The 57,671-nt window shown below is 63.0% G+C and carries 47 protein-coding genes and 1 pseudogene (2 of these 48 running past the window's edge); 15 read left to right on the top strand and 33 right to left on the bottom strand.

All coding sequences use genetic code 11. From position 1 onward, the window contains the following. On the bottom strand, positions 1-1,767 hold the 5' portion of the coding sequence (gene ligD / locus PHO31112_RS11345) for a DNA ligase D (protein WP_150620594.1). The gene continues 741 nt to the left of window position 1, outside the view; the window shows 1,767 of its 2,508 coding nt (coding positions 1-1,767); it begins with the start codon at positions 1,765-1,767; its stop codon lies off the left edge, out of view. Positions 1,768-2,042: 275 nt separating this feature from the next. After that, a pseudogene (locus PHO31112_RS11340) lies at positions 2,043-2,216 on the bottom strand (non-homologous end joining protein Ku); the annotation flags it as partial. A 328-nt stretch (positions 2,217-2,544) separates the two neighbouring features. Here PHO31112_RS11340 and PHO31112_RS11335 point away from each other — a divergent pair. Next, entirely contained in the window at positions 2,545-2,796 is a 252-nt protein-coding gene (locus PHO31112_RS11335) for an MJ0042-type zinc finger domain-containing protein (protein ID WP_174995682.1), read from the top strand. A 13-nt stretch (positions 2,797-2,809) separates the two neighbouring features. Here the strand turns inward: PHO31112_RS11335 and PHO31112_RS11330 are convergent, their stop codons facing one another. The 6 genes from PHO31112_RS11330 to gtdA form a co-directional block, all read right to left on the bottom strand. Next, positions 2,810-3,718 (bottom strand): 2-hydroxyacid dehydrogenase, encoded by a 909-nt coding sequence (locus PHO31112_RS11330; protein WP_150620660.1) that lies wholly within the window; start codon positions 3,716-3,718, stop codon positions 2,810-2,812. A gap of 275 nt (positions 3,719-3,993) precedes the next feature. Further along, complete coding sequence (locus tag PHO31112_RS11325; protein ID WP_150620592.1) at positions 3,994-5,337, bottom strand: MFS transporter; 1,344 nt, start codon at positions 5,335-5,337, stop codon at positions 3,994-3,996. Between the two features lie 229 nt (positions 5,338-5,566). Beyond that, positions 5,567-6,784: a 3-hydroxybenzoate 6-monooxygenase gene (locus tag PHO31112_RS11320; RefSeq protein ID WP_150620591.1), complete on the bottom strand. Its 1,218-nt coding sequence runs from the start codon at positions 6,782-6,784 to the stop codon at positions 5,567-5,569. 40 nt (positions 6,785-6,824) lie between these two features. Next, positions 6,825-7,466, bottom strand: a complete 642-nt coding sequence (gene maiA / locus PHO31112_RS11315) for a maleylacetoacetate isomerase (RefSeq protein WP_150620590.1) — start codon at positions 7,464-7,466, stop codon at positions 6,825-6,827. Between the two features lie 9 nt (positions 7,467-7,475). Next, positions 7,476-8,174, bottom strand: coding sequence for a fumarylacetoacetate hydrolase family protein (locus PHO31112_RS11310; RefSeq protein WP_150620589.1), 699 nt, complete (start codon positions 8,172-8,174; stop codon positions 7,476-7,478). Between the two features lie 107 nt (positions 8,175-8,281). Next, the gene (gene gtdA / locus PHO31112_RS11305) at positions 8,282-9,319 is read right to left on the bottom strand and encodes a gentisate 1,2-dioxygenase (protein ID WP_150620588.1); all 1,038 of its coding nucleotides are present in this window, start codon (positions 9,317-9,319) and stop codon (positions 8,282-8,284) included. A gap of 193 nt (positions 9,320-9,512) precedes the next feature. Between gtdA and PHO31112_RS11300 the strand changes: the two genes are divergently transcribed. From PHO31112_RS11300 to PHO31112_RS11290, 3 genes are all read left to right on the top strand, one after another. After that, positions 9,513-10,463, top strand: a complete 951-nt coding sequence (locus PHO31112_RS11300) for a LysR family transcriptional regulator (RefSeq protein WP_150620587.1) — start codon at positions 9,513-9,515, stop codon at positions 10,461-10,463. A 73-nt stretch (positions 10,464-10,536) separates the two neighbouring features. After that, positions 10,537-11,118 (top strand): Holliday junction branch migration protein RuvA, encoded by a 582-nt coding sequence (gene ruvA, locus PHO31112_RS11295; RefSeq protein WP_150583279.1) that lies wholly within the window; start codon positions 10,537-10,539, stop codon positions 11,116-11,118. Positions 11,119-11,207: 89 nt separating this feature from the next. Next, on the top strand, positions 11,208-12,116 hold the full coding sequence (locus PHO31112_RS11290) for a LysR family transcriptional regulator (protein ID WP_150620586.1): 909 nt from the start codon (positions 11,208-11,210) through the stop codon (positions 12,114-12,116). Positions 12,117-12,143: 27 nt separating this feature from the next. Here the strand turns inward: PHO31112_RS11290 and PHO31112_RS11285 are convergent, their stop codons facing one another. Together PHO31112_RS11285 and PHO31112_RS11280 are read right to left on the bottom strand one after the other, a co-directional pair. Then, on the bottom strand, positions 12,144-13,169 hold the full coding sequence (locus PHO31112_RS11285; RefSeq protein ID WP_150620585.1) for a MerR family transcriptional regulator: 1,026 nt from the start codon (positions 13,167-13,169) through the stop codon (positions 12,144-12,146). Positions 13,170-13,392: 223 nt separating this feature from the next. Next, on the bottom strand, positions 13,393-14,682 hold the full coding sequence (locus PHO31112_RS11280; protein WP_150620584.1) for an MFS family transporter: 1,290 nt from the start codon (positions 14,680-14,682) through the stop codon (positions 13,393-13,395). A 520-nt stretch (positions 14,683-15,202) separates the two neighbouring features. Between PHO31112_RS11280 and PHO31112_RS11275 the strand changes: the two genes are divergently transcribed. Beyond that, positions 15,203-16,150 carry a 2-hydroxyacid dehydrogenase gene (locus tag PHO31112_RS11275; RefSeq protein ID WP_150620583.1) on the top strand — a complete coding sequence of 316 codons (948 nt, stop codon included), beginning with the start codon at positions 15,203-15,205 and terminating at the stop codon, positions 16,148-16,150. Between the two features lie 4 nt (positions 16,151-16,154). Further along, the gene (locus PHO31112_RS11270; RefSeq protein ID WP_150620582.1) at positions 16,155-16,886 is read left to right on the top strand and encodes a GntR family transcriptional regulator; all 732 of its coding nucleotides are present in this window, start codon (positions 16,155-16,157) and stop codon (positions 16,884-16,886) included. Between the two features lie 27 nt (positions 16,887-16,913). On the opposite strand, the gene PHO31112_RS11265 is transcribed toward PHO31112_RS11270, so the two are convergent. The 12 genes from PHO31112_RS11265 to PHO31112_RS11210 form a co-directional block, all read right to left on the bottom strand. Then, the gene (locus tag PHO31112_RS11265) at positions 16,914-18,578 is read right to left on the bottom strand and encodes an ABC transporter ATP-binding protein (protein WP_150620581.1); all 1,665 of its coding nucleotides are present in this window, start codon (positions 18,576-18,578) and stop codon (positions 16,914-16,916) included. 48 nt (positions 18,579-18,626) lie between these two features. Further along, the gene (locus PHO31112_RS11260; RefSeq protein ID WP_150620580.1) at positions 18,627-19,415 is read right to left on the bottom strand and encodes an SDR family oxidoreductase; all 789 of its coding nucleotides are present in this window, start codon (positions 19,413-19,415) and stop codon (positions 18,627-18,629) included. Further along, entirely contained in the window at positions 19,412-20,974 is a 1,563-nt protein-coding gene (locus PHO31112_RS11255; RefSeq protein WP_150620579.1) for a class I adenylate-forming enzyme family protein, read from the bottom strand. The genes PHO31112_RS11260 and PHO31112_RS11255 overlap by 4 nt, the downstream gene beginning before the upstream one ends. A gap of 52 nt (positions 20,975-21,026) precedes the next feature. Then, positions 21,027-21,947 carry an ABC transporter permease gene (locus PHO31112_RS11250; RefSeq protein ID WP_150620578.1) on the bottom strand — a complete coding sequence of 307 codons (921 nt, stop codon included), beginning with the start codon at positions 21,945-21,947 and terminating at the stop codon, positions 21,027-21,029. A gap of 39 nt (positions 21,948-21,986) precedes the next feature. Continuing rightward, positions 21,987-22,979, bottom strand: coding sequence for an ABC transporter permease (locus PHO31112_RS11245; RefSeq protein WP_150620577.1), 993 nt, complete (start codon positions 22,977-22,979; stop codon positions 21,987-21,989). Between the two features lie 13 nt (positions 22,980-22,992). Beyond that, on the bottom strand, positions 22,993-24,642 hold the full coding sequence (locus tag PHO31112_RS11240; RefSeq protein ID WP_150620576.1) for an ABC transporter substrate-binding protein: 1,650 nt from the start codon (positions 24,640-24,642) through the stop codon (positions 22,993-22,995). 86 nt (positions 24,643-24,728) lie between these two features. Beyond that, positions 24,729-25,160 carry a PaaI family thioesterase gene (locus PHO31112_RS11235; protein WP_150620575.1) on the bottom strand — a complete coding sequence of 144 codons (432 nt, stop codon included), beginning with the start codon at positions 25,158-25,160 and terminating at the stop codon, positions 24,729-24,731. Then, positions 25,157-26,173, bottom strand: a complete 1,017-nt coding sequence (locus PHO31112_RS11230) for a quinone oxidoreductase family protein (protein ID WP_150620574.1) — start codon at positions 26,171-26,173, stop codon at positions 25,157-25,159. Before PHO31112_RS11230 ends, PHO31112_RS11235 begins: the two co-directional genes overlap by 4 nt. 131 nt (positions 26,174-26,304) lie before the next feature. After that, positions 26,305-27,411, bottom strand: a complete 1,107-nt coding sequence (locus tag PHO31112_RS11225) for a M14 family metallopeptidase (RefSeq protein WP_150620573.1) — start codon at positions 27,409-27,411, stop codon at positions 26,305-26,307. After that, positions 27,408-28,268 (bottom strand): VOC family protein, encoded by an 861-nt coding sequence (locus PHO31112_RS11220; RefSeq protein WP_150620572.1) that lies wholly within the window; start codon positions 28,266-28,268, stop codon positions 27,408-27,410. Before PHO31112_RS11220 ends, PHO31112_RS11225 begins: the two co-directional genes overlap by 4 nt. 328 nt (positions 28,269-28,596) lie before the next feature. Continuing rightward, positions 28,597-30,261 (bottom strand): MFS transporter, encoded by a 1,665-nt coding sequence (locus tag PHO31112_RS11215; protein ID WP_150620571.1) that lies wholly within the window; start codon positions 30,259-30,261, stop codon positions 28,597-28,599. Next, positions 30,239-30,808, bottom strand: coding sequence for a GlcG/HbpS family heme-binding protein (locus tag PHO31112_RS11210; protein WP_150620570.1), 570 nt, complete (start codon positions 30,806-30,808; stop codon positions 30,239-30,241). Before PHO31112_RS11210 ends, PHO31112_RS11215 begins: the two co-directional genes overlap by 23 nt. Before the next feature lie 232 nt (positions 30,809-31,040). Between PHO31112_RS11210 and PHO31112_RS11205 the strand changes: the two genes are divergently transcribed. Further along, positions 31,041-31,949 (top strand): LysR family transcriptional regulator, encoded by a 909-nt coding sequence (locus PHO31112_RS11205; protein ID WP_150620569.1) that lies wholly within the window; start codon positions 31,041-31,043, stop codon positions 31,947-31,949. A 27-nt stretch (positions 31,950-31,976) separates the two neighbouring features. On the opposite strand, the gene PHO31112_RS11200 is transcribed toward PHO31112_RS11205, so the two are convergent. The 4 genes from PHO31112_RS11200 to PHO31112_RS11175 form a co-directional block, all read right to left on the bottom strand. Further along, positions 31,977-32,849 carry a LysR family transcriptional regulator gene (locus PHO31112_RS11200; protein ID WP_150620568.1) on the bottom strand — a complete coding sequence of 291 codons (873 nt, stop codon included), beginning with the start codon at positions 32,847-32,849 and terminating at the stop codon, positions 31,977-31,979. A gap of 296 nt (positions 32,850-33,145) precedes the next feature. Continuing rightward, positions 33,146-33,403, bottom strand: coding sequence for a hypothetical protein (locus tag PHO31112_RS11195; RefSeq protein ID WP_150620567.1), 258 nt, complete (start codon positions 33,401-33,403; stop codon positions 33,146-33,148). Positions 33,404-33,830: 427 nt separating this feature from the next. Further along, positions 33,831-35,546, bottom strand: coding sequence for a hemolysin (locus PHO31112_RS11185; RefSeq protein WP_150620565.1), 1,716 nt, complete (start codon positions 35,544-35,546; stop codon positions 33,831-33,833). Positions 35,547-35,888: 342 nt separating this feature from the next. Beyond that, positions 35,889-44,645 carry a hemagglutinin repeat-containing protein gene (locus PHO31112_RS11175; RefSeq protein ID WP_174995681.1) on the bottom strand — a complete coding sequence of 2,919 codons (8,757 nt, stop codon included), beginning with the start codon at positions 44,643-44,645 and terminating at the stop codon, positions 35,889-35,891. A gap of 397 nt (positions 44,646-45,042) precedes the next feature. Between PHO31112_RS11175 and PHO31112_RS11170 the strand changes: the two genes are divergently transcribed. The 7 genes from PHO31112_RS11170 to PHO31112_RS11140 all read left to right on the top strand — a co-directional run bounded on the left by PHO31112_RS11170 (position 45,043) and on the right by PHO31112_RS11140 (position 51,704). After that, a complete protein-coding gene (locus tag PHO31112_RS11170; protein ID WP_150620562.1) occupies positions 45,043-46,818 on the top strand; it encodes a ShlB/FhaC/HecB family hemolysin secretion/activation protein in 1,776 nt (591 codons plus the stop codon). A 485-nt stretch (positions 46,819-47,303) separates the two neighbouring features. Continuing rightward, positions 47,304-48,164, top strand: coding sequence for a transporter substrate-binding domain-containing protein (locus PHO31112_RS11165; RefSeq protein ID WP_150620561.1), 861 nt, complete (start codon positions 47,304-47,306; stop codon positions 48,162-48,164). Between the two features lie 11 nt (positions 48,165-48,175). Further along, positions 48,176-48,856: an amino acid ABC transporter permease gene (locus tag PHO31112_RS11160; protein WP_150620560.1), complete on the top strand. Its 681-nt coding sequence runs from the start codon at positions 48,176-48,178 to the stop codon at positions 48,854-48,856. Beyond that, the gene (locus PHO31112_RS11155) at positions 48,846-49,508 is read left to right on the top strand and encodes an amino acid ABC transporter permease (protein ID WP_150620559.1); all 663 of its coding nucleotides are present in this window, start codon (positions 48,846-48,848) and stop codon (positions 49,506-49,508) included. Before PHO31112_RS11160 ends, PHO31112_RS11155 begins: the two co-directional genes overlap by 11 nt. A 32-nt stretch (positions 49,509-49,540) precedes the next feature. Next, positions 49,541-50,500 carry an agmatinase gene (locus PHO31112_RS11150; RefSeq protein WP_150620558.1) on the top strand — a complete coding sequence of 320 codons (960 nt, stop codon included), beginning with the start codon at positions 49,541-49,543 and terminating at the stop codon, positions 50,498-50,500. Between the two features lie 14 nt (positions 50,501-50,514). Next, complete coding sequence (locus PHO31112_RS11145) at positions 50,515-51,243, top strand: amino acid ABC transporter ATP-binding protein (RefSeq protein ID WP_150620659.1); 729 nt, start codon at positions 50,515-50,517, stop codon at positions 51,241-51,243. A 47-nt stretch (positions 51,244-51,290) separates the two neighbouring features. Beyond that, complete coding sequence (locus tag PHO31112_RS11140) at positions 51,291-51,704, top strand: RidA family protein (RefSeq protein ID WP_174995680.1); 414 nt, start codon at positions 51,291-51,293, stop codon at positions 51,702-51,704. A gap of 96 nt (positions 51,705-51,800) precedes the next feature. Here PHO31112_RS11140 and PHO31112_RS11135 read toward each other — a convergent pair whose 3' ends face one another. Further along, positions 51,801-52,343 (bottom strand): hypothetical protein, encoded by a 543-nt coding sequence (locus PHO31112_RS11135; protein ID WP_150620557.1) that lies wholly within the window; start codon positions 52,341-52,343, stop codon positions 51,801-51,803. Positions 52,344-52,594: 251 nt separating this feature from the next. Further along, entirely contained in the window at positions 52,595-53,575 is a 981-nt protein-coding gene (locus PHO31112_RS11130; RefSeq protein WP_150620556.1) for a LysR family transcriptional regulator, read from the bottom strand. A gap of 145 nt (positions 53,576-53,720) precedes the next feature. On the opposite strand from PHO31112_RS11130, the gene PHO31112_RS11125 reads away from it, so the two are divergent. Beyond that, positions 53,721-54,125, top strand: coding sequence for a RidA family protein (locus PHO31112_RS11125; protein ID WP_150620555.1), 405 nt, complete (start codon positions 53,721-53,723; stop codon positions 54,123-54,125). Here the strand turns inward: PHO31112_RS11125 and PHO31112_RS11120 are convergent. The 5 genes in view from PHO31112_RS11120 to PHO31112_RS11100 are tightly spaced (at most 27 nt apart) and all read right to left on the bottom strand, a layout consistent with a single transcriptional unit that may run on beyond the window. After that, complete coding sequence (locus PHO31112_RS11120) at positions 54,085-54,840, bottom strand: ABC transporter permease (protein WP_150620554.1); 756 nt, start codon at positions 54,838-54,840, stop codon at positions 54,085-54,087. The genes PHO31112_RS11125 and PHO31112_RS11120 overlap by 41 nt on opposite strands. A 15-nt stretch (positions 54,841-54,855) precedes the next feature. Next, on the bottom strand, positions 54,856-55,668 hold the full coding sequence (locus tag PHO31112_RS11115; RefSeq protein WP_246178033.1) for an ABC transporter permease: 813 nt from the start codon (positions 55,666-55,668) through the stop codon (positions 54,856-54,858). Beyond that, complete coding sequence (locus PHO31112_RS11110) at positions 55,631-56,548, bottom strand: ABC transporter ATP-binding protein (protein WP_150620553.1); 918 nt, start codon at positions 56,546-56,548, stop codon at positions 55,631-55,633. Before PHO31112_RS11110 ends, PHO31112_RS11115 begins: the two co-directional genes overlap by 38 nt. Then, the gene (locus PHO31112_RS11105) at positions 56,545-57,534 is read right to left on the bottom strand and encodes an ABC transporter substrate-binding protein (protein ID WP_150620552.1); all 990 of its coding nucleotides are present in this window, start codon (positions 57,532-57,534) and stop codon (positions 56,545-56,547) included. Before PHO31112_RS11105 ends, PHO31112_RS11110 begins: the two co-directional genes overlap by 4 nt. 27 nt (positions 57,535-57,561) lie before the next feature. Beyond that, positions 57,562-57,671, bottom strand: partial view of a Dabb family protein gene (locus PHO31112_RS11100; RefSeq protein ID WP_150620551.1) — the end only. Its footprint extends 397 nt past the window's final position; 110 of the gene's 507 nt are visible here — the last part of the coding sequence; its start codon lies beyond the right edge, outside the window; the stop codon is at positions 57,562-57,564.

The raw sequence follows: 57,671 nt of genomic DNA, 5'->3' as shown, positions 1-57,671 counted from the left end.
CAACACCGCGACCGGTCGTCCGGCGAGGTGAGGGAGCATCCACGGGCTCACGGCGTGGTAATACGCCGCCAGTTCGGCTTTCGTCACGCCGGAATGTGTGTCCATGACGCGCTCGCCGTGGCTGATCTTCACCGGCAACACGGACGTTCCATCGTTCGATTGAGCGGTGCGCGGCATGGGTGGCGTCTCCTTGTAGGAATTGACGATAGCGGGCCCGGTACGACGGACTTCACGCCGAATGTCCTTCGCGGGTTTGTCTTGGCGCATCGCGAGAAACGAGGCTTGGCGGACATTGCCGTCGCGTGTCCACTCCGCGAATCGCACTTCCGCGACGAGTGTGGGGTGAAGCCAGTGCACGGGGGCCGGGCCTCCCGGTCGAGGTGTGGGCGAGAGCGGTGGCTTCGCGGTCTCGAGCGCATCGAATTGCTTTCGCAGACGCTGTAGTGCATCTGCATCGAAACCCGTACCGACCTTCCCCGCGTAGCGCAACGTCTTGCCGTCGTCACCGTAGTACCCGAGCAACAGCGCCCCGAAACCCTGTCGCGAGCCGGACGGCTCGGTAAACCCCAGCACGACGAATTCTTGACGCTGCGAGCATTTGAGCTTGCGCCACGCGTCGCTGCGCCCGGCAATATACGGCGAGTCGTCGCGCTTGATCATGATGCCTTCGAGACCCGCTTCGCAGGCCCCGTGCCAGAGCGATTCGAGATCGCCGCTGACCGGCTGGAGAACCCGGACGGCATCCGGCTCGCGCCCTTTGAAAAGGCTGGCGAGTGTCGCCTGACGCTCTCGCAGCGGCAAGTCGCGCAAATCGCGGCCGTTGCACCACGGTAGGTCGAAGACGTAGATGAGGATGGCGTCCTGCGCGTTCTCGTCGAACGCGCGCTGCAACGCCTGAAAGTCGGGCAGACCCTGCCCATTGGTCACGACGGCCTCGCCGTCGAGCCATGCGTTTGGCAAGCCTCGCTTGCGCAACGCGTCGACGGCAGGTCCAAAGCGATGCGTCCAATCCTGCCCGGAACGGGTGAAGACGCGAATGTCGTCGCCGGCAACGCGAATGAGCACGCGATAGCCATCGAGCTTGATCTCGGCATGCCAGCCCTCGGAAGCGGGCGCGGCATCGACAAGGGTCGCGAGCATCGGTTGCATGCTGGCTGGCGGTGTCGCCGGCGATCGTCGCAATGTGACCGGCGCAGCCGTCGACTTCCCGGCAGCGTTCGACGCCACGTTATCGACTACGTTATCGCCGTGCCGATGAATCAGCAGCCACTGGGGCTGGCGAGCGGGTTTATCGGTGCGAACGAGTGTCCAATGCCCGTTCAGTCGTTCGCCATGCAACGTGAACGACAATTTGCCGTTTGCATAGTCGCGTTGCGCGTTGCCATCAGGTTCCCACGAACCGCTGTCCCAGATATCGACGTGCCCCGCGCCGTAATTGCCGGCCGGAATGTCGCCTTCGAAATCGGCATAGGCCAACGGGTGGTCTTCGACCTGAACGGCAAGACGAGGACGGCTGACGTCGGGACTCGGCTGCTTCGGCAATGCCCACGACTTCAACGTGCCGTCGAGTTCGAGCCGGAAGTCGTAGTGGAGATGACTCGCGTCGTGACGTTGAACGACGTATCGCAACGCCTTGCCTTGCGACGCGGGTTCGCCGCGCGGCTCAGGCGTCGATGTGAAGTTGCGTTTGGCGTGGTAGGTGGCCAGCGAGTCGCGAGATTCCCGGCGTCGCGTGGTTTTCGTAGCAGTCACGTCTCGCTTGGGCATGATCGTCGTTATCCGGATTTGGCGCGTTTGGCCGATGTCTTCTTTGCTGCCGTCTTCCGTCCGGGTTTGCGGTTCGCGGATTTTGCCACGGCCTTTTCCGATTGAGCGCTGCCGGACGCCTTCGTTTTCACCTTGTGCGCTTGGGCGGCGACGGCCTCCCGTTTGCCCCTCGTGCCGGGATTTTGCTTGAGCAGCGCCATCAGGTCCGTGACGTTGCCGTTGCTCGATAACCTGGGCGCGCTCGCTTCGATTTGCGCGACTTCGCGGGTCTGTCCCGAGGCGACCTTCCGATCGATGAGTGCCAGAATGTCGACGGTCTGCGTAGCCACCGGATTTGCCGAACGAATCTCGTCGTCACTCAGCACGACGTAATTTCCTTTCTCGTACTCGTAGCCGTGCACGTTGACCAGTCCGAAACCGATGACGCCCTTCCAGATCGCGCGAGCCATATGTGCTCCCAGTGCAGGATTCGCCGGTGACGCGAAAGACGTGAGCCGAGCTGTCAGTATAGGTGGCCTGGGCTGCACGTTGTCGCCCCGGTTGCCGCCCATGTCGGTGCGATCGATCGGGCCGCCGGCCGGTTCCGCCACATTGATTTTCTCAATGCACTGCCCGCTTTCGTAAGGTTTCCTTGATGGAACGACGCGGTGGCTGCGAACGACCGGCCATCGCCGGCACAGGCGTCGGATCGTTGCCCCGGAGGCGATGCCACGCGCGCTGGCCCGAGACGAACCGACTGGCGGTAGAATCGGTCACATTGCCGACGGGAGGCCCACCATGCTGTCGATCCACACTGGTTTCGTCGTTTGCCCTACCTGTAAGGCCCGTTTCTCCGTTGCGGCGAGTCAGCCGACCGTTCAGGCGCTCTATGACTATCTCCATTCGGATGCCGAAGTGAGGTGTCCGACATGCGAGACAGCCTTCACCACGGCTAGCGCCAAGAGCAGCATCGAGTTCGAGCCCGTCAATGACGGCGTCACGCTGACGTCGTCGCCCGAGCGCAGCATCGATGGGCTGGACAATCACTGAGGCATCTCGCCAATCACAGCGGCGTGAGCAGCGGTTCTCCTGCCTGATAGCGGCGCGTATTTTCGAGGAACATGGCGAGCGTGGCGGCTTCGGCCTCGGGCGAGCGCCCGGCCACGTGCGGGCTCAGCACTACGTTCTGCAAGTCGATCAGCGCCGCAGGCGGTGACGGTTCGCCCTCGTACACGTCAAGCCCGGCACCGGCGATGGTGCCATTGCGCAATGCGTCGGCCAGGGCGGCGGTGTCGACGATACTGCCGCGTCCCATGTTGACGAGAAAGCCGTGCTTGCCGAGTGCGCGCAGCACATCGGCATTCACGAGGTGATACGACTCTGCACCGCCCGGCGCCGTGACGACGAGATAGTCGGCCCACTCGGCCAGCGCCAGCACGCTGTCGAAGAATTGGTAGTGCGCAGGCAAATCGTCGCGACGATGGCGGTTCCGGTAGCCGATCTGCATGTCGAAGCCCTCGCCGCGCTTGGCGAACTGACGGCCGACGGCGCCCAGCCCGACGATGCCCAGCTTCTTACCCGATACGCCGGGCTGCATGGGCAGCGCGTCGCGCCACACACCTTTGCGGCAAGCCGCGTCGTACTCCGGAATGCGACGCACAGCGGCGAGCAGCAGCGCGAAGCCCTGATCGGCGACCGTCGGCGCATTGGCGCCGGCCCCGTTTACGGCCACAATGTTGCGCGAACGGATCGTGGCGAGATCCAGATTCTCATAGCCGGCGCCCAGCGCACTGACCAGTTCAACCTTGGGCAGATGCGCCAGTTCGGCAGCATTCAGACCCCGCCCGCCATTCGTGAGGACGAAGCGCGCTCGCTCGCCTTCGGGGCCCCAGCCTTCCGGCACAGGGTGATGGCTCGGACGGTAGATCACGTCGAACTGCGCTTGCAGTTCGGACAACTGCTCGGGATGCATCGGGATAACGACCAGCAGTGGGGGCAGCGACACCTTCAATCTCCGGAGGGGAAGTTGGATTCGCGGCGCGGCGTCGGGATGACGCGGGTGCCCTTAAGGCACTTCGACTTCGCCGTCAGCCGACACTTTATTCCTATCCGCGACGCTTTGCGCGGTGCAACACGTGGCCGCGCGCCTTCGGCGGCAAACCCTCGCCCCAAAAGCGAACGGGCGCCATCGCGCAACGCGAATGGCGCCCGTTCGACCTGCCGCGGTCGTTACGAGTGGCGAAACACTCAGGCCGCGGCACGCACCGCCATCGCCGCCTGCCGATGACGCAAACGGCCGAGCGTGAGCATCGTCAGACCGGCGAGCACGGCGGGCACGCCGATAGTGGCGAACAGGGCGGGCATCGACCAGCCCATGGCAAGCATCGATGCACCGCCGACCGAGCCGACGACCGAACCGAGACGGCCGACACCGTTGGCCCAGCTCACGCCTGTCGCGCGGCAGTCCGTCGGGTAGAACTCGGCGGACAGCGCATTCGCACCGACCTGACCGCCCGACACGCAGAAGCCCGCCCAGAACACCGCCACGGAGGCGAGTACCGGTGAACTGGCAAGCGGCCCGACGGCCGCCACGCAAACGCCGGCCAGCACGTAGGCGGTGGCGAGCACGTAATGCGGATTGAAGCGGTCCATCAGCCAACCCAGCACGATGGCGCCCAGCGTGCCGCCTACCTGGAACATGGCCGTGACGATGGCGGCGCTGCGCAGCGTCAGACCGTTGGTGCGAAGCAGCGTCGGCAGCCAGCTCGAAAGCAGATAGATCACGAGCAGACTCATGAAGAACGTGATCCAGAAGAGCAGCGTGCCGCGCAGCAATTCCGGCTTGAAGAGATGCCCCACGGGCGACGTGGCCGACGCCTTCGTCGCGACATTGAACGTGGCGCCGCGCAGGTCTTCATGCGGCGCAATGCGTTGCAGCGACGCCGCCACACGTTCCGGCGATTTGCCCGCCATCACGAGGTAGCGCACCGATTCCGGCAACGCACGAATCAGGATCACGCCGAGCACGAGCGGCATCACCCCGCCCACGACCAGCACGGAGCGCCAGCCGAAGGCTTCGATCAATCCGGCCGACGCGAGACCGCCCAGCGCCGAGCCGAGCGTGAAGCCGCAGAACATAGTCGTCACGAGGAAAGAGCGGCGCGAGTCGGGGCAGTATTCCGACGTCAGCGTGATGGCGTTGGGCATCGCGCCGCCCAGACCGAGGCCGGTCAAAAAGCGCAGGGCGATCAGTTGCCACAGCTCCATCGACCACGCCGACGCCAGACTGGCCACGCCGAAGAACAGCACGGAGAAGATCAGGATCGTCTTGCGGCCGAACTTGTCGGCGAGCGGCCCGAACAGGAAGGCGCCGGCCATCAGGCCCGCCAGTCCCGCACCGAAGAGCGGCGCGAGATGTGCCGGCGTCAGCGACCATTCGGCCCGGATCGCAGGCGCGATGAAGCCGATGGCGGCCGTGTCGAAGCCGTCGATCGCGACGATCAGAAAGCACAGGACGACGATCGTCACCTGAAACGGCGAGATGCGATGCCGGTCGATGAACGCCGTTACGTTGATGGGGGTGGCTGGCATAGGTTGTCTCCTCTAAGGTGCCAGAAGCGGCGTTGCGGGCAGGTCCCGCGTCGCCAGAGCGCATTGCGGTGATTGTTGTTATGCGTGCTGTCAAAATCCGTCGTTCGTCATAGGCGACGCGACGGTGTGCAGCGCGGCGGCGTACGGCCGTTGCGCTGCGGGATTGCCTCACTCATGACCGTGGACAGTGGACAGCGGATATTGCGATGCCGCGCGGTGCCGTCCGGGCTTATTCGCCGGCAAGCCAAGGGGTTTGCGACAGGCAGTTCTCTGCGCGCCAGCCGTGCAACCACTGCAGGGCGTCGTAGAACTGTGGTTGCGTGCGGCCTTTCCACAGCGAGTTGCGCACCCAGCGATCCACGCCCTTCGCGTGATACACGCGCCCCATGTCGCGCGCGCCGTACAGCACACGGGCAGTGCGGGGAATACGCGCGTATTCGTAGCGGCGGAAGGCATCGGCGAAATCGCCATTCGCGGCGGCGTACGCGGCACCGAGCGTGACCGCATCTTCCAGCGCCTGACAGGCCCCTTGCGCGATGTATTGCGTCATCGGATGCGCCGCGTCGCCAAGGATCGTGGCGCGACCGAAGCTCCACTGCGCGACCGGGTCGCGGTCGGCGGTGGCCCAGCGTCGCCACGACGTGGGACGGTCGAGCATCTGGTGCGGCAGCGCATCGATGCCTTCGAAGTACGACAGCACTTCCTCTTTGCTGCCGTCGCGCACGCCCCAGACTTCCTGCTCGCGGCTGTGGAACGTCACCACGAGGTTGTACTGCTTGCCGCCGCGCAATGGGTAATGCACGAGGTGGCAGTTCGGTCCCGCCCAGACGACCGGTGCGTTGACCTGCAAGTCCGCCGGCATGTTCTCGACGTCGACCACCGCGCGATACACCACGTGCCCGGTCACACGCGGTTCGTCGCCGATCAGGGCGGCACGCACGGCAGACTTCACGCCGTCGCAGCCGATCACTGCGTCGGCCGTGTGGCGCTCGCCATGCTGGTCGACGACGGTCACACCTTTGTCGTCCTGCGCCAGCGACACGACGCGCGTTGCGGTTCGGAACCGGATCAGCGGATTGCGCTGTACCGCTTCGAGAATCGAGAGATGAATATCGGCGCGGTGGATCACGGCATACGGATTGCCGAAGCGCTCGCGATACGGCGCACCGACGTCGACTTGCGCGATGATGCTGCGGTCGATGGCGTCGCGCAGCGTGATGTGGTCGGTAAAGACCGAGCGGCCGCGCGCCGCTTCGCCGACGCCGAGGGCATCGAGCGCCGCAAAAGCGTTGGCCGCGAGTTGAATGCCCGCACCGATCTCGCCGATGGTCTCGGCCTGCTCCAGCAGTTCGATGCGCACACCCCGGTTGGCGAGCGCGAGCGCTGCGGCAAGGCCGCCGATGCCGCCGCCAACGACGAGGGCTTTGGGTTGAGAGGTTTGACTCATGGTTGTCTCCTGCGGCCCTTCCAGCCGTTCCGGATATCAATTACGCCGTGTAATCCGGCTGTCGGTTGGGGGCGGCTGCGAGGAATGCCGGATGCGTTTTCGCCAGTGCGAGCACCGCCATCGCGCGCGGATATGCCGACATGTCGCACCCCATGCGTTGGGCATTGGTGATCTGCGGAACCAGACAGATGTCGGCAAGCGTCGGCGCGTCGCCGAAGCACCAGCTGCCGTGACCGTGTTTGGCGAGCAGCCGCTCCACACCGGCCATGCCTTCGTCGATCCAGTGGCGGTACCACGCATCTTTCTGTTCTGGGGTAAGGCCCAACGTACCTTGCAGATACTTCAGGACGCGCAGATTGTTCACCGGGTGGATATCGCAACTGATGAGCATCGACAGTTCGAGCACGCGGGCGCGGGCTTCCAGGTCCTGCGGCACCAGACGCGGTTCGGGATACTTCGCGTCGAGATAGTCGATGATGGCGATGGACTGGCCCAGCGCAACGCCGCCATCCACGATGGCAGGCACGGCGGCCGACGGATTGACGTCGTCGACATACGCGTCGGTGCGATGCTCGCCGGCGCGGATGTTCACGGGAATCGTGTCGAACGTCAGCCCCTTGAGGGCGAGCGCGATGCGCACGCGATACGACGTCGAGCTATTGAAAAAGCTATAGAGCTGCATGACGATGCCTCAGACCACGCGCACCGTGATCTCGCCGAGCCCTTCGACGGCCGTGACCATCGTCTCGCCCGCCTTGACCGGACCCACGCCCTCGGGGGTGCCGGTGTAGATGAGATCGCCTGGCTCAAGACGGAAGAACTGCGACAGATACGAGACCGTCTCGGCCACTGACCAGATCAGATGCGCGATGTCGCTCTTCTGCTTCTGCACGCCGTCGACCGTGAGCGAGATGCCGGCCTTCTCGATCTGACCGACGCTCGACACCGGATGGATCGGGCCGATGGGGGCCGAGGCGTCGAACGCCTTGCCGATTTCCCACGGACGTCCCATTTCACGCATCTTCATTTGCAGATCGCGACGCGTCATGTCGAGACCCACGGCGTAGCCCCATACGTGTTCGAGCGCCTGATCGAGCGGAATGTCCGACCCGGCCTTGCCGATGACGGCGACCAGCTCGGCTTCGTAGTGATAGTTCGACGTCTGGGACGGGTACTTCAGCTCGAGCGTTTCGCCGTAGGCCACTGGCAGCACGGCATCGGCCGGTTTGCAGAAGAAGAACGGCGGTTCGCGGTCGGGATCGAAGCCCATTTCACGGGCGTGGGCAGCGTAGTTGCGGCCAACGCAGTACACACGTCGCACGGCGAACTGATTGTTGCTGCCGACGACCGGAATGGCGACGGTGGCGGGCGGGGCGAAGACGAAGGACATGGTGTTTGACTCGACGAATTAAGGTAAAGACGGTGGCAACGTGCGCGGGTCAGGCAGACGCCCGAGGCACGTAGCCGGTGTAGGGGGGGGCGGCGTTCGTGCCCGGCTCAGGTGCGCGATTCGCGCAGCAGGTTCAGGGCGGCGAGTACCGGGCGATCCGAGTAGCTGAACAGCACGGCGTCTTCGAGCGCGGCGAGTTGCACCGGTGCCCATGACGGCACGACGAAATGATCGCGCGGTTCGAACTGGAACACCTCGTCGCCAATGCGCACCGTGCCGCGACCTTCGACCACCGAGAAGACCGTCGCATCGGTGCTGCGATAGGTCTTGCCCTGGAAGCCGGCGGGCAGGTATTGCATGAACGTCGCCATCGTCGGCATCGGCCAGCCGCCGGTCGCCGGGTTGACGTAGCGCAGCTTGATGCCGTCCCACGGGTCGAGTTCGCCGTTGCGATACAGCGTGTCGAGCGCTTCGCGCGAGCGGGCGTACGGGTAGCTGAAGATCGGCGAGGTCGGATCGCTCACCTTGTGGTGCACCGGCAGCATGTTGAACCCGTAGCGCGCAAAGCTGTCGCCCTCGGGGCGCTGCACCGGCTGCTGCGCTTCGGGGTAGTTCTCGGCAAAGCCGGCATCAAAGTACTGCACGAGCGGGATGTCGAGGCCGTCGAGCCATACGACCGGCTCGCCGTCCGCCGGGTTGCCGTGGTCGTGCCACGTCCATGACGGGGTGATGATGAAGTCGCCCGGATGCATGGTGGTGCGCTCGCCGTTCACCGCTGTCCACGCGCCGCGGCCTTCCACGATGAAGCGCAGGGCCGACTGGGTGTGACGATGGCTCGGCGCGATCTCGCCCGGCAGAATCAGTTGTAGTCCGGCATAGAGCGAGCCGGTGATGCTCGACGAGCCCGGCGTGCCCGGGTTCTGCAGAATCAGCACGCGGCGCACGGCCTCTTCGGCGCTGATGACACTTCCCGCTTCCATTACCAGCGGACGCACCTCGTTGTATTTCCAGATGGCGGGTACCACGCGCGGGCGCGGCTGTGGCGGCACGAGGCTGTGCAGCGATTCCCACAGTGGGGCCATGTGATTGCGGCCGATGTGCTCGTAATAGGCAGCGCGCTTGGCGCTGGGGGCGCGTTCGGACATGCGTGTCTCCGTGTCGGTAGGGAGCCCGGTCAGCTTGTCGGACAAGCTCAGCCAGCGAGGGCTTGCGGGTCTATGGATAGCGTTATACTCGGCGAGACATATTCTTTGAAATGAATAAATCATCGGATCCATACGAAAAAACGTATGGCTCGGACGATCTTGAGGGTACCTGAGGGGTGCCCGGAGACTGCGCATGGACTGGACCCATCGCCTGCGTCTGCGCAATCTGCAGATGCTGCTGACCCTCGCGGAGACCGGCAACATGAGCCAGTCCGCGGCGTTACTCAATACGACGCAGCCCGGTTTGTCGAAGTGGCTCAAGGATCTGGAGGACGATATTGGCCTGCCGCTGTTCGAGCGTCAGGCGCGCGGTTTGCGTCCAACGGCCTACGGGGAAGCCCTGATCGAACATGCCCGGCGGATCGAAGCGCAGCTCGACACGGCGCGCGACGATCTCGACGCCATGCGCGAGGGTGGCAGCGGACTGGTGGCGATCGGCACGTCGGGGGCGTCGTCGGCGGATACGGTGCCGCTGGCGGTGTTGCTGCTCCTGCAACGCATGCCGCGCGTGCAGGCGCGGGTGATCGAAAACACGATGGACCGGCTGATGAATCAGCTCGCGCATAGCGAGATCGACATTGTCGTCGGGCGCTCTGCTCCGGAGTTGCAGGACCGCAATGTCCGCGCCGAGGCGCTGTATCTCGAGCCGCTGCATTTCGTCGCGCGGGCACGCCATCCGGTCTTTTCGCTCGATCGTGTGGACTGGCCCGACATGCAGCGTTATCGCTGGGTGGTCTGGCCGCGCGGCACGCCGATTCGCAACGCGCTGGAGACGGCGCTTGCGGAGGCCGGGTATCCGCTGCCGAACGACACCGTCGAATCGAACTCCACGATTCTCAACCTCACGTTGCTCAACAACAGCGACATGATCGGTCTGGCGTCGCATCGTACGGCGAGCCGCTTGCAGGCGCTCGGCGCGTTGCGCATCGTGCCGTTGCGACTTGCCGGGTTCGGCGCGATCTCGATGTACTGGCGCGACGACGGCGCGAATCGTGCGGCGGTGGCGGCCGCGCTCGAATGCCTGCGCAGCGCGGCGACGCGCTCGACCGGCGATGCGATTGCGGGCATCGTCGGCGAAGGGTGAATTTTCCGGCACCGGTGCGGGGCTGCCGTTTGCTACACTTGCCGCCTGTCGAAGTCACTCTCTCGGGGCATCAATGATCGGCCGCATCTCAGGCACCTTGCTGGAAAAAAATCCGCCGCACATTCTGGTCGACTGCCAGGGGGTGGGGTATGAAATCTCGGTGCCGATGAGCACGTTCTTCAACCTGCCGAACCTGGGGGAGCGCGTGACGCTGCTCACGCAATTCATCGTGCGCGAAGACGCGCAACTGCTCTTCGGCTTTGGCTCGCCGGACGAGCGCAACACTTTCCGCGAACTGCTCAAGATTTCCGGCGTCGGCGCACGTACGGCGCTTGCCATTCTCTCGGGCATGAGCGTCGCGGACATCGCGCAGGCGGTCACGTTGCAGGAGTCGGGGCGTCTGACCAAGATTCCCGGCATCGGCAAGAAGACGGCCGAACGGCTGCTTCTCGAACTCAAGGGCAAGCTGGGCGCGCAACTGGGCACGGTGCCCGGCACGGCCACGCCGCACGATCACAAGAGCGACGTCGTCAATGCGTTGCTCGCGTTGGGTTACTCCGACAAGGAAGCCCTTGCCGCCGTCAAGTCCGTGCCCGACGGCACAAGCGTGTCTGACGGTATCAAGCACGCACTTAAGTCGCTCTCGAAGGCCTGAGCGCAACAGGAACCGGCCTGTCCGGTCGGGACGTGAAGACGACGCGAAGGGGGCGGGAAGTGGGCGCGAACAGGCAGTGAGGAAACGGCATGCAACTGCGATGGCTTGAAGACTTCGTCGAACTCGCACGCACGCGCAGTTTTACGCGCGCGGCGGAGAACCGTTTCGTCACGCACCCGGCGTTCGGCCGACGCATCCGTGCGTTGGAAGCGTGGGTGGGCACGCGCTTGGTCGGGCGCAGCAAGCCGCTGGAACTCACCGCCGCCGGCACGGTGTTTCTCGACGCCGCCACCAATGCGCTCGACATTCTTCACAGCGCTCGCACGCAATTGCAGGACGCCGCACCCACGCTCGAAAACAATCTGAAGATCGCGACCGGCCGCACGCTGGCGGCCACGTTCTTTCCCGACTGGTATGACGAGACGGTTTCGCGCATCGGCTTCTTCACGGCCACGCTTTCCACGAGCGGTGCGGAAGAGGCCATCCTGCGACTGGCTGCCGGCGAGGCCGATCTGCTCATCGTGTATTCGAGCGCGCACACGCGGTTGCTTATCGATCAGGAGCGCTACGACTGGCTGAGCGTCGCGCGCGAGGTACTGGTGCCGGTGAGTGCGCTCGACGCCAAAGGCCGCGCGAAGTATCGGCTGGCGGCCGGGCCGTCGCCGATTCCCTGGCTGGCGTTCACCCGCACGTTGACGTTGCGCGCGGTGCTCGCCCGTCATCTGGCCGAGATGCAGAACCGGCCCACGCTCAAGCCCGTCTATCAGGCCGACTCTTACGAAGCCATTCTGGCGATGGCGCGACGCGGCGCCGGTATCGCGTGGCTGCCGCAACGGCTCGTGGCAGACGATGTCGCGCGCGGCACGCTTGCCATCGTGGGCGGCAAGGACTGGCAGATCGGCTTCGATATCGCGCTCTACCGGCGCCGGCATCAGCCGCATCCGGTGCTCGATGCCATCTGGCAGCGTGCGCGTCAGGCGTCGGGCGACGACGCCTGAGTCCGCCCAACGGCGCTTGGCGCCCCCTTAGCCGCGCATCATCACGGCAATGCCCTGCTTCACATATTCGATCAGACGCGCGTCGACGAGCGTGCCGGCCATCAACTCCGGCTCACGCATATGCGCCTCACGAATCTTCGCGTGCGTGGCGGGATCGTCTCCGGCATAGGAACGGAAGTAGGTCAGCCATTGGCGCACAAGTGTCTGTACCTCGGGCGTATCGGGGGGCGTGCCGGTTTCGAGGTGCTCGCGTAGTGCGCCGATGAGCACCGGCCATTCATCCGTGTACGTCAGGTAGTTCGCTTCCATGAAGCGGAATTCGTCGTCGTTGAGATACTTCCGGTAAATCGTCAGCTTGGTCTGCGCGAAGGCTTCCTTGACGTACCGCATCAGGTCCTTCGTGATGCCCGTCTGCGACTGCACTGACGGTTCGCTCTCGTGCATCGCGTTGAGCTTGGCGAGCAGACGCGCGTCGCCGGCCGTGTCGCGCACGATCAACATCATCCACCGGCGCGAGACCGCTTGGGCGGCCTCGCCCGTCGACGGCTCGCCGCGTGTCATCAGCCCTTTGACTTCCGCCACGATGGCCGGCCAGTCGGATTCGTGCGCCTGCTTGTTCTGGTACAGCGGGAAGCGGGCGAGTTCGTCTTGCGAGAAATATTTGTCGTACATGTTCATCAACTCCAGCGTTGTCAGCCATTCGGCCAATTCCGGGGCCTCGCCTGAAGACAACTGCGTTTGCAGCCGCACGAGGCGCTCGCGCAGACGGCTCGCGTCTTCGATCTGCCGTGTGAGCATGTCGATCTGCCGAGCGATCAGCGTGTCGAGCGAGACGTTCCGGTTGGCCAGCCATTGACCGATGTCGGAGAGCGACATGCCGAAGCGGCGCAATGCCTGAATCTGGTGCAGACGGGCGATGTCGCTGCGCTCGTAGAGTCGATAACCGGCATCGGAGCGCGCCGAAGGCGTGAGCAGCCCAAGCGTGTCGTAGTGGTGAAGCGTGCGCACCGTCAGGCCGCTGCGTTTGGCTAATTCACCGACTTTGAGCCGCATGGAAACTCCCGTGATCTTCTGGCGTGTGACAAGGCTGATGCCTCACGTAACGTGAGGGTCAAGCGATTCTAAGCGACGAAGCCGCTTGCGCTGGTGAGACGGTAAGGGAAGGAGGTAGAGCTGGGCCGTCGCGCGGGCGGTGGGGCGTGCCCGTGCGAGGTGAAGCGAAGATGACGAAGATGGTAGAGGCGAGGCGCTGCGGCGCTCGCCCCGACCATCGGGATCAATGCTCGTGATGCAGGTACTTCGCCTGACGCGGCAGTCGCAGGCTCACGAGGAACGCCACGATCATCATGCCGGTCACGTACCAGTAGAACGTCGGCTCCATGCAGGCCTTCTTGAGGCCGAGCGCCACATATTCGGCCGAACCGCCGAAGATGGCGTTGGCCACCGCGTAGGCCAGCCCAACCCCCAGCGCACGCACTTCGATCGGGAACATCTCCGCCTTCACGATGCCGCTGATCGACGTATAGAAGCTCACGATGGCGAGCGCCAGACAGATCAGGAGAAACGCTGCGGTCGGGCTCTGCACCGTCTTGAGCGTCGTGAGGATAGGCACCGTGGCAATCGCGCCGAGTGCGCCGAAGAGCAGCATGTTGTTGCGTCGGCCAATCTTGTCGGACAGGATGCCGAAGATCGGCTGCATGCACATGTAGACGAACAGGCAACCCGTCATGATGTAGCTGGCCGTCTTGATCGGCATGCCGGCCGTGTTCACCAGATACTTCTGCATGTAGGTGGTGAAAGTGTAGAAAATCAGCGAACCGCCAGCGGTGTAGCCCAGCACCGTGAAGAACGCAGCCTTGTGATGGCGGAACAGCCCGGCAATCGAGCCGGCGTCGCGATTGTTGCGGCTCGCGCTCGTCGATGTCTCATGCAGCGTACGACGCAGCATCAGGGCCACCACTGCCGTGATCGCACCGACCACGAACGGAATGCGCCAGCCCCAGGCCTTGAGTTCGGCCTCATCGAGCAGTTGCTGGAGAACCACGACCACGAGCACGGCGAGGAGCTGACCGCCGATGAGCGTCACGTACTGGAACGACGAGAAGAAGCCGCGACGGCCCTTGAGCGCGACTTCACTCATGTACGTTGCCGTGGTGCCGTACTCGCCGCCGACCGACAGGCCCTGCAGCAGACGCGCGAGCAGCAGCAGCGCCGGAGCCCAGTTGCCGATGCTGGCGTACGTCGGAAGTGCCGCGATCAGCAGCGAGCCGAAGCACATCATCATCACCGAGATGACCATCGAGTTCTTACGGCCGTTGCGGTCGGCGATCCGGCCGAAAATCCAGCCGCCGATAGGTCGCATCAGGAAGCCGGCCGCGAATACCCCCGCCGTATTGAGCAACTGCGCGGTGGGATCGGAACTCGGGAAGAATGCTGGCGCGAAATAGATCGCACAGAACGCATAGATGTAAAAGTCGAACCACTCGACCAGATTGCCCGACGACGCCGCGACAATCGCGAACACGCGTTTGCGGACTTCTTCCGGGGAGGGCGGCTGGGTGGCCATGGTGGCTTCGGCTGTAGCTGTGTCTCTCATTTGTACTGGCGATGGGGTATCGCATTGATAACTGCGTTTGCAACATGACGCGGCGTCGCGTTTGCCTCATATGCATTTCACACATGAATGACTAAGCCACTATCGCGTCGTGGGGGCGGCGCCACTATAGCGGGTGTCGGCGGGGGCAGACAATGCCCGCATACCGGATTGATTATTGTAAATATTGAAACAAACGCGTCGATTGTTGCGTCGCACCATGGTGATGGTGCCCGCCGGGCGGTGGATTGCGCGACTGTCCGGGGCGTTTCAATCGCCGGGCCAAGACCTCGAAAACCGCAAAAATATTTTTGGATATACGACAGCGCGTGCGGGCCGGTCGGCTTATGCGCGAACGTCGTGTGCATTTCTGTGGTGCATTCATAAGCATTTCGATAAGAAATGCTTAGGCGCGAACCGGGTGGCCGGTACGATGAGGGGCCGCACTATCTCAAAGCCTCGCGCCTTTCGTGAGGCGCCCCCTTCCCAGGTCATGCAAGGCGATACGTTATTGATCAAGTCGGGCGGCGCTGCCGCACTGACCGAATGGCAGCACCATTTCGCGCGGCTGATGCCTGGCCTGCGCGTGTATGGATGGGACGATCCGTTCGTCGACGCGCGCTGCGTGAAGTATGCGCTGGTCTATCAGCCCGAGCATGGCCGTCTTGCGCACTACCCGCGTCTGCGCCTGATTCTGAGCGCTGCCGCCGGCGTCGACCATATTCTTGCGGACCCGGCTTTACCGGCGGACGTCCCCATCGTCCGGATGGTGACGCAGGAGACGCGCGAGCGCATGAGCGACTTCGTGACGTTCGCGGCGCTGGCCGCCGTGCGCGACATGCCGGCCATCGTTGCCGCGCAGCGAGACGGTCGATGGGCCAACGAGCTGACCGGACGCCTCGCTCGCGATACGCGCGTGAGCGTGCTCGGTCTGGGAGAGCTCGGGCGTGCCGTCGCCACCCGTCTGCACGCCAATGGTTTTCGGGTAAGCGGCTGGGCGCGTACGCCGAAGGCGCTCGCCGATGTGCGGGTGTTCGCCGGGCAGGCGCAACTCGACGCCTTGCTCGCCGAGACCGATATTCTCGTCAATCTGCTGCCCGACACGCTCGCGACGCGAGGCATTCTCGGGCGCAAGCTGTTCGCACGTCTGCCGGCTGGCGCAAGCCTGATTCAGGTGGGGCGCGGGGCTCATCTCGACCGGCAGGCGCTGGTCGACGCGCTCGACAGCGGCCGTTTGCGCTCGGCCGTCGTCGACGTGTTCGACATCGAACCGCTGCCGCCCGACGACGCGCTGCGGCGCCATCCGAAAATTCTCGTCACCCCTCACGTCGCGTCGAGCGCGTCGTATGCGGCGCGGGCACGTCAGGTGGCCGACGTGTTGGGGGCGCATCTGCGCGGCGCGCCGCTGCCATTCGTCTACGACGCCCTGCGAGGGTACTAATACCATGCGCTCTGCCTCACGCGACACCGATGACGCCGCAGCGATAGCACGCGGCGACGACGCTTACGAACGCATTCGGCATGACGTGTTGACCTGCGTAATCATGCCGGGCGCTATCGTGAGCGAGGCCGAGTTGATGCGTCGTTACGACATAGCGCGCACGAGTTGCCGCGTGGCGCTCGTGAGGCTGGTCCATGAGGGGTTTGCGCGCGCGATTCCGCGACAGGGCTATCGCATCTCGCCGATCACGCTGGCCGACGTCGAAGAAATCTTCACCTTGCGCGCACAGCTCGAACCGATGGCGGCAAGACTCGCCTGCGGCAACGTGGACACCGAATTGCTCCAGCGTCTGGACGACGCGTGCGAGGCGCCTCACGTTCATGAACCCATCGGTCATCAGATCGAGTGGTTTCTGCACACCAACCGGAAGTTTCATCTGACGATTGCCGCCGCGAGCGGAAATGCGCGGCTCTATCGCATGCTGGCCGCACTGATGGACGACATGGCGCGCCTTGTCTCGCTCGGCTTCGGCGTGCAGGGCATCCGCCCGCGTATCGAGCACGATCACAGGGCCATCATCTCGGCCTTCGTGACGGGCGACGCCGCCCGCGCGGAAGCGCTCGCGCGGCAGCATATCGAGACCTTTCTTCAGCAGACCAAGGAACAGGTCTTCGCCAGTCTCTCGACATCGGGCACCTGGCTACCGTACTTTTCGATTGCCGATCTGCGCCGATAGACAGGGCGCACGTTCGCCCTGTTCGTTTTATGCGACGGAGCGCACACCCGCCTGTGCGCTTTGTTCCCGGCGGCGGCCCGGAATGGCGTCGAGCAGGGTGCGCGTATAGGGATGCGACGGCGCGCGGAAAATCGCCGCAGTGTCGCCGTATTCGACCACGCTGCCCGACTTCATGACGGCGAGCGAGTCGCACAACTGCGCTGCGATGCGCAAATCGTGCGTGATGAAGATCATCGACAATCCCAGCTCTGCCTTCAGACGGGCGAGCAGCCGCAGCACCTGCGCCTGAACCGAGACGTCGAGCGCAGAGACCGGCTCATCCGCCACCAGCACTCTCGGACGCATCGCCAGCGCACGTGCCAGCCCGATGCGCTGCCGTTGGCCGCCCGAGAATTCATGGGGGAAGCGATCGAGCGCGTCGGCGCTCAAGCCCACGAGTTCGAACAGTTCGAGCGCATGCTCGTGCGCCACGCGCGCCGGCTCGCCACGCGCAATCGGTCCCTGCGTGACGATGTCTCCGACCCGGCGACGCGGATTGAGCGAACTGAACGGGTCCTGAAACACCATCTGGATATCGAGCGCCGTACGACGCGCGCCAGCGTCGAGCGAAGTCGAGGCCAGATCGGTGTCGCGATAGAGGATGCGACCTGCGTCGGGCGTCATCAACCGGAGAATCGAGCGTGCCAGCGTCGATTTTCCCGAACCGCTTTCGCCGACGATCCCCAATGTCTTGCCATTGCCCACTTCGAGACTGACATCGCGCAATGCCGCTGCCTCTGCCTGCTTCCTCTTGCCGAGCCAGCTATGCTTTGCGTAAGTCTTATGCACCTGCTCGATGCGCAATACGGGTGGCGCGCCGTCGTCGCGCTTCGTCGCGGCGGCGCTCACCGGCCCCGAGGCGGATGGCAACGCGGGCACCGCCGCGATCAAGGCGCGTGTGTAGACATGGGAGGGGTGCGTGAGGACGGCATCTGCGGCGCCTTGCTCGACGATCTCGCCATGCCGCATGACCGCGACGCGATCGGCGATTTCCGCCACCACACCGAAGTCGTGCGTAATGAACAGTACGCCAGTGTCCTTGCGTTGCTGAAGCTCGCGGATGAGCGTGAGAATCTGCGCCTGCGTGGTGACATCGAGCGCTGTGGTCGGCTCGTCTGCGATCAGGAGTTCGGGTTCCAGCGCGAGGGCCATCGCGATCATGGCGCGCTGACGCTGACCGCCGGAGAGTTCGTGCGGATAGCGCTTCGCGGCTTCCGAGGGCGATGCAATGTGCACGGCGTCGAGCCACTCCAGCGTGCGGGCGCGAATGGCGCTGCCCGGCAGGCGGGTGTGCGTGCGATACACTTCGGCGATCTGGTCGCCGATGGTGCGCAGTGGATTGAGCGCGGTCATCGGCTCCTGAAAGATCATGCCGATGCGCGCGCCGCGCCAGCAGCGGCGCTCGGCTTCGGTCAGTGTCAGAAGATTGCCTTCGCCCTCCCATGCAATCCGCCCCGCGCTGACTTGCACACCTGAAGGCAGCAAGCCGAGCAAGGCGCTGGCGGTCATTGATTTCCCCGAACCGCTTTCCCCGACCATACATAGAATCTCCCCGCGCGCGAGCGAGAACGAGACGTCGCGCAGTGCCTGCGGGCGATCTGCATTGGGCGGCAGGTCGAGGGTGAGATGTTCGACGTCGAGCAGAGTCGTCATGGTGGGCTGTCCGTAAGATTCACAACGGGGAGCGAAGCCGCGCGGCGCTCAGAGGCGCTGACCGCCGCTCGCGTCGAGGGATTGACCGGTGATCCAGCGGCCTGCGTCGCTGGCGAGAAATGCCACGATGTCGGCGATGTCGCGCGGCTCGCCAACGCGTCCCAACGCGACGGTCTGCGCAATGGCCTCGCGCGCGACGGGGTCGCTCGCGCGCTTGTTCAGATCGGTGGCCGTGGCGCCCGGCAGCACTGCATTGACCGTGATGCCTCGTGCGCCGAGATCGGCGGCGAGCAGCAGCGTGAGGGCTTCAAGGCCCGCTTTCGCAGGCGCGTAGACGCTCATCTCCGGGTAAGCCGCGCGAGTCCCCATCGAGGAAATGTTGACGATGCGCCCGCCATCGCGCAGATGACGCAGCGCATGCTGAATCAGAAAGAAGGGCGACTTGAGGTTGACTTGCAGCACGCGGTCGAAAACTTCAGGCGTCACACCATCGATGCGCGAGCGCAATCCCACACCGGCGTTGTTCACGAGGATGTCGAACTGCGGCGGCAGGTCGTGGGCGGCCAGCGCGTCGGCAAAACGCTCCACCAGCGCGAGCGCACCGTCGGCAGACGCCAGGTCCGCTTGTACGGCAAACGCACGGGCACCGCTCGCACGCAGTTGTGCGACGAGCGTCTCGGCGTCGCCGGCCGCCGCGTTGTAATGCACGCCGACGGTCGCACCGCGAGCGGCGAGTGCGGTGGCGATGGCGCGTCCGATGCCGCGGCTCGCGCCGGTCACAAGCGCGACCTTGCCGTCGAGACGGATCGGGTCGGTGGTATCGGGCAGAAGACTCATGGCACGAGGGCTCCGGAAAGTGCGAGGTTATTGGCGCGGTCGTCACTCCATCCACGGGAGGCTTCGAGCGTGCGGGCCTGTTGCAGCAGGGCGTGACGGTCGACCTTGTTGGTGCCCGCCCACGGCAGTTCGGCGACGAAGGCCACGCGGCGCGGGTGCTGATACGCGGGGCCGTTGGCGAGCGCGTGTTGCTTGAGGGCTTCCACGCTCAGCGTGCTGCCCGGCTGGCGCACCACGAAGGCGACGGGCACGGCGGCGCGCTCCTCGTCGGGTAGCGGTACGACACTGGCCTGCCGCACGTCCGGGTGCGCTTCGAGCAACTTCTCGACTTCCACCGGATAGATGTTCTCACCCGCGCAGACAAACATGTCGTCGGCGCGCCCGACGAAGTAGAAGAAGCCATTGGTGTCGCGTCGCATCACGTCGCCGCTGTAGTACCAGCCGTCGTGGAGTACCTGCGCCGATTTCTCCGGCAGACGGTGATAACCGCGCATGACCGCCGGGTTGCGCATGCACAGCACGCCCTGAGTCGCATCGGGGCCGTCGACGAGCTTCACGGCGTCGGGCGAGAGCGGGTAGCCGAGCGCGAGCGGTGGCAGCGCAATGCCGTCGGGGTGCGGGCCGAAGATGCTTGGCCCGGCTTCCGTCGTGCCGTAGCCATGGTGGATATGCGTGTGCGGGAACGCGGCCTGAATCCGGGCGAGCAGCGCGGTGCTCATCGGCGCGGAGCCGAGCATTACGCGTTTGAGGGTGGACACGTCGCGTCCGGCGAGCGTCTGGGGATCTTTGACGAGGCGTGCGAACATCGTCGGCACCGCGGTCAGCACCGTGATCCGATAGCGTTCCAGCGCGTCGACATAGGACGCCACATCGAACGACGGCAGGACGACGAGCGTGCCGTTCGCCGCAAACGCGCGCTTCGCCATGAAAAGGCCATTCATGTGAAACAGCGGTTGTGCGAGCAGATAGCGCTCATCCACCGCGTTTTCGGGGCGAACGTAAGTGGCGCCCAGTGCCCAGAGTTGCCCCGCATGGGTGAGCGGCACGCCCTTAGGCTTGCCGGTCGAGCCGGACGTGTAGAGCATTTGGGCGACGTCGTCGTGTGCGGGATGCACCGAGTCGAAGCCGGCCGGCCGAATCTGCGCAGCGAAGCCCTCGGGGCCGTCGTCGTCGAAGTCGATGACCGGCACACGCGAGGCAAGCGTGTCGTGACGCGCACCGTCGACAAAGGCGAGCGAGACACCGGCATCGTCGATCACGTAGTCGAGAATCTCGCGCGATTGTTTGATATTGATCGGCACGGCCACGTACCCGGCCCGCATGATGCCGAAATAGGCAATCAGATATTCGGCGCGGTTAAGCGATGCGATAGCCACATGCGCGCCGTCGGGCAAGCCGCGCGCGCGTAGCGCAGTGGCGACGCCGCCTGCCATCCGATCGATCTCGGCGTGCGTGTAGTGGCGCGGTTGACGATCGTCCCGAAGGTCGATGATGGCCGTCGAGTCGAGGTTGAGGGTTCGGTCGGCGAGATCGCCGAGGTTATGCCAGCGGTGAGTCATAGGAATCGGAAGCGTAAAAATGGGGACGTGGGGGCCGACGCGGAACGCGCACTCAGCGCTTTCGCAGCGCGGGGTTCAGGGCGTCGTTCAGGCCGTCACCCACGAGATTGAGCGCGAGAACGGCGAGCATGATGGCGAGGCCCGGCTCGGCGCACAGGTACCAGGACGAGCGGATCAGCGTGCGGCCTTCGCCGATCTGCCGGCCCCAGCTCGCCACGTTCGGATCGCCCAGTCCGAGAAACGACACCACCGATTCGTAGAGCATCGCGCCTGCGACCACGAGCGTGCCCATCACCAGTACCGGCGGCAGCGCATTCGGCAACACCTCTCGCAGCGCGATGCGCCACGGCGAGAGCCCGACGGTGCGGCATGCCTGCACGAACTCGCGCGACTTGAACGACAAGCATTCGGCGCGCGTGAGGCGGGCGATGGCGGGCCACGACACCAGCGCCACGGCGATGATCGTGTTCTCGATGTGCGGGCCGAGAATGGCGACCACTGTCAATACGAAGACAACATTCGGCACGATCTGGAACAACTCGGTCAGACGCATGAGCCCTTCGTCGATCCAGCCGCCCCACCAGGCGGCGATGGCGCCGATGGACACACCGATGACGGTGGCGGCCACGCTCGCGACAAGGCCGATGGCGAGCGTGGCGCGCGCGCCGTGCACGAGCATGGCGGCGATGTCGCGGCCGAGCGCGTCGGTGCCGAGCGGGTACTGCCATTGCTCGAAAGGCCAGATTTCGGGCGCAGCGACGATGCGCAGCGGGTCGCCCGGGTACCACCATCCGGCGCACAGCGCGACGACGACAACGACGGCGAGCAACAACGCCCCCGCGAGCGCGCCGCCGTGGCGGGCGAATTGTTGCCAGAAGCCAGCCCTTCGCCGTGACGGGCGATGCAGGGCGAGCGTGGCGGACGATGCGCCCGTAGTGCGTGTGTCGAGAGCGGGTTCGGCGGAAGACGTCATGGGACAGACCGGTTCGTTACGGTAAAGCACTGCGGAAATTCACGAGGCGTGCGTGCGAATACGAGGATCGAGCCGTGTGTAGACGAGATCCACCGCGATGTTCGCGACGATGACCAGCGCCGAGCTGAGCACGAGCAGTCCCAGCACCACGGGATAGTTGCGGCTCATCACGCTGTCGAAGAGCACCCCGCCGATGCCGGGCCAACTGAACACGGCTTCCACGACGATGCTGCCCCCCAGCACGGTGCCCAGTTGCAGCCCCAGCAGGGTGACGACCGGCAGCATCGCGTTGCGCACCATATGCCGGGTAATCACGGCGCGGCGCGTGAGACCTTTCGCCTGCGCGGTACGCACGTGATCCTGACGAGCGACTTCCAGCATCGACGCGCGCATGACGCGTGCATACGTGGCGGCGTAGAACAGACCGAGGGTCAGCGCGGGCAGTGCGAGGTGATGCAGCACGTCGAGCGAGGCGTGCCACGCGCCGGCGACCCCCGTGCCGTAGTCCATGCCGATGGTCGTCATGCCGCCTACGGGAAACCAACCCAGCTTTACCGAGAACAGGATGATGAGCATGATCCCCAGCCAGAAGCTGGGGGCCGCGAAACACACGACGGCAGCGGCCGACACGAGCGTATCGCGCCATGTGTTCACGTTGACGGCGGCGACGACACCGGCCGCCACACCGACGATCACGGCGACGGCGAGGCTCGCCAGCATCAACACCAGCGTGGCGGGAAGATGCGTCATGATGACGTCGAACACCGGCAGATTGTGGCGATACGAGTAGCCGAGATCGAGATGCGCCACCGCATCGATGTAGTGGAGCAGTTGCTGCCACAGCGGCTTGTCCATGCCATAGGTCACGCGCAGACGTTCGATCAGCGCGGGGTCCGTGACCTGCTGTTCGGCGGTCATCACGTCGAGCAACGTGCCCGGCACCGACTGGATCAGGCAGAAGTTCATGACGATCACGCCGAGCAGCAGCGGAATCGCCTGCGCGACACGGCGCAACAGCAAGCGCGTCACCATGGCAGCGGTCTCCTCACGAGGCGAGCCAGACGTCGGCCAGCGCGTCGCCCTGCACGTTGGCGCTGGTCGTCGCGCGCCGCACGTTGGTGCGCGAGAGCGTGAACGATTCCATCTCGACGAGCGGCACGAGTGGCACATCGGTCGCGGCCAGACGCGCAAAGTCGTGCGCGAGCTTCTGCCGCTTCGTGTTGTCGGTCTCGACGGTAAGACGGTCGACGAGCGCATCCATCGCCGGATTCGAATACCCGGTGGCATTTCGGAAAGCGGCGCCCTTGACGATGCCGTCCGTTGTATAGAACTGCGTGACTACCGGCACCAGCTCAAGCGGTGCGGTGAAGTTCGACACGGCGATGTCGTAGTCGTAATCGCTGTAGATGCGCTTGAGCGACGTAGCGCGGTCGAGCGAGTCGAGCTTCACGGTAATGCCGATGTCCTGTAGTGCCTGCTTCAGATACTGGCCGAGCTTGGCGTTCTCTTCGAACCACGCGGCGGCGACCAGATTGATCGAGAAGCGCGAGCCGTTCTTGCGCGGCAGACCGGCGGCGTCGAGCAACGCGTTGGCCTTCGCGGGGTCGAATGGGTACTTCGGCACGTCGTCGGTGAAGAACAGCGGGTTGCTGCGGAAAATGGGCGAGACGGCCGGCTTGCCGCGACCGAAGTAGATCGTGTCGATGATGAACTTGCGGTCGATGGCGTGCAGAATCGCCTGACGCACTTCGCGCCGCTTGACGTGTTCGCGTCGCTGATTGAACTCGACCGTCACTGTCCATGCCGCATTCTCGTAGCCCTTCGTTTCCACCGCGATCTTGCCCGTTTTCACGAGCCGGTCGATGTCGCGCGCAGGCACCGGATTGGAAAACGCGACGCCCAGTTCACCAGTCTCGAGCGCAGCCGAGCGCGATGCCGGATCGCTCCACCAGCGAATGATGAGCTTGTCCGGGTACGGTTGCGCGGCGTTCCAGTATTGTTCGTTGCGTGCGTACGCGACGTGGCTGCCCCGCACCCACTGGCCATACTTCCAGGGGCCCGTGCCGATAGGCGCGTTGTTCACGGGGTTCGTAATGATGTCTTTGCCTGCATACAGATGCTTCGGCACCAACACCTGATACTGACCGGCGAGAATCGACTTGAAGAAGAACTCCGGCACCGGTGTGGAGAATTCCAGCTTGACGGTGTGCGCGTCCGTCGTGCTCACGCGCTTGAGCGCTTTGAGTGCGACGCCTGCGGCAATCGGCTTCCAGTGCTCCTGCACGTTGTAGACGACGTCGTCGGCCGTGAAGGGCTTGCCGTCGTGCCACTGCACGTTCTTGCGCAGCGTGACCGTATACGTTTTGAAGTCGCTCGACGCCCGCACGTCGGTGGCAAGCACCGGCTGGAACGCGAGTTTCTCGTCGATCTTCAGCAGCCGTTCGAGAATCTTCGTCGATGTCATGAAAGGGCTGGAACCGCCGCCGCCCGGCACGAAGAGCGCCTGCGGTTCCAGTCCGCCCCAACTCGCCACGAGCGTGCCGCCGCGACGCGGCGCGGCATCCGCTGCTATCGCCTGCGCAGGCGAGGCGAGCCAACCCGCGGTGCCCGCAAAGGTGGCTGAGGTGGCAGCCAGCGCGCCGCTGGCGCTGCGATACAGAAACTGACGTCGGGAAAGGCCCCGGGGATTACGCATGATGAACTCCGGAAGACGCGGCGCCCGTGCGTTCCCGCCGGCGCCTTCAATACTCAAAGCGGTGATCGTTGCCGTGCGCGCGTGTCTCAGGCGGGCGGCAACGTGGCGTAGCTCGCGCGGCCGATGGCGACCAGCGCGTCCTGTGCATTGAACAGGTCGACGTCGGCCACGCCGATGCTCTTGCCGAGACGGCGCACTCGGGCCACGGCGCGCAGATCGGTGTCGATGGCGGGGCGCAGGTAGTCGACGCGGAAATTGACCGTCGGCAGACCGCGCCCGACGAGCATGCCCACGGCGAAGTCGCCGACCGTGTCGATAATGGCGGCGAGCGGTCCGCCGTGCCATTGACGCGTGCCGGCGCCGCGCTCGAACGCGTTTTGAAACGGAATGTGGACATCGATGGTCTGGGCATCGTGATCGAGCGATGTCACGCGCATGCCGAGCCAGGCGATGAAGGTCGAGTTGTCGAAGGCTTGCTGTACCTGTTCGACGGACAGGGTGGTCGTCGCCGTGCTCATGCGCCCACCAGTACCTTGCCGACGATCTGGCGGTTTTCCAGCGAGGCGAGAGCTTGCGCACCTTCTTCCAGCGGCCACTTCTTGTCGACTAGCACGCGTAGCTTGCCGCTGGCGACCAGTTCGAGCAGTTCGTGGAGGTCTTCGCGTTCCCAGCCGTTCGAGCCGCGAATCTGCAACTCGAATGTCCAGATGAAGCGCAGGTCTTCCTTCGGATCGAAGCCCGCCGTGGCGCCGCAGGTCAGCACGCGGCCGCCCTGACGCAGCGTGCGCAGCGAGCGTGTCCAGGTGTCGCCGCCGGTGAAGTTCACAACGACGTCGACGCCGCCATTGACTGCTGCCCCGCGTCGGCGTGCCGCTTTGCCATAGCGCGCACGCACCACCTCGACGAAGTCTTCCTCGGTATAGTGAATGATGTCGTCGGCGCCCAGTTCGCGCAGGCGTTCGCCCTTCTCGCGCGACCCGGCACAGGCGATGACTTCAGCGCCCGCGAGCTTCGCAAGTTGCACCGCGCACACGCCCACGCCGCCACTCGCGCCGAGAATCAGCACGCGCTCGCCGGCTTTGACCTGACCGATGCGATGCATCATGCGCAGCGCCGTGCCGTAGGCGACCGGCAGCGCGGCGGCGTCGTCGAACGACACGCCGTCGGGCAAACGAACGAGTTGATGCTCGGGCACGCGGCACAGTTCGGCCAGACCGCCGTGGGTCGTCTCGCCAACGAGGCCACCCGTCACACGATTGATCGGATCGACCAGCACCCGATCGCCGACCGACCAGCCCTGCACGCCGGGACCGATGCTCGCGATTTCGCCCGCGACGTCCAGCCCGATGATGACCGGGAACGGCAGCTTGATGCCGGGCATGCCGCGGCGGGTAAACACGTCGTGATAGTTCAGCGAGGACGCGCGCACGCGCAGCACCACTTCGCCTTCGCCCGCAACGGGGTCGGGAAAGTCGGTTTCCAGTTTTAGACGGTCGTTGTCGCCGTGTTCACGCAATACGATGGCTTTCATGTTGAGTCGAGAGTCGAATTCAGAGTGAGCGACGCCCTCGGGCAGTCGCCGATCCAAGTTAAAAAGCGGGTGGGTTGGGGCGTTGTGCGGCTAGCCGCTGTCGCTAACGTTGCTAACGCCGTTCACGCGGCTCATGCCGCCGTGGCAAGTCCTTGCAATGCCTGCGCCGTGATCTGCAAGCCATGCGTGAGCACGCTGTTGCGCCAGACAGACGAGATGGGTACGAAGGCATCGAGCACATCCGCGCGCAACTGGCGGTCACGCACGGCGTCGGGATGCGCCTTGGCGCGCGAGCGCAGCCATTGGTCGAGACGGTTCGCGATGCTGGCGTTCGACCCCCGTGTGCCGAATTCCACCACGGCGCCGATGACCGGCCGTCCCTGCGCGAACTGCTCGACGCCACGGAACACCAGTCCTTGATAGTCGGGACGGCGCAGGCCATGCGGCCGTTGATCGAGCACCCGCTGCGCGCCCCACCAGCGTGCGGCTTCGCGCTGCGCGTAGCTGGCCTCGGCGTTGAAGCACAGGAAGAACGGTTCGCCGTACTCGCCGATGCCCGTATGCCAGTCGATCAGGCCGATACGCTGCGCTTGCGACAGGTCGCGCTCGACGATGGTCTGCAACGTGACGTTCGACCATTCGCGTGCGCGTCCGCCGTAGATGAGACCGTCGGCGTGCGTGTACTGGCCGCTTGCCAACGTGTTGAACAGCGCATCCGGTCCGTGTTCGCGGCGGAACGCGTCGATGGCGAGCGCGCTTTGGGCAAGACCGTCGGTCGTCCATTCCGCCGGGATCAGATGATCGTGCAGCGACGCGTAGTGAACGTTGACCGGATGCGCACGGTCGTGATCGATGAAGTTCCGGTTCAGATCGACGTTGTGCTCGGTGGTGCGCGTGGCGTGCGCGAATCCGTAAGGATTGAGCGCATGCACGAAGGTCACGGCGACATCGGCGGGCAAGGTCTTGGCGGCGTGTGCCAGCCATGCGGTCTGCACGGCGGAGCCGGCACCGCCTTCGAGGCCGTGCGTGCCGCTGATGGCGAGCAGTTGATGCGGTGCGTGAGCCGGGCCAAGCCGGGCGACGTCGATACTCAGTTCGCTGCCGTCAGGGGCTTTGGCGTCCGGGTGAACATAAGTGCCCAGGCTGGCCCCTGCGCGGTCGGCGGCGGCACGAAAGCGCTGGCGGGCGTCTGCATAGTCGACGCCGAACGCCTGCCACCAGGTCGGTTCTCCGCTCATGCGTCATCCCCTTCGACGAACTGGAGCGCGACGTGGAAGCCGTCCGCAGCGGTCACAAGGATGGCGCCGTCCTGAAGTGTGGTCCACGGCACGCCGTTCTCTCGCAGCGTGGCTTGGGTTTGGGCGAGGGAGCGGGTGCGCAGGATAAGGGCGACGTTGCGCTCGCTGCCGTCGTCGGTCGTCTCGACCTTACCGAAGCGTTGCTCGGCCTCGGCGGGCGTAACGAAGTGCACACGTGCGCGGCCAGCCGTGAACGAATAGCCCAGCGTACCGGTGGCCGAGAGTATTCCGGGGCCGAAGACACGGTCGTAAAGCGCGGCGGTGACCGCCGGGTTCGGCGACGCGATCACGAAGCCGACGATGTCGGTCACGCCGTTCGGATGGTCACGCCATTCGTCGCGCCAGACGTGCTCGGGCGTGAAGTGATGGCAGAAGAAGGTGCGGCCGCTGCGAACGAGTTCGCTGGCCAGACGCACCGTCCGGAAGCGGGCGTCTTGCGTGGTGCCGTCCGGCAACCGCACCGGGCGGAAGAATTCGGCGGGCGTTTCCACGCCGACGCCGCGCGCCTGCAATCCGGCGAATAGCCCGTGCGAGTCTTGCGTCTTGAACACAAGCCCCGTCAGACCCAGGGGGGCTTGGGTGACGTCCGGGCGTGCCGTCGATTTGCCGGCCTCGTAGCCGAGGAGTTCGAGGTAGTTTTCCCCGAAGATGGCCAAATGATTGCTGGTGCCGAGCGAATGGTGGCCGCGCTCGGTCAGGGCGAAGCCCAGACGGCGGTAGATATCCACCGAGGCGTCGAGTTCGCCTTTGACGTTGATGACAACGTGATCGAGTACCGGTGCGGGAAGCTGGCTCATGCCCGGCCTCCCGTGCGCTGACGACGGGGCGCAGCGATGGAGGCAGTGCAGGGGAAGGCGGCGGTGGCGACAATGGCGGCGATTAGTGCGCCCGAGGCAGAACGACTAGACACGACAGCTCCCAACAGAGAAAGAACGACGCGTCCATTCTAGAAGCCTTGAGGGGGCTGGTCCAAACGATGGATTTTGCTTTGCTTAGTGCCAGGCCATGTGGTCGTGAGGCCCTCACGAGGCCCGGCGCGTGCCCGACGAGCCCGTCAGCCCTGCCGGGCGGGCGTTCGGGAGGCAGGACCGTCGTGTCCTGACGTGTCGATATCCGAGCCGGGTATCAGGACAAACGCGACACCTCGGCGATGGCCGTCTCACGGCTGTGCGCACGACCCATGCTCAGATGCACCGCGAGCGCACACAGCGCCGCGAAGACACCGGCAGCGAAGAAGGCCCCGCTGAAGCCACTGGCGTAGGCGTTGCGACCCGCGTCGAGCAGGGTATGACCCAGCGTTGCGGGATACGGACGTAGGGCTTGCGCAAAGTCGCCTGCGGAGATCGCGTCGGCGAATTCAAGCCGTGCCGCCAGATCGTCTGCAACGCCTCCTTGCGTCGCGCCGACGAGCGACGGAAGACGGGCCGCGACACTGCGATGCACTCCCGCGCTCAGAACCGCACCGAGCGCCGTGTAGCCGAGCAGGATGCCGGAGAAGCGGAACGTCGTGCTGATGCCTGAGGCCATACCCGCGCGATCGCGGGCTATCGTCCCCATGATCGCTTTCTGCGTCTCGCCGTTGAGCAAGCCGCCGCCACTGCCGAGCACGAACATCGCGATCATCAGCGCCGCTGCCGGGAGAGCGTGGCCACGCGACGCCACATACGCCATCGCCACGTTGCCGAGACCGGTCAATGCCAGACCAATGACGAGAATCCGTTGCGACGGCAGGTGAGCGGCGAGGCGTTTGCCGATTTGGGGCAGGAACAACATCGCCAGCGCGAAGGGCAGCATTGCTACACCTGCGCCGAGCACCGACTCGCCGCGAGCGTTCTGAAGAAACTGCGGCAGCAGCGAAGCCATCACCTGCGCACAGGCGGCGTAGGAGAACATCGCGAGCGTGGCACCCGCGAAAGGCCACGAGCGGAACAGCGACAGATCGAGCATCGGATGCTGGCGAGAGCGCTCCACCCAGGCGAACACCACGAAGAGCACCGCACCGGCAGCCAGACGTAGCAGAATGCCTGGGCTCGTCCATCCGGCGGCGGGCGCGGCAATCAATGCCCATGTCACGCAGAACATCGCCCCGGCAAAGAGGGTAATGCCGGGCACGTCGATGGTGCGTTGCCCTTCGGCTTTCGATTCGGGCACGATGCGCACGACAGCCAGCGCGAGCAAGGTGCAGACCGGTGCATTGATGTGGAACGCCCAGCGCCAGCCAAGCGTGTCGCCGATCACGCCGCCGATCAAGGGCGAGAGCACCATCGTCAGCCCCATCACCATGCCCCACAACCCCCACGCGCGGGCGCGGGCTTCCATTTCATGAAAACTGTGTCCGATGATGGCCAGTGCCGGTGCGAGCAGGAAGGCGGCGCCGACGCCTTGCGTCGCGCGCGCCAGATAAAGCCATTGCGCGGAGGGGGCGAGTCCGCAGGCGAGCGATGCGACGCCGAACCCGGCAATGCCGCAAAGGAAGACACGACGCCGGCCGAAGCGGTCGGCGATGGACCCGGCAGGCAGGAGCAGCGCGGCAAAGCACAGCACGTAGGCGCCGATGACCCATTGCACTTGCGCGAAGCTCGCATGCAGTTGCGCCGAGATGGCCGGCAGCACGACACCGACGACGTTGGTGTCGAGTACCGTCATGGCGCAGCCGGTCGAGGCCGTGAGCAGCAGCGCGAGGCTGCCGGCGGACGGGGCTGTTTGGCTGGCAGCGGATTGGCCGGGGGTGTCGGGCGTGTCGGGCGTACTGGGCGTGCAGGGTGAGCTATTGGGGTTGAGCGTTGCCATGACGCGCATCCGGATTCATCAGGCCGTCGACGCCGGCCTTGGAGATTTCTTCGTCATGCTGAGGGGTGTCGGCGGATACGCCGATGGCCCCGACGACGGTGCCGTTCACGACCAGCGGCAGACCGCCGCGCATGAGGACATAACCGGGGGCGGTGCCCACGGCGCGGCGGCCGCCGTTCATCGCGTCTTCCAGCACGCCGCTCGGGCGGCGGAACAGGGCTGCGGTGCGCGCTTTGCCGGGGGCGAGGTCTACCCCTGCGGGCACCGCTGCGTTATCCATGCGCACCAGGGCGACGGGCAGTCCGGCGGCGTCGACTACCGAGATGACGCATGGCCAGCCTTCGGCGGTGGCTTTGGCCTGTGCCGCGCGAATGACATTCTGTGCAGCGTCCAGCGATAGGACCGGGCGCATCGGCAACTCGGCGGCGCGCGAGGCGAGCGGCGCGGTACCGGCACACAGGGCGAGCGTTAGCGCGCACAGGCGGGCATATTTGCGGGCGGTTGGGTGTGGGGCCGAACGAACTGTGGCGAACAAACGTGAAGGCATCGAAGAAACTCCCGTAGTGAATGGTGTGTTGCCAGAGGACAGTCTGCGGCGACAGGCGCTGCGACGAAATCCGGCAGCGATTCGGGTGCCGCCATTCGACCATGCGGGAGCGAGAGCGTCATTGCCGCGGGGCGGCGAAGTTGTTAGGTTCAACCTAATGAAACGCACGATGACGCCTGAATGACGCGCGCGGTAGCATGACGGCGGACGTGAACCAACCCGTGAGGACGCTGTGGAACTTCGGCACTTTCGCTACTTCGTGACGCTGGCGCAGACGCTGCATTTCGGACGTGCCGCGCAGGCGCTCGGCATTGCGGCCCCGACGCTGACGGTGCAGATTCAGGACATCGAGCGCGCGTTAGGCGTGCAGCTGTTCGTGCGCGGTCGTCGCGACGTACGACTCACGGCTGCGGGCGAGATGTTTCTGGTGGAGGCGCAACAGGTGCTCGCGCAAGCCGAGCGTGCGGTGCTGGCCGGGCAGCGAGCGGGGCGCGGCGAGACCGGGCGTGTGGAGATCGGTTACATCGGCTCTGCGGTGTATTCGGGGACGTTGCAGACGCAACTGGCAACGTTCCGGCAGGCGTGGCCCGGCGTGATCGTGACGGCACGGGAAGTGCCGCAAGGCGAACTGCCTGCGATGCTCGCGGAGAATCGCATCGACATCGCGCTGGTGCGCATGCCAATGAACCTGCACAACCGGCACCGTGCGCATGTGCTGTTTCGCGACAGCTTTTGCATCGCGTTGCCCGCAGAGCATCCGCTGGCGACACAGACGGGCGCCGTGGATGCCGACGCGCTGGAGCGCGAACGGTTCATCAACCCTGAGCAAACGCTCGGCACCTACGAGACAGCGCGTCGCGGTGGCTTCACACCGGCCATCGGATCGGCACCGGGCTCGCTGGTCGCCGTGTTGACGCAGGTGGCGCTGGGTGAGGGCGTGGCGATCGTGCCGGACGTGCTCGTCGGCGCGACGGCAATTCCCAGCGTGGTGTTCAAACCCCTGGCCGGGCCACCGATCCATTCGGAGATCGCTGCCGTATTTCGCAGCTTCGAGCCGTCGCTCGCAGTCTCGAAACTCATCGCACAGATCACGCGCACGGCAGCGGTGACGTCGTACGCGTTGTTCGATCAGGGGGCATGAAGGCCGCGCCGCCCGCCAACCGAATCGTCAGACCTTCGTATGAAACTGGGCGAGTAAATCGAGAAACAGTTCGAGCGCACGCGTTCTCGGGCGTGAGGCTTCGGTGATGGCGCTGATCGCGTTCTCATACTCCGGGCCCGACGGCACTCGGGCGAGCGCATAGCGTTTCGGAAACGACGCCGCGTAGTACTGCGGCAGCAGGCCGACGTAATGCCCGGACAGCACCAGCATGGCGACCGCTTCCAGTCCCGACGCCGTCGGCCCGCGCGTCAATCCCAGCGAGTGCAGCGCTTCATGGACGAACGGCTGGGTGCGATACACGAGCGGTAAGGTCGACGCATCCTTGATCCGGTGCCGCGCTACGTACAACTGATGACGCTCGATGAACAGCGGCTGGTAGTGAAACCCGGCCTCGCGCCGGTACATGCCGCGAATCGCGATCTGTACCCGCCGCTCGCGCAAGGCGAGGTCGAGTTCGTTGAACGTCATGACGGTCAGCTCGACCTTCACGTCGGGGGCCTGCGCCTTGAGGGCAGCCAGCGCCTCGGGAATATGGCAGCCCACGTCGGACACGATGTTCTCCACCATGCCGATGGACAGCGTGCCCGAGAGTACCCCTCGCACTGCGTCGATTTCGGGACGAATCCGCTCCAGGGATTTCAGTGCGTCGCGCGCCAACTCCAGCGCGACCTTGCCCGCGTGCGTCAGCACGAATCCGGACGGCCCGCGTTCGCAAAGGCGTGTGCCCAACGTCTCCTCGACCTCCCGGATATGCCGGCTGATCGAGGCCTTCGACATGTTCAACTGCTTTTCCGCCGCCGCAAAGCCGCTGGCCTGCGCCACCGCACAGAAGATGCGTAACGAGCGCAGGTCGCGCTCGCTGAAGTCACGATTCACCAAGGGTTAACTCCCGCACGAACCACCCAAACCGTTGCGGATGGCTCTTTTCACGTAGGGCGCCAGAGTTCATGCAACTGTAGGCCCAGATAAATCAACGAGTTATCGCTGTGATTGCCAATAGGCGCTTATGGTAACGCCACAGTTCTTGCGACTAACCTATAGCAGCGCCGGAGTCGTTGCACGCGACCGGCATCTAGACCGGAAGCGTTCGTCGAACAGGCAACAGCCCAATCGACAGTATGCTCACCAAGATCGCCATTTAACCCAACATCGCCATATTGTTGCCAGCACGTCACCTATCCCAGCGGATTCACCCCGAACGAATTGATGCCGTTGTAATGGTTATACAATCCATCTGTGCCTTCGGCCGCATCGCTCAAACCGAACGCCGCCATCGGAATACCAGCAGTACACCCCAACCCACTCATACAGAGCCCCGCACCTGTTTTCGCTGTTACGCCACCAATAACGACCTTCGCCGCATCTTTCACAGTACCAAGCGGATCGCTCCGAATTGCATCGCCGATCTTCTGACCCGGTGTGTAATCGAACAACCCCGCCTCTTTCTGACGCTCAATCCACGCGAGTTAAGGGCAGAACCGCGACGCTTCAAGCAGATTCACATAATTCCTGTTGTAGCCTTCCGATGCCAACAGGCACTTACACTGGCGAAGATTCGTCAAAGATAGGACTGTCGGCTAACGGCATAGCCGTATTTCTAGCATCAAGACTCTTCATCGTTGCGAGGGACCTCGTAGCTCCTTCTGGCCTTCTTGTAGTTGTTATCAAAGGGGCGAATTTTCAATAATCGGGCACGGCTGCATAAGCCGCCAACGGCCATAATTACGAATCCCAATAGTGCCAGAAACACGCTCAATAGAGATGGCGGAGCGAATTTCAGCACTAGATACGATATGCCAGCGTCGATAGAAATTAAAGCGGTGCACACCCATCCCGTAAAATTTCCATCTTCTATGAATTTCATTTGTTCTTTGCCTTATTGTTTATTCTTTTCCACGAAGAATTCAAGAAATCCTGAAGCGCCTTTGAGTAACTGCTGTCATTAAACGCGTTTGATGTTTCGTTAATAACGGGGCTCGCGAGCGGGTATTTTGCAGAAAGACGGTCTGAAATCATCGAGCTAACGCTATTGGCCCAATACTGCCCGACATCGGGCTTCGCTACCTGTACCACCGCATCCGCCGCCATGCCTGTCACGGTCGCGACATAAGATGCTGTGGCCAATCCCGGCGCAAAAGGCGAAGGTAGGGAAGCTCCAGCCGCAGTGATTGCCCCAAACCGGCCTGCCGCAGTCGAAACGCCACCCGCCACGTCGGCCACCGTCCCCCGTACATCGGTCTTAGCTGGCGTCGGCACGTACGTGAAGGTACTCGGCACCTGCCCTGGGCCGGCTGAGTTGTAGTTCGCTATGATGAAAGCCTGCAACTCCTGATTCGGCTCCTGCAACGACTGGATTATCAGCGGATTTCCGTTGGCATCGGTGAAGCCCGTCTTAATCCATTGCGCGCCCGGATCGGTCGGCGTGCGCCCATTTAGTTCCTCGGCTACGCCTGCCGGCACCGATCCCCCACCCACTTGAGAAACGCCCATAATTCTCATCTGGTCTTCGACCTGTTCCTTCGTATAGCGGCCGTTGCTCTTTGCTGCAATGCTCTTCGCCAAAGTCCGCTCATCCGGATGCAACTGGCGGTTGAACCGATCAACATTAAACCCAGCAAACGCCCCCGAACTCCCCCCGGCCGTTGCACCTACCGCAGTACCTACTCCCGTAGCTACAATCTGCGCCAGAGCTTGATCGACATCGGCATTTCCGGTCGGATGCGAATCTCTGATCCTGTCGCTCAAATCGTTCAGCACACCGCCAAGCTTCGACGTCATTCCTGCGCCCAGCGCACCGCCGAGTGCATTACCGCCGCCCAACCCCGCAACAATCGCTCCACCCGCCGCGTGCATCGCCGCGCGGTAGTCGCCGCCTTCGGACCAGTCCTTGGTTTCTTGCAAGTATTGCGCCTTCAATGCAGGATCGTCGGTGCTGTTTGCCAGTTTCTGCGCATCTTTTGCCTTCTTGTTGGCATACGACCCTATATCCCGCGCCAACGCTTCACCGGCGGCGGTCGCCGCCGCCATCAATCGCGACTGGTCGCCCAGCAGTTTCTGCAGGTCCGGCGTGCGACTGACGGTGTCGTTCAAGTTTGTTGTGTCGCGATTCAGGCTCGCCAGATCTTGCGTCTGGTTGGCACCGTTGGTCAGCGTAATTGCACCATCGCTCACGCCGCTGCGCGTCGTGCCGCGCTCGCTACCGCTCTCCGACTGGGGCAGCATTGGAGAAATACCGCCTGTGTTTTTTCCCGACGTCGGCCCCGTCGTGCGCTCGTTCGCACCGCCGTTGCCAACCGTGAAACCACCACCAAAGCCGAAACTGTTGGCGCTGTAGTCCGAGTGGTTTTCGATATCGGAGAACGTCAGCGTACCCGTCGTCAGTTGATTCTTCGACGCGTCTGCCGTGCTGGCGATGTACGCACCCTTCAGATCGGTATTGCCAGTTACGTTGACGTCAAAGCCACCGCTCCCCGCCTGAATCCCCGACTGCTCGACCACACCCGCGTAGTTCCCGCTTGCGTTGCCGCGCGAGTAACTGAAACTGCCGGATGCGCCTCCCATGCCAAGCATCGTCATATTGTCGCCAGCGCGCCAACTATCCCATGATGCTTCCGCAGGCAAACCCCATATACGACGAACCCGGCCTGGGCCGGGTTCGTCACCTCGGGCTCTATCGCCCTGTTCTCTTTTTTTCACTAAACCATGTCACTGTGCCTGCAAAAAAACTGAACAAAACCACAAACACGGCCATTCTGCCCGCTCGATTCCAGGTCGGTAGTTGATATGAAGTATCGTGAAACAACCATTGCAATGCGGGTCCGACAGCAAGCTCGATAATAACGACGCTGACTCCCATACCTATAAACCAGAATAGGAAGTAATACGTCCAGCGAAATAGTTCGAAACTTGTCTTCGGTCTCATTTCTTTCCAGCTCTGTCAATTTGGTCCTGAACAATAGCACCGGCTTTTTCTTGTGCTAATCCTCCCACGGCGCCACCCAGCCATGATGGCAATACACTAGGTGGAACGTACTTCGACATCCCCATACCAATGTCCGTCCACACCTGTCGATACCAAGGATTCAGCACATCATTGAGACTACCTTGAATTTTGGAGCCAATCGGATACCCGATCGCCGTCCCTACCGCTGCGCCCGCCATGGCTGAATTCGGATTCTGACCTTGCAGTGCAGAACCAGTCAACGCACCACCAACTCCCGTGAGAGCTACAGGGACAAACCTCATCCCCGTCGATGCCGCGCCCGTCGCTCCAGCCAACGCGAAGCTCGTCCAGTCAAACGGCTGATTGCCCATCAGTTGGACACCTCCATTAGCGCCTAACCCAAGGAGTCCGCCCGTCCCCATCAGGCCCGCTGACGCGAGCGGACCGCCCATCACCAGACCTAGACCAATCATCCCCACGCCCGCCAACGTCGATCCCACTGGGTCCTTCTTCATATTCGACGTCACCAATTCACCATACGTCTGCCCGCGCCCCAACTGTTGCTGGCCCAGGTTATACGCAGCCTCATTCGATTTTATGTACTGACTATTGACGTCATGATTCGCATATTGAGGATCGTTCCGATCTCCGGCGCAATTCAAGTTCTGGCAACCGACAACGCGCCGAATGTCGTAGTCATGTTTTCCTCCAGACGCTTCGGCTGTCTGCTTGTCCGAATTTCGCAACATTTCGGCGAGGACTCGCCCCTCTGCCTCGGCCTCACTTATGCCAAGCTCCTTGGCGACAACCTTTGCATATCCTGCAGCCTTCCTATACTCGTCCGGATACAGCTGCCGATTGAACCGATCAGTATTAAACCCAGTGAAAGCCCCAGAAGTCCCACCAGCCGCAGCCCCAATGGCCGTTCCGAGCCCAGTCGTTACGATTTGCGCCAGCGCTTGATCAATGTCTTTGTTACCCGTCGGATGGGAGTTCTCAATCTGCGCGCTCAAGTCATTCAGCGCGCCACCAAGCTTCGACGTCAAGCCTGCTCCCAACGCACCGCCCAGTGCATTACCTCCGCCCAACCCCGCAACAATCGCACCACCCGCCGCGTGCATGGCTGCACGGTAGTCGCCACCTTCCTTCCAGTCATCTGCCTCTTTCTGGTACTGCGCCTTCAACTCCGGATCGCTCGCTCCGTCGGCGAGCTTTTGCGCTTCATCTCTCTTCTTATTCGCATACGTCCCAATATCGCGCGCCACCGCCTCCCCTGCGGCCGTCGCCGCTGCCATCAACCGCGACTGGTCGTTGAGCAGATTCTGCAGATCCGGCGTGCGACTGACGGTGCCGTTCAGGTTTGTCGCATCGCGATTCAGACTCGCTAGATCTTGCGTCTGGCTTGCGCCGTTCGTCACCGTGATGGTTCCCTCGCTTACGGCACTACGCGTGGTGCCACGCTCGCTACCGCTTTCGGACTGAGGCAGCATCGGCGAAATGCCGCCCGTGTTCTTGCCGGACGAAGGCCCCGTCGTGCGCTCGTTCGCGCCGCCGTTGCCCATCGTGAAGCCACCGCCAACGCCAAAGCTGTTGGCGCTGTAGTCGGAGTGGTTCTCAATATCGGAGAACGTCAGCGTACCCGTCGTCAGTTGATTCTTCGACGCGTCTGCCGTGCTGGCGATGTACGCACCCTTCAGATCGGTATTGCCAGTTACGTTGACGTCAAAGCCACCGCTCCCCGCCTGAATCCCCGACTGCTCGACCACACCCGCGTAGTTCCCGCTTGCGTTGCCGCGCGAGTAACTGAAACTGCCGGATGCGCCTCCCATACTGACACTCAGCCCACCCCCCATGCTTTCCTGATGCGCGGAACTCTCGCTGGTGTCCTGCACGCTCGCAATGTTCAGATTACCGCCCACACGCGCAATGACCTTATCGGCGTTCACATTCCCGCCAACGATATTCGTGTCGCCACCGCTCACAATCACGGCGGTGTTGCTCGCATTAATGTGGGAGTTGTTCTGGAACGTCGAATCCGAGTTCGCATCGCCGCTGGACTTCGAGAACGATGCCGACGCGCCCCAACCACTCGTGCCATACGACACGCCGAAGCTGCCGTTCTTCGACTCGTTCTCGCTGCGTGTCGACTCCGTGTCCTTGCTGCTGAGCACGTTGACCTGGTTATTCGCTTGCAGGAGAACGTCCTTTGCATCGATGTTCGAGCCGACGATGTTGACGTTGCCTTTCCCCGACGCAGCATCCCCAGTCGCAATGAACGCCGCAGTACCGCCCGCCTTGATGTTGCTCGACACGTTCTTCGTGCTATCGACGGATGACGTCGACCGACTGCTCGACGAGCCCCAACTCAGCTCGATTTTCGCTTCAGGCGTTTTTCCGGCTGCGAGCGCACCGAGCGCACCGTTGGCCTCTCCCAGCGCCCCCACAGCGCCGCTCGCAGCGGCATATCCGCGCAAAGCGGACACCCGTGCGTCGCCGCCAGAATTTGCCGCTGCACTTACCTGATTGGTGACATTTTGAATCGCATCGATCACCGGCGATTTCACCGCAAGCGTGAAGCCCGAACTCTTGAACTCATGCGTCTCGTCGTGATGCTCGCGCTCCACCGCCGACTCGATCGTGACGTTTTGACCAATGCCGGTGATGTCCTTGCCCGCCATAATGTCGCTTCCGCGAACCAGCAGGTCGTTGCCTGCCACCATGCTGACGTTGCCATTCAGGCTGCCCACCAAGCTCCCTGTCTGCGTCACACTGCTGTCGTTGGTCCAGTCGTGTTGCTCGTTCTTTCCGTACGAAATCCCCACACCTCCCGAAGATCCCAAGCCCGAGTTCTTCTTCTCATAGAAGGTGCTGCTCTCGCTCACGTTCTCCGCCGTCTCGATGCGAAGGTCTCGCCCCGCCTGCAGCGCGACGTCGTTGGTGCCCACCACCGTCGATCCGCTGACAATGAGATCCTTGCCTGCCGCGATACCCACTGAATCGCCCGACACCGTCGAGCCCACGGCAATCGTCTTATGCGAGCGCGCTTCCGACGTCTCCTCCGTCTTGGAGAGGAACCCGGAACTACTGTCGTGTTGCCAACTACTGCTGTCGTGCGTCTCAGACACCGTGCCGATCTTGACATCCCCCGTGGCAGCCAACGCCACAGTGCCGGTCCCTTGAGACGATACCGACGAGCCAAGCACCGTCAGATTCCCCGACCCGGACGATGCTGCAACCGGACTGACCTGATAAGCGCCAAGTACACCGTTGACCGCACTCGTCTGACCTGCGCCGATCAACACGTTGTTACCCGCACTTACAGAGGCGCCATTCGAGGCTTCGTCGAACGACGACTTCGTGAACTGCAGCGAACCGCCGAACGAACGCTCGTCGTGCGCGTGCGAGTCCTTAACGGCAGTGATCGTCACATCGTTACCCGCAAGAACGGACGCGCTCCCTCCCGCAGCAATCGTCGCACCGCTTAACGTCGTGTCGCGGCCGGAAACGGTCGCCAGGTTTCCACCTGCCGAGATCGCGCTGCCAACTTGCTGGGTAACGACATCGTGCCCGCCGTTCTGGCCGTCGCTGGTGCCGACGGTTTGCGATTGTTCGACCTTCAGCGTATTCAGATTGATGTCGCGCCCGGCGGCGACAATCACCGCCCCGTCGCTAGCGATAGCCCCCGCGTTAAGCGTGACGTCGCGCCCAGCGACCACCGCCGCGCTGTTCGCTGCCGAAATGATCCCAACCGCCCCCAAACCCGTGGCCGACGCCGACGACGAGAAACCACCGCTGTTGGTGCCCGCCACTTGCGTCAGCATCGTCGACTCGTTGATGACGTCGCGGCCGGCTTGCACCACAACGTCCTTTCCGCCAATGCGGCCGCCGGTGTTGCGGATATCGCCAATCGCGGAAAGGGCGGTCGTCCCGCCGCTGCCGATGACGCCGAGGTTCACGATGGCGTCGCCGAGAATCGTGGTCGCCGTATCGCTGACGATCTGGCCGCTGTTGGTGACACCCTCCGTCGCGGCAAGCTTCACGCTGCCACCGGACACGATGGCGCCCGAGTTCGTCAGGTCAACCGTATTCGCTTGCGCAAGATATACCTGCGGAACGAGCACCGACTGGACGGAGCCGTCGGGCAACGTCACGTCTTGCGAGACCAGCCAGACCATATCCGACGTCAACTGCTTCATCTGCGCTTCGGACAATCCGACGCCCACGCTCAGGTCGAACTGCTTTCCGTAGGTCACGCCGTTGTTCAGCAGCGCCGTGTACTCGTCTAGGTAGTTGGTATAGCCCCCAAGCAGCGTCTTTCCCGTAAGTGCCGTGATCTGGTCGCGAACCAGTTGCGTTTCATAGAATCCATCGCCGATACGCTTTTGTGTCGTCTGCGGATTCAGGCCCAACGCACCGAGCATGTAGTCGCTCGAAATGAATTTTCCGTAGTTGGTAAAACGTGGATCGGTCGCGACCAGATATGTCTGCCCCGGCGCGGTTCGTATCTGGAACAGTCCATTGCGAGGCAGCGTCAAGCCGGGAATCGCCTGCGCGGAGGAGCCGAGTGTCTGACGGTTCGCAACCGCCCCGGACAGATTGCCGAGCTTCGTACCCGACGCGTTGCCGCCGGTCACGCCTGCGCTGTCCACGGTAGTACCGGAAGGATCGACGCTCGACACCGTGATATTGCGCCCACTCGATTGAACGGATTGATTGCCGGAAGCAATTGCGGGAAGCGACGCCAGCGTCACTGGCGGTAACGGCGTGACCGGGTAAGCCACCGTCACTTGCTCGCTGTCTCCCCCCGACTTCTGATGCCAGTAAAAGGTCGACGTTTGTGTCTGCGAGACCGTTTCCTGGAGAGTGATCCCCACATCGTTGATCGATCCACCCGCTGCCCGCCGGATAAGATCACGCCCCGCCGTCATCGTCGAGGACTGATTGTTGACGGCGCCGCCGTCGGCATTGATCCGGATCGATCCTTGCGCCTGCAACTTGGCTTCGGGGGAAGCGCTCACGAGTTCGTCGCGCGTGCGGGTGGTGGTCACGTAGCGCGCGATTTCGTTGTAGTCACGCTGATCGATGCCGAGATCGCCACGCGAGATCGCCTGATCGGGGCGGATCATCGTATTCGGATCCCAGTCCGGCCAGAACGTGATGCGATACGTCGAACCGTTGTCGACGATGTTGTTGAAGTACTGTGTTGGCTTCGTTCCGACTTCGCGGGTCTTCGTGCTGGATGCGCACTGACCGTGGTCATCGCATGGTCCCTGGCCCCAAGTGGTGGCGTCCTGGTAGGACTCTTCGAGTGGCGTGGTTAGACTGAATGTCTTCGCCGACATGCTCAGATTCGCAACTTGGGACTTCGGCACCTCAACGGTGATCGGCCGGGCAAGGCGTTCCAAGAGCATCGACGAGATGGGCGCGCTTCCCGCGCCCCAATTCCACTCTGGAAACGTCAAACTGGTGTGTGCCAGCGTTTGATCCCCAACGATAAGTCCCGCTGTATACAGGCCGAAACTTTGTGCCGTGGTCTGCGAGGTGCCTGGCTGCGTCACGATGCTCGTACGCGTGTTGTTCACCTCGCGCGCCGCAATGTCGAGATTGCCGTCAGCGATGATACTGGCCGAGCGGTTGTTTAGCACCGCGATCTGATTAGCGAGCAGATCTGCGCCGTCACGTGTGCCGTCCCGCGCGATCTCGATATCGCCAATGCTGTACATCAACGCGCCATCGTAGTTCGACACGGCGTTCGTCGCATACAGCGCAAGCCGCCTCGCACCGCCCATGACGGCCGCCGCACCATTGTTCTCGATGTCGGTGGCGTTGACCTGTACGTCGTTACCCAGCACCGCGTTCGTGTTGACGAAACTGCCGGCCTGAATGCGCACCGTGTCGCCGCTGACGCTGCCGGCATTGGAGAACAGTCCGTCGGCACTCAGGCGGGTTGTCGCGGCGTTGAAGCCGCCGCCCGCCGCGTTGACGATCTCTGCGGCGTGAACATCCAGCGTTCCGGGGGCGCTGAATGCGCCGATGTTCGTCAAACGGCCCGTGGATGTCAGCTTGAGCATGCCGTCAGCCCGCAGTCGGTTGACGGACGAATTGACGTAGTCGCCGATTGCCGCGAGCGTCAGATTGCGTCCGGCCGTCATCTGGCCTGCGCCGCTCATGACTCCGCTCACGCCGACATCCTGATTCGAACGGATCACGCCGCCCGCATTGTTCAAAGACGCGACCTGAAGTGCGACGTCGCCCGCACTCTCCACAGTGCCGCCGGCATTGACCACGCTTGCGCTTGTCTTGGTCGCGGTCAGTGACGTGCCGCCGAACACACGTCCACCTGTGTTGTCGATGGTGCCGCTGACGCCGAGTGTGACCTCGCCGCCGCCGATGATTTTCCCGCCAGACACGTTGCTCAGCGATGCCGCCGCGACCGCGAGTTTTCCATTGCCACCGAGCGTTCCGCCTGCGTTATCGATATCGCCATCTGCCGAGACCGCAAGGCCATTGACGCCGTAGACTTTTCCGCCGTCGCGATTGCGGATGTACGACGTGGACGAAAGCCTCGCTGCGTCGCCCGCGCTCAGTTCGCCAGCCGTATTGTCGATGCGCGCTGCCGTTAGGGTCAGGGCGCCGAGACTGCCCAGAATGCCCGACGCATTTGTGAACCCACCCTTCGCGAGGACGTTCAGCACGCCGTTGCCGAGATGGCTCACCTTGCCGCTATCGTTCGCCAAATCGCCGACGTCGAGCGTCAGATTGCTTGCGTTTGATGCCACATTCCCGCTGACGTTATCGAAGATGCCGCCGACCTTGATGGTCTGCACTGCCTGACCGTACTGCTTGATCTGCCCGGCACCGTTCGAAGCGTTGCCCGTGACCGTGAGCGACAGCGCATCGGCATCGATCAAACCGCTCCGGTTGTCCAGACTGCCGGATTGGAGCTTGGACGTCGTTGCGGAGACTACGCCTTGCCGATTGATCAGCGCTCCACTCAGCGTGGCGTCGATACGCTCGCCGGAGACGGTTCCGCCGGTGTTGTCCAACTGGCGGCCGGTAACGTTCAACGCCTTGCCCGCTACGATCTGCGCCGCGTTGACGAGAGAATCCGCGTGAACCTTGAGATCGCCGTTGCCCCCGATCACACCGCCAGTCTTGCCGTTTGCCGTCGTCCCGCCTGCGTTTCGAAGTTCCCCGTCGACGTCGATGGTCGCATCGTCACCTGAAAGCGAAACGACCCGCCCTGCCGAGTTGCCCAGCGAAGCGCCCTTGATCTTTAGCGCCGCACCGGATTGCAGCAACCCGCGCTCGTTGTCGATGCCTGTGCCGCTGACATCGAGACGGGTCGTGGCGACCGATTGCGCATCGCGGTTGTCGATCCGCCCCAGTGCCGCCAGCATGATGGTGTCGGCACCGAGATTGCCGCTCGCGTTCAGCAGATGTTGCGCGGAGCTGATCTTCAGCGCGTTAGACGCCGAGACGATGGCGCGTTGAACGTCGATATCCCCCGCTTGCGACGTGAGTGTGAGGCCGCCGCTGGCGTCGGTCCGGCTACCCGACAGATCCAGCGCACTGCCGGTAATGCTCAGATCGCCTCGCGCGACGTTGCGTCCCGTTGCCGTCACCTTGCCGGAAGCCGTGACGCTCAGATTGCCAGCGAGCGTCGCCTGGCCGTTCGCATCGATACCCGCGCCCAGCGTCCCATCCGACGCCACGCTCGCGGCCTGTGCCCCAACGTTGCCAGCAGCGCTCAACAGACCGCGGTTTTCGAGCGCTCCGCCGGTGCGTAGGTCGGCACTTCCACCCACGTACACGTTGCCCTGGTTGTCGATCCCGTCGCGCGCGTTGACCGCGAGATTCCCGCTGGCCTCGGTCTTCCCGGTATTGACGAGCCTGCCCTGCGTCGTCAGCGTCAAATCGCCAGCTTGCGCCGCGACTATGCCCTTGTTGGAAACGCCAACGCCGTTCTCGGTACCAACGAGGAAGATGCGCTGCGCGTACATGCCGCCGAGTTGACCGACATCGATGGACACATCCGGAGCTGCGCCGTCGCCCGCCAGCTTCTGGGCGGCCAGACTGTCGTGATCGACGCGATTCGCGCCCGTCACCACATTGAGTTGCTTCGCGTGCAACGCGGCATTGACCTGCACCGCACGCGCGATGAGATCGACCTGATCGACATTGGCAGCGTTCAGACCATCGCCTTGAATCGTCAGACGGCCGCCATTCACCTGATACCCGGTCAAACTCCCGTCCGCGCCCACGATGGGAATGCCGGTCGTCAACACCGCGCGCGTCGTGTTGATGAATCCGCCGCCGTCAACCATGATGCCCGCGCTATTCGCAACCACCACCTGCGCAGCTTTACCCGCGACCTCAAGGTATCCGCGTAGCTGGCTTGGCGAATTACTGTTGACCTGATTGAGAATGACACGCGCCGCCTGGTCACGCGAAAAGTTCGGATTACCGTTGATGTAACCTGCCTGCCGCGTATTTACAACGGTCGGCGAATTGTTCAGGATCACACCCTGACGCGGCACGTCGAATTGTGAATAAACGTTCTTAGACACGCCTGCGGCCGTGGGTGCCGTGATGTTGACCTGCTGCAATCCGTTCGCGGTTTGCACGACGCCCGGGCCCTGACCTCCCGGCGCCGAAACGACCTGTGCGCGCACCGAAATCGGCGCAATGATCTGCGCGAACACCAACGCACGAACAATGCCCCGCTGCACCCCAACTTCTAAAGCACTTCCCCGAAGCGCGCCCATAGCGCGCCGATTGACGTGTGTTTTCATCTGATCTTTGTACGATTGTTCTTATCTGGATCTTTGCCCAATGTTTTACTTCTATCGATACAAGCTTCGCATACCGAATAGTACTCAAGATTTTTGTATTTGTTCGCATTGCCAATCTATCTTCATAAGATCGCCCAATAACGGTAATATCCGGAGAAAAATAAACAATCCAAATCAACATTGCCGGGGATCATGATGGATTTCGACGCCTGATATTTGGTGCGCCTAGCACAGGACAGGCACGTCCCGCCCTTTGACGTCTCGCATCGGCCTGAGCTTTTGGGTTGGGAAAGCGTTCGTCTTGTCTCCGCGATTCCATTTCTGTTGCTTCCGAATGAATTCCGCATTGAGTTGCTTTCCCGCGAACATCTTCCGCCTGCTGGTCGTCTCATTTCTGGCTTTCGCCTCGCTTCCCTTTCGGGCAACGGCGCAGACATCTCCTGAACCCGCGCGCGACGCGGCAGCGTCGAATGCGCGACAACAGCAACTACTTGAGCAACAACGGCAGGCTCAGGAACGCGCTGCGGCAATAAGCGCGCCGGCAGTGCGCTCAGAGATGCCCTCTTCAGACGGATGGACCACACTTCCAGCGGAAACGCCTTGCTTTCGAATTGAAAAATTCTCGCTGGATATCCCGGCAACACTTCCGAAACGCGCTCAAGCTGCAGGAGCGTCAACCCTTCCAATGGACCCGTTCGCCTTTGCGGCTAATTGGCTCGCCCACCATCGCGGCCAGTGTCTCGGGCGTCAGGGAATCGCAACGATCACGGCCGGCCTGACCCGGGAGATTCTGGCCAGGGGTTACGTGACGACCCGTGTGCTCGTACCGGAGCAAGACCTCACCACCGGCGAACTGAAACTCACCCTGATTCCCGGCATCATTCGGGATATTCGTTTCGCCGATCCCTTGCAATACGGTACGTGGCGCACGGCATTTCCGACCACGGCGGGCGAGATGCTTGAATTGCGCGATCTGGAACAAGGACTGGAGCAAATGAAGCGGGTGGCGAGTCAGGACGTCACCATGCAAATCGTGTCGACAGAAGCACCGGGAGAAAGTGACGTCGTCATTGACGTCAATCGTGCGAAGCGATGGAGCGTGGTGGCATCCATCGACAATTCCGGGGCTCGCGACACGGGGAAACTACAGGGTGGTCTTGCGCTCGGGATCGACAATCCGTTAGGACTGAATGACATCCTGAACATTGGCGCATCGCACGACCTGGCGTTTGCGGACAAACGGTTCGGCTCGAACGGATGGAATGCCTTCTACTCGATTCCGTGGGGATACTGGACTGCCACACTGTCGGCTTATGCCAACCGGTATAACCAGAAAATCGCCGGGGTGAACGACACGTTCAAGACTCGCGGACAGTCTCAGAACGTCGATCTCAAGCTATCGCGCGTTCTCCAGCGCAGTCAAAGTCATGTGCTGAGCGCTCAGGTCCGGCTCGGCAAACGCTTCGGGCGAAGTTACCTCGAAGACGCGGAAATCGATCAACAGTACCGTAACAACACGTTCGTCGAATTCGGAATCGTGGATCGGCACTACATCGGCGCCGGGCAGCTCGACGGCAGCCTCATGTATCGGCAAAGTGTCGCTGGACTGGGCGCCGCGCAGGACAATGCCGTGCCCGGTACGCCCACTTACCGCTTCAAGATGGCTGTACTCGATGCCAACCTGTCGCTGCCGCTTGGTCAATTGCCGTTGCGCTATGTCACAACGTTCCACGGGCAATTCACTAACGACGTTCTGCACTACATCGACGATTTGAGCATCGGCAGCCGGTACACGGTGCGAGGTTTCGACGGTGAGTCGTCGCTGGCGGCCGAAAAGGGTTTCTACTGGCGCAACGAACTCCAGTGGATGTTGGGTACGTCCGGCATTTCATTGTTCGCGGGTGTTGACTATGGACGCGTGAGCGGTCCGAATGCCGCCTATCTCGCCGGCACGCAACTCGCCGGTGCCGTCATTGGTTTGCGGGGCAACGCCAAGTTGCCGTTCGGCTTCGTCGCCGGAGAAGTCTTTGCTGGGACTCCTGTCTACAAACCGAAGACCTTTCAAACCGCCCACGCAACGGTGGGATTCTCGCTGACGGCACAGTTCTGACCTTGCCGTGTTGCGCGTCACCACGGGGCTTCGACGTCATCGAAGCTTGGATGCATACGTCCGTGAATTCATAGATCGACGGATTGCCCATTAGCGCCGAAAGATTCGAAGCATAGGCCGGTGCTGATCTAGCGCGTCGCTCCCATGCACCGCTTCACTAGCATCGGACGCCCTATCTTCCGCAACCGCCGCTTGAACAACTGAACCACGCGGGGAGGCTGCATCGAGCCGGTTTGCTGTGGCAGTCCGCTTTCGGCGGCTCGCGCAGAATCATCCATTGCTTGTCGGCGGTGGCCATTGCCTAGAGGTCGTATCTGCCGCCTAACTTCGCTTCGGTGATATCTCAAAAGGTTTCGTTTTTTGAAACCATACCAATAAAAAAATCATTTTTCATGATCTTTTTGCCCGCATACATTGGGTTGCACGGGCGCATCACGCCGATGCACCAGACCGATTCGATACCCACACGACGCGAGAGGCAAGCTATGAAGACATGGTCCAGACGATCCTTTGTAAAGGCGACGCTCGCATCTGGCGCCGCATTGGCGCTTCCGGCACTGCCGAGGCTCGCCTACGCCGAAGGCGGCACGCTCGCCGACATCAAGAAGCGGGGCAAGCTGACGGTCGGTACGGAAGCGGCCTATGAGCCGTTCGAGTTCGTGGAAAACGGTCAGGTGGTCGGGTATGGACACGACGTGCTGGAATTGATGGCGGCGAAGCTCGGCGTGAAGCTCGAGCAGATGAACTTACCGTTCCAGGGGCTGCTGCCCGGCTTGATGTCGCACAAGTTCGACTTCGTCGCGACGAGCGTTGGCATTACGCCGGAGCGCGCCAAGCGATTCGCCTTCAGCCAGCCGGTGGGCGTCGTGCGCTCAGTCCTGATGGTGCGCGCCGACGACGTTGCGATCAAGCAGGACATGGACATTGCGGGCAAGACCATCGGCACGCAGATGGGCTCGTCGTCGCAGCCGGTGGCAGATGAGTTCGAGAAGGAATTGAAGGAGAAGACGGGCAAAGGCTATGCGGGCACGCGATTGTTCCAGGCGTATCCCGACGTTTCGAACGCCCTGGCCAACAAGACTATCGATGTGGCGTTGATGCCGTCGAACATCGCGGCCGTTCAGATGCGCAAGCAGCCCAATGCGTTCCGCATCGCCAGCACGATCGGACAGCCGAAGTTGCTGGCGTGGGTTGCCAATCCCAACGATCTGGAGATCCGCAAATTCATCAACGATTCGCTGGATGAATTCCGTGCCAGCGGCAAGCTGGCGGCGCTGCAGAGGAAGTGGTTCGGCGGCCCGATGGAGACGCCGCGCGAGAACTATCTCCCGCAAGGCGCCATTTGACGGCCGGCGCCATGTTCGACTGGTTCGATATGGGTGGTGTGATCGCGCCGTTTCTCGAAGGTGTGGTGTCGGGAACGGCGATCACGCTGGCCGCTTCGGCAGGTGCTTTTGTCATCGGTCTGGCGCTGGGCATCGTGCTGCTGCTCGCTCGCATTTCGCCGTTTTCGCCATTGCGCGCGCTCGTCGTGTTGTGGGTGAGCCTGATCCGGGGCACGCCTGCACTGATTCACATGCTGATCGCGTACTACATGGTGCCGGCGCTGCTCGATATTTCGATCTCGCCCATCACGGCCGGGATCGCGGCGCTCGCGTGCAACACCAGTGCCTACATCGTCGAGATTCTGCGCGGCGCACTGGGCACGATCTCGCCCGGACAACGGGCGGCGGCTTACGCGATGGGCATGCGTGCCTCGCAGGTCTGGAGGCACGTGTTGTTGCCGCAGGTCATCTACCGGGCGATTCCGCCGCTCACCAGCGAGTTCACGATTTTGCTCAAGGCGTCGTCGCTGATGTCGATCATCGCCGTGCCGGAGCTGGCGACCGTCGCACGCAACGCCACGTTGCAGACCGATCTGCCGTTGCAAGTGTTCGCGATTACCGCCGCCGTGTATTTCGTCCTGCTGTTCTGCATTTCTGCCGCATCGCGCGTGTGCGAGCGCCGGGTCTCGAGGATGCTGCCCCATGGCCATTGATGTCTCCATCGTCCGGGAAGCGATTCCCGTCTTGCTCGAAGGCCTGCGTGTCACGGTACTCGTGAGCGTGATCGGCATTCCGCTCGGTATTGTGATCGGTGGCACCGCTGCCTATTCGGCGCAGTCGCGCTCGGTCTTGCGGCCCATTGCGCTGGGTTACGTCGAGTTGGTGCGCAACATCCCGTACCTGATCCTCGTCTATCTGTCGTTCTTCGGACTACCCAAGCTCGGCGTGAGTGCGTCGGCCATGGCGGTCGCGGTGGGCTGCACGGCGTTCTACACCGGCGGTTATTTCTGCGAAATTCTGCGGGCGGCGCTGCGCAGCGTGGCGCGCGGGCAGACGCACGCCGCACTCTCGCTCGGCATGACTTACTGGCAGACCCAGCGTCACATCGTCGCGCCGCAGTTGTTCGGCTTTCTGATTCCGCCGACGACCAGCCTCGTGATCATGATGTTCAAGGACTCCGCCATCTTCTCGGTGATGAGCCTGCCGGAGATGACCTATCAGAGCAATCTGCTCACGGCCAATACGTTCGCGTACGTCGAAGTGCTTGGCACGACGGCATTGATCTACTGGGTCAGCAGCGTCTTGCTGGCCGGCGTGGGGCGACGTCTGGAAACCGTTGTCGGGCGACGTACCCGGCACACCTGATGTCCCCCTGACTCCCACCAAAGGATCCTTTCATGACGACTTATACCGTTGCACCGCGTATCGGGCATCCGACCCTGCTGTACTCGGAGCTGGATCTCGACATCGACAATCTCAAGGCCGACATCGCCGTGCTGGGCATGCCCTATGGCGCGCCCTACGCCCCGTCGGACTTCAGCAACGACCAGACGAACGCGCCGTCCGCGATTCGTCAAGCCACGGACCGCGTGGTGCGCCGTCCGGACCATTACGACTTCGACATCGACGGCCCGCTGCTTCAGGGGCGCACGGATATTCGCTTTGTCGACTGCGGCGACATCATCCCGGATCTGACCCGGCCGGGCGAACATTACGCCCGCGCCGAAGCGGCGGTACGGCGCATTGCGGCTGGCGGCGCAATGCCCATCGTGCTTGGCGGCGATCACGGCATCACCACGCCGGTGTTGCGCGGCCTGGATCAGAAGGGGCCGATCACGCTCGTGCATATCGATGCACACCTGGATTGGCGCGACGAAGTGAATGGCGTTCGCGAAGGGCTGTCGAGCCCGATTCGCCGCGCCTCGGAGATGGCGCACGTCGATCGCATCGTGCAGATCGGCCTGCGCGCGCAGGGCAGCGGCCGTTACGAAGAACTCGTTGCGGCGCGTGCTTATGGCGCCGATCTGGTGACGGCGTACGAACTGCATGACATCGGTATGGACGCCGTACTCGCCCGCATCCCGGACGGCGGCAACTACTACCTCACCGTCGACGCGGACGGACTCGATCCGTCGACGATGCCCGCCGTGGCGGGTCCGGCGCCGGGCGGCGTGACCTTCGTACAGGCGCGCAAGCTGATTCACGGGCTGGTGCGCAAGGGGCGCGTGGTCGGTATGGATATCGTGGAGATCCAGCCAGAGAAGGACGACGCCAACCTGATTTCGTGCGTGACCGCCGGGCGTCTCATTCTCAATCTGATCGGCGCGTCGATTCGTGCGGGGTACTTCGACAAATGAGCACCGCACAACCCATTATCGAAATCCGCCATGTCGATAAGTGGTACGGCGCACACCATGTGCTCAAGCAGTGTTCGACGCATGTCGGCAAGGGCGAGATCGTGGTGGTCTGCGGACCGTCCGGCTCGGGCAAGTCGACGCTGATCAAGACCGTCAATGCGCTGGAGCCGTTTCAGAAGGGCGACGTTGTCGTGGCGGGAACGTCGCTCACGGCCACGACGACGAATCTGTCGAAGCTGCGCAGCAAGGTCGGCATGGTCTTTCAGCATTTCGAGTTGTTCCCGCATCTGGATATCACGCGCAACCTCACGCTGGCCCAGCAGATCGTGTTGGGCCGGAACGCGGACGCGGCGCGCGTCAAGGCGCGAGCGCTGCTCGATCGTGTTGGCCTGTCGGCGCATGCGCACAAGTATCCGGGCCAGCTTTCGGGCGGTCAGCAGCAACGCGTCGCCATCGCACGCGCATTGTCGATGGATCCGATGGCGATGTTGTTCGACGAACCGACGTCGGCGCTTGACCCGGAGATGGTCAACGAAGTGCTCGACGTGATGGTGGAACTTGCCCGGGAAGGCATGACGATGATGGTGGTCACGCACGAGATGGGTTTCGCGCGGCGCGTGGCCCATCGTGTGGTGTTCATGGAGGACGGCGCCATCGTCGAAGACAGTCCGACCGATGCGTTCTTCAACGAAGCCGCCAGTGCCGCTGCCAAACGCTTTCTCTCGAAGATCCTGACCCATTGAATGTGCGCTTTGCCCGCATCACAACAAGACCCCAATACCGAAACATCATGACGCATACCCGAATCCGCAAGTTCAACACCCGTGAGACCTATCCGGAACAGAAGCTCGACAACGACCTGTGTCAGGCGGTGATCGCCGGCAATACCATCTATCTGCGCGGACAGATCGGTCAGGACCTCGATACGCGCGAGTCCGTGGGCATTGGCGATGTTGCAGCGCAAACCGAAAAGGCGATGGCAAATGTGGCGATGCTGCTCGACGAGTGCGGCAGCCAACTCGAGGACATCTGCAAGGTCACGGTGTATATCGTCGATCCGCGCTATCGCGAGGCTGTCTACAATGTGACGGGCCGCTGGCTCAAAGGTGTGTTCCCGGTGTCGACGGGAATTGTGGTGCAGGCGCTGGCGCGTCCGGAGTGGCTCGTCGAGATCGACGTCACGGCGGTGAAGCCGGCGGCATAAGTCGTGTGACATAAGCTGTGCGACGGCGATGCGTTGCCGGGTGGCCACGTGATCGCCGGTCACACATCTCTTCCCGAGCCGAGCCGGGGGGCGGGTTCAGAAGCGGCGTTTGACGTACACGGTCGCCCCGATGCTGTGTTGTCCCAGCAGCGGTATGCGGGCGGTTGCCGAGACGGTCCAGTCATTGGTCTTCAACGACAGGCCGCGCTTGGGTTCGGAGCCGAGCTTGTCGTCGGCGTTGTCCCATTGCACGAGAGACAGTCGCGGCGCCACGGAGGGACCGATGGTCAGATAGCTTCGCGCAGGTTGCACCGCCGGCTTTTCGGTCGACGTGTCGACCCAGCTCATATGCCGGTTGTCGCCGATCAGCGTGGCGTTGTTGATCGCTTCGATGCGGGTGTAGAGAAGCGCGTTGTCGTCGGGCCGGGTGGTCGTGTCGCGACCTTCGCGGCCGAATGGATACAACGTGACGGGAACGGCAGGAACCACAGCGATAGACACAGGCGGGGTGGGGGGCGGTACGTTGATGGGGAGCGGCGCGGGGCCAATATTGGCCAGTATCATCTGTTCGGATGAGTTCGAATTGGCGCCATCAGCGATCGCCACGCCGCTCAGCGTAACGACGCATGCGCCTATCATCCATTTGCCTAGGCACGTCATGGACATGCCTCCCGTGAAGGAATGGAAACGCTATGTCATCAGCCCCATTTGACCTTCGCACCCGACCTTCGCATAACGAACCGTCTTTCGCGGTTTCAGCGCGTCGTCTGCACTTAGGAAGTGTAGTCAGTCATTTGCAACGCGCTACCCCAATTTGCCCCGAGGTCGATCGGGGTTAGCACTACGGCGCCTGCTTAAGCCCATCTGGCGTGACGTTTGCGTGAGCGTCCTCAGCGCGACCTCGGGTTTGTCCCGACGCTATCGCGATCAATCGCCTTCGCATCGCGAGCCTTGCTCCGTTCGGAGATCGGTGCATGCTGCGCCATGAGTTCGACGATCCAGTCGATGAATACGCGCAGGCGGGCGCTGACGTATCGGTTCGGCGGATACGCCACGTACATCGGCAGCGGGTGGAGTTGCCAGTCCTCAAACAGGGGTACCAGTTCGCCACTCGCCACGTGTGGCTTGGCCATGTAGTCCGGTAGCCAGAGTGCCCCGAGGCCGGCGAGTCCGGCGGCAAGGTAGGCGTTCCCGTCGTCCACCGCCAGGATGTAGTGGCCCCGCACGTCAACGCGCTCCTCCGCACGATGCATGGTGTACGGGAAGAGCTTGCCGGTGCGCGCCCAGCGAAAACCGACGACGTGGTGCTGCGCGTCTTCCAACGCCTTCGGATGCGTAGGCGTGCCAGCCTGTCTCAGGTAGCTCGGTGCGGCATAAACCGCGAGGCGCAGATCGCCGACATGTCGTGCCGCGAGCGATTGATCGATTGGCTCGCCCCCGCGCACGACACAGTCCACGTTCTCATCGATCAGGTCCACGATGCGATCGCTCACGCCCATATCGAATTGGATGTCCGGATACTTCGCATGGAACGCCGGTAGCGCGGGCACCAGAACCATGCGGGCCAGCGGGCTGGGAACATCTATGCGCAAACGCCCCCACGGTAGCGTCGACACACCGGGCAAGTGGGTCTCCGCGTCGTCCATGTCGGCGAGCAACCGGATGACGCGCTCGTAGTAGACCGCGCCGTCGGCCGTGACATTGACTTTGCGCGTGGTGCGGTTCAGCAGCTTCACTCGCAGCCTCGCCTCCAACTGCTGGACCAGTTGCGTGACGGTGGTCTTGCTCATGTGCAGGGTCTCGGCCGCCTTGGTGAAGCTGCCGGCCTCCACCACTCTGGCAAACGCCTGCATTGCGTCGAAACGGTCCATGGCGGCTCCGGATAGGCTTTGGATTGTTTGGATTTTACAAATAGTGAGGGGTAGATATGCGTGTTTATTTGCAATGCAGGCATCTTTAGAGTGTTTACGTCGCCAGCACCCTGTCGGCTTGGCGGCTTACTGAGAGGTTTTTGCGATGGAAAAACGAGATGTTGTCTTCCCGGCGGGGCGTCAGGCGCTCTATGAGCGCAATCGCTATTCGCCGGCGATTCGGTCCAACGGATTTCTTTTCGTTTCGGGGCAAGTCGGCAGCCGGGACGATGGTTCGCCTGAGCCGGACCTGAAAGCGCAGGTCCGGCGCGCGTTCGACAATCTGAACGCGATTCTGCGGGCGGCGGGCAGCTCGTTCGACGACGTGATCGACGTCACCGTCTTCATGGTCGATCCGGCCGCGACGTTCGAGAGGATCTGGGAGGTCGTACCGGAGTATTGGGGCGGCGCGCCCCATCCGACGTTGACGGCCGTCGGCGTCACGTGGCTTTACGGCTTCCAGTTCGAGATCAAGGTGATCGCAAGGGCGGGTGAGGCAAACGCCGGCTGAACGTCGATAGCAGTGCATTGCCAAGCAACGCGAAGAGCATGAGAAAGAGTGCGATGGACATGAGCGTGTCGATATTGCCCAGGTTCATCGCGTTGGAAAGCTGATGTCCCAAGCCCTTCTGCGACGCGAACATCTCGCCGATCAATACGCCGAGCAGCGACAGCGAGAATCCCAGCCGGACGCCCGATAGCACCTCGGGCAGCACCGCCGGCAGCACAACGCGCAACGCGATCTGTCGACGGGACAGATGCATCGCTTGCGCCGCACGGAAATAGACAGGCTTGATCTGCAGGACACCATTCATCGTGAAGATCAGAATCGGGATCAAACCGTGCATGACGCCGAAGGCCACCTTGGAGGCGAGCCCCAACCCGAAAATCAACAGGACCAACGGATACAGCGTCACCTTGGGCAACGAATACAGATTGACGAGAATCGGCTCGGCAACCTTTGCCGCCAGCCGATTCGCACCCAGTGCGAGTCCCAGCGCAATACCCCCGGCAACCGCGATCACCAGCGAGTAGATGAGTGCCCGGCCGGTCTCGGTGACGTCGATCCAGAACGATGCCGTGCCCATCATCTGCCAAAGCCCCTGCACGGTCGTTACGGGAGACCCGAGCGCGGCGCTGTTGAGCAGGTGCACCGTCTGCCAGATCCCGATCAACACCAGCAGGACGGCAAACGTGCCGAGCGGATTGGGTTTCTTCGTTTCCATGAGAGGTGAGCCCGGTCAGCGGCGACTACGCGCCTGAAAGCGCGCATCGACATGGTTCAGTACGCTGTTGACCAGCGTCACCGTGACCAGCACCAGGAGCATCAGCGCGTACATGTCGGCGTTTTCGAAATTGTTGTACGCGTAGCTGATGGCGTAACCGATCCCTGAGCCGGACAGAATGAACTCGGACGCAATGACGCCGATGAACGCATGCGACACCGCGAGCCGCACACCGCTGAAGAGATGCGGCAAGGCGGCAGGCAGTTTGACATGCCACACGGTTTGCCATCGATCCAGGTGCAGCACCCGGGCGGTTTTCGAGAACGCGCGTGGAATCCGGTCGAGTCCGGTCATTGTCGCCGTGATCATCGAGACGATCGCAAGCAGGGTCGCGATGGCGATGATCGGCAGCGCGCCGATACCGAACAACACGATGAAGACGGGGTAGAACGCGAATGTCGGCACGGCGTAGTAGCTGGCAATGAGCGGCTCCAGCGCCCGGCGCACCCCCGGCATGGCGTGTATCGCGAGTCCGGCGGCGAAACCTAGTCCCACGGCGCCCACAGCAGCGATAACGATACTGGCGAAGCTCGTGACGAGATCGCGTGTGAAGCGCCCTTCCCACAAGATTTCGATGGCGTGGACGGCCATCGCACTGGGCGTCATCATGACTGAAGCGGGAATCGTGCCGGCCCGGCAGAGCCCTTCGACGAGCAGCAAGAGGCCGGCGACAATGGCCAGGCGTAGATAGCGTTCGGTGCGAATCGTCACGATGTCTTTCACCGCCTGATCAGCGGCCGCGAACGTGCGGGTAACGCGTGTCGTCACGGTCGGTGGGCCGTTCGTCGGCTTGCATGGCCTTGAGCGACTCGGCACGCAACGTTTCCCATAGGCGAGCGGTGATTTCACCGAAGCGGGGTGTGGTAACGCTCTGGCTGTTTCGCTCTCGCTCCCAGCCTGTCTCGACGACGTCGATGAAGCAGCCCGGACGCGACGACATCGCACCCACGCGATCCGACAGTACGGCCGCCTCGTCGAGCGCGTGGGTGATCAGCAACACGGTCGCAGACGTTTCTCGCCAAAGCCGCAGCAACTCGTCGCCCATCAGCAGGCGGGTTTGCTGGTCAAGCGCACCGAACGGCTCATCGAGCAGGATCAGACGCGGCGCAATGACCAATGTGCGTGCAATACACATGCGCTGGCGCATGCCCCCAGAGAGTTGCGCCGGATGCGCGTTGGCAAAATCGCGCAGCCCCATGAAGCCGAGTGCATAGCCGACACGACGCGCGATTTCTGCGCCGTCGACGCCCGCCATCCGAAGACCGAAGCCGATATTCTCGCGCACGGTGAGCCACGGAAACGAGGCGTCTTCCTGAAAGACCACGCCGACGCCCTCGGGCACGCCGCTAACCGCTTGCCCTTCGAAACTGATGTTCCCCGCAGTTGGTGCGCACAGTCCCGCGATCAGCTCGAGCAACGTCGATTTGCCACAGCCGGACGGGCCGACCACCGAGAAGAATTCACCCTTGAGCAGCGTCAGATCGACGGGCCCGAGCGCCTGCAATCGTGTCTTTCCGGCTGTCTTTTCGTCCGGTGTGTCGAAATCCTTCGTCACGCCTGTGAGCACGACGTGCGGTTCACGACTGGCAGGCGGTGTCTCGGTGCCATCGATCAGGTGCAGATGCGGGCTCGGGCAATGCGAGGTCATAGCTGCCCCTTCGCACGAACGTCAGCCGGCAGGAAACGCGAATCGATCAGCTTTGCCCAGTCGACGTCTTCCTTGAGTTCACCGATGAGTTTGAGTCCGCTCGCGACGCGGTCCAGTTCAGCGCGGTCGAATTGTCCGGGGCTCCACATGTGGGAGCGCACCATGTTGTCGACCGCTTCCGTGGCGACTTCCGGCGAGAGTTTGAACTGTGCGGCAAGCAGTTTGGCCGCCCCGGCCGGATCGGCGTAGGTGGCGTCGACGCCTGCGCGGCGTCCGGCAATGATCGCGCGCAAGGTATCGGGATGCGATTGCACGAACGCACGCGTGGTAATGCCGACCGACGTGGTCATCGGCTTGAGCACGTCGCCGGCACGATAGAGCGTGTGATATCGCGCCTTGCGCAGAATCGACAGCGGTTCGATGGCGACCGCACCGGCGACCGCGCCTTGTTCGAGCATGGTCATGCCGTTGACGTAGCCGCCGGAGGCCACGCGCGTGACCTTCGATGCGTCGATACCCTTCTCGCGCAAGACCATCAGAAAGAGCATTTCCGACACGCTCTTCGGCGAGGTGATGGCAACCTTCTTGCCAACGAGGTCGTCGAGTGTTCGCACGGCGCTGCCGGGCATCGTGACCATCGACGCTTCGGCAACGCTGCGCGTCCCCACGTTCACGATGACGATGTCCAGCCCCTGCCGCGCGGCCGCTAACGCGGCAGAGACGGCAACCTCACCGTAGGGTGTCTTGCTCGCCAGGATGTTGCGCACGGTGGTGCCGCCGCCGCCGGAGCTGAGGATGCCCGTGATGTCGACGCCGGCCTTCTTGAACAGGCCCTTGTCCATGGCCACCGCGTAGGGCAGTCCGTATAGGCTGCTGCCCCATTGGGTGACGGAAATCTCTTCGGCGTGTGCGACCCGCGCCGTCGACAGAAAAAGGGCGCTCGCCAGTGCGAACAAGTGAGCGAGTTGGAACAGCCTAATCATCATCCACTCCGGGGCAGGCAAGCCGGCGCATCACCGCACGCCGGGAAAAAAATCGAAAACGAGTGCGCCCTGTGGCGCAAGCGCCGGGCCAATCTCCGCCTTGAAAGCGTGATGGACGGGGTCAAAGCAGGCGGCGTCGC

This window comes from Pandoraea horticolens (genome assembly GCF_902459555.1).
Lineage (GTDB): Bacteria > Pseudomonadota > Gammaproteobacteria > Burkholderiales > Burkholderiaceae > Pandoraea > Pandoraea horticolens.
Note: the sequence above shows the minus strand (reverse complement) of the source record. Positions and strands in the feature narration are given on the sequence as shown.

Bases quoted from the DNA above. Each gene is read 5' to 3' on its own strand.
- PHO31112_RS11125 (WP_150620555.1), top strand. From the start codon at position 53,721: ATGGAAAAACGAGATGTTGTCTTCCCGGCGGGGCGTCAGGCGCTCTAT.
- PHO31112_RS11230 (WP_150620574.1), bottom strand. From the start codon at position 26,173: ATGAAAGCCATCGTATTGCGTGAACACGGCGACAACGACCGTCTAAAA.
- ruvA (WP_150583279.1), top strand. From the start codon at position 10,537: ATGATCGGCCGCATCTCAGGCACCTTGCTGGAAAAAAATCCGCCGCAC.
- PHO31112_RS11335 (WP_174995682.1), top strand. From the start codon at position 2,545: ATGCTGTCGATCCACACTGGTTTCGTCGTTTGCCCTACCTGTAAGGCC.
- PHO31112_RS11130 (WP_150620556.1), bottom strand. From the start codon at position 53,575: ATGGACCGTTTCGACGCAATGCAGGCGTTTGCCAGAGTGGTGGAGGCC.
- PHO31112_RS11110 (WP_150620553.1), bottom strand. From the start codon at position 56,548: ATGACCTCGCATTGCCCGAGCCCGCATCTGCACCTGATCGATGGCACC.
- PHO31112_RS11320 (WP_150620591.1), bottom strand. From the start codon at position 6,784: ATGAGTCAAACCTCTCAACCCAAAGCCCTCGTCGTTGGCGGCGGCATC.
- PHO31112_RS11285 (WP_150620585.1), bottom strand. From the start codon at position 13,169: ATGCGGCTCAAAGTCGGTGAATTAGCCAAACGCAGCGGCCTGACGGTG.
- PHO31112_RS11185 (WP_150620565.1), bottom strand. From the start codon at position 35,546: ATGACGATGCTTGGCATGGGAGGCGCATCCGGCAGTTTCAGTTACTCG.
- PHO31112_RS11235 (WP_150620575.1), bottom strand. From the start codon at position 25,160: ATGAGCACGGCGACGACCACCCTGTCCGTCGAACAGGTACAGCAAGCC.
- PHO31112_RS11275 (WP_150620583.1), top strand. From the start codon at position 15,203: ATGCAAGGCGATACGTTATTGATCAAGTCGGGCGGCGCTGCCGCACTG.
- PHO31112_RS11225 (WP_150620573.1), bottom strand. From the start codon at position 27,411: ATGAGCGGAGAACCGACCTGGTGGCAGGCGTTCGGCGTCGACTATGCA.
- PHO31112_RS11260 (WP_150620580.1), bottom strand. From the start codon at position 19,415: ATGAGTCTTCTGCCCGATACCACCGACCCGATCCGTCTCGACGGCAAG.
- PHO31112_RS11245 (WP_150620577.1), bottom strand. From the start codon at position 22,979: ATGGTGACGCGCTTGCTGTTGCGCCGTGTCGCGCAGGCGATTCCGCTG.
- PHO31112_RS11170 (WP_150620562.1), top strand. From the start codon at position 45,043: ATGAATTCCGCATTGAGTTGCTTTCCCGCGAACATCTTCCGCCTGCTG.
- PHO31112_RS11155 (WP_150620559.1), top strand. From the start codon at position 48,846: ATGGCCATTGATGTCTCCATCGTCCGGGAAGCGATTCCCGTCTTGCTC.
- PHO31112_RS11270 (WP_150620582.1), top strand. From the start codon at position 16,155: ATGCGCTCTGCCTCACGCGACACCGATGACGCCGCAGCGATAGCACGC.
- PHO31112_RS11330 (WP_150620660.1), bottom strand. From the start codon at position 3,718: ATGCATCCCGAGCAGTTGTCCGAACTGCAAGCGCAGTTCGACGTGATC.
- PHO31112_RS11325 (WP_150620592.1), bottom strand. From the start codon at position 5,337: ATGCCAGCCACCCCCATCAACGTAACGGCGTTCATCGACCGGCATCGC.
- PHO31112_RS11280 (WP_150620584.1), bottom strand. From the start codon at position 14,682: ATGGCCACCCAGCCGCCCTCCCCGGAAGAAGTCCGCAAACGCGTGTTC.
- PHO31112_RS11135 (WP_150620557.1), bottom strand. From the start codon at position 52,343: ATGATAGGCGCATGCGTCGTTACGCTGAGCGGCGTGGCGATCGCTGAT.
- PHO31112_RS11255 (WP_150620579.1), bottom strand. From the start codon at position 20,974: ATGACTCACCGCTGGCATAACCTCGGCGATCTCGCCGACCGAACCCTC.
- PHO31112_RS11160 (WP_150620560.1), top strand. From the start codon at position 48,176: ATGTTCGACTGGTTCGATATGGGTGGTGTGATCGCGCCGTTTCTCGAA.
- PHO31112_RS11265 (WP_150620581.1), bottom strand. From the start codon at position 18,578: ATGACGACTCTGCTCGACGTCGAACATCTCACCCTCGACCTGCCGCCC.
- PHO31112_RS11105 (WP_150620552.1), bottom strand. From the start codon at position 57,534: ATGATGATTAGGCTGTTCCAACTCGCTCACTTGTTCGCACTGGCGAGC.
- PHO31112_RS11140 (WP_174995680.1), top strand. From the start codon at position 51,291: ATGACGCATACCCGAATCCGCAAGTTCAACACCCGTGAGACCTATCCG.
- PHO31112_RS11250 (WP_150620578.1), bottom strand. From the start codon at position 21,947: ATGACGTCTTCCGCCGAACCCGCTCTCGACACACGCACTACGGGCGCA.
- PHO31112_RS11210 (WP_150620570.1), bottom strand. From the start codon at position 30,808: ATGCCTTCACGTTTGTTCGCCACAGTTCGTTCGGCCCCACACCCAACC.
- PHO31112_RS11215 (WP_150620571.1), bottom strand. From the start codon at position 30,261: ATGGCAACGCTCAACCCCAATAGCTCACCCTGCACGCCCAGTACGCCC.
- PHO31112_RS11300 (WP_150620587.1), top strand. From the start codon at position 9,513: ATGGACTGGACCCATCGCCTGCGTCTGCGCAATCTGCAGATGCTGCTG.
- PHO31112_RS11310 (WP_150620589.1), bottom strand. From the start codon at position 8,174: ATGTCCTTCGTCTTCGCCCCGCCCGCCACCGTCGCCATTCCGGTCGTC.
- maiA (WP_150620590.1), bottom strand. From the start codon at position 7,466: ATGCAGCTCTATAGCTTTTTCAATAGCTCGACGTCGTATCGCGTGCGC.
- PHO31112_RS11220 (WP_150620572.1), bottom strand. From the start codon at position 28,268: ATGAGCCAGCTTCCCGCACCGGTACTCGATCACGTTGTCATCAACGTC.
- PHO31112_RS11165 (WP_150620561.1), top strand. From the start codon at position 47,304: ATGAAGACATGGTCCAGACGATCCTTTGTAAAGGCGACGCTCGCATCT.
- PHO31112_RS11240 (WP_150620576.1), bottom strand. From the start codon at position 24,642: ATGCGTAATCCCCGGGGCCTTTCCCGACGTCAGTTTCTGTATCGCAGC.
- PHO31112_RS11120 (WP_150620554.1), bottom strand. From the start codon at position 54,840: ATGGAAACGAAGAAACCCAATCCGCTCGGCACGTTTGCCGTCCTGCTG.
- PHO31112_RS11290 (WP_150620586.1), top strand. From the start codon at position 11,208: ATGCAACTGCGATGGCTTGAAGACTTCGTCGAACTCGCACGCACGCGC.
- gtdA (WP_150620588.1), bottom strand. From the start codon at position 9,319: ATGTCCGAACGCGCCCCCAGCGCCAAGCGCGCTGCCTATTACGAGCAC.
- PHO31112_RS11150 (WP_150620558.1), top strand. From the start codon at position 49,541: ATGACGACTTATACCGTTGCACCGCGTATCGGGCATCCGACCCTGCTG.